This is a genomic window from Hymenobacter terricola (assembly GCF_017921975.2).
Taxonomy (GTDB): Bacteria; Bacteroidota; Bacteroidia; order Cytophagales; family Hymenobacteraceae; genus Hymenobacter; species Hymenobacter terricola.
In genome coordinates this window covers 57,672-115,342 of record NZ_JAGEMO020000007.1, presented here as the reverse complement: position 1 = coordinate 115,342, position 57,671 = coordinate 57,672, and the positions used below count along the sequence as shown (strand labels likewise).

General features: G+C 62.7%; 46 protein-coding genes and 1 riboswitch (2 of these 47 cut by a window edge). Of the genes, 26 read left to right on the top strand and 20 right to left on the bottom strand.

Features of this window, described 5'->3' with window-relative positions:
- The 10 genes from J4G38_RS07205 to J4G38_RS07160 form a co-directional block, all read left to right on the top strand.
- Positions 1–496, top strand: the final stretch of a protein-coding gene (locus J4G38_RS07205; protein WP_210513848.1) for an L-lactate MFS transporter. Its footprint begins 914 nt before the window's first position; only the last 496 of its 1,410 coding nucleotides appear in the window; its start codon lies beyond the left edge, outside the window; the stop codon is at positions 494–496.
- A 35-nt stretch (positions 497–531) separates the two neighbouring features.
- Complete coding sequence (locus J4G38_RS07200) at positions 532–675, top strand: MFS transporter small subunit (RefSeq protein WP_210513849.1); 144 nt, start codon at positions 532–534, stop codon at positions 673–675.
- A gap of 101 nt (positions 676–776) precedes the next feature.
- A complete protein-coding gene (locus J4G38_RS07195) occupies positions 777–2,300 on the top strand; it encodes a M20/M25/M40 family metallo-hydrolase (RefSeq protein ID WP_210513850.1) in 1,524 nt (507 codons plus the stop codon).
- A gap of 199 nt (positions 2,301–2,499) precedes the next feature.
- A complete protein-coding gene (locus J4G38_RS07190; RefSeq protein WP_210513851.1) occupies positions 2,500–3,096 on the top strand; it encodes a gluconate 2-dehydrogenase subunit 3 family protein in 597 nt (198 codons plus the stop codon).
- A 125-nt stretch (positions 3,097–3,221) separates the two neighbouring features.
- A complete protein-coding gene (locus tag J4G38_RS07185; protein WP_210513852.1) occupies positions 3,222–4,898 on the top strand; it encodes a GMC family oxidoreductase in 1,677 nt (558 codons plus the stop codon).
- Positions 4,899–5,054: 156 nt separating this feature from the next.
- Complete coding sequence (locus J4G38_RS07180; RefSeq protein ID WP_210513853.1) at positions 5,055–6,389, top strand: family 1 glycosylhydrolase; 1,335 nt, start codon at positions 5,055–5,057, stop codon at positions 6,387–6,389.
- Between the two features lie 36 nt (positions 6,390–6,425).
- Positions 6,426–6,803, top strand: a complete 378-nt coding sequence (locus J4G38_RS07175) for a cupin domain-containing protein (RefSeq protein ID WP_210513854.1) — start codon at positions 6,426–6,428, stop codon at positions 6,801–6,803.
- Between the two features lie 4 nt (positions 6,804–6,807).
- The gene (locus tag J4G38_RS07170) at positions 6,808–7,599 is read left to right on the top strand and encodes an SDR family oxidoreductase (RefSeq protein ID WP_210513855.1); all 792 of its coding nucleotides are present in this window, start codon (positions 6,808–6,810) and stop codon (positions 7,597–7,599) included.
- Between the two features lie 148 nt (positions 7,600–7,747).
- Entirely contained in the window at positions 7,748–9,319 is a 1,572-nt protein-coding gene (locus J4G38_RS07165) for an MDR family MFS transporter (RefSeq protein ID WP_226163240.1), read from the top strand.
- A gap of 164 nt (positions 9,320–9,483) precedes the next feature.
- A riboswitch (cobalamin riboswitch) is annotated at positions 9,484–9,709 on the top strand.
- 146 nt (positions 9,710–9,855) lie between these two features.
- On the top strand, positions 9,856–10,263 hold the full coding sequence (locus J4G38_RS07160) for an acyl-CoA thioesterase (RefSeq protein WP_210513856.1): 408 nt from the start codon (positions 9,856–9,858) through the stop codon (positions 10,261–10,263).
- A 119-nt stretch (positions 10,264–10,382) separates the two neighbouring features.
- Here J4G38_RS07160 and J4G38_RS07155 read toward each other — a convergent pair whose 3' ends face one another.
- From J4G38_RS07155 to J4G38_RS07145, 3 genes are all read right to left on the bottom strand, one after another.
- Positions 10,383–14,009, bottom strand: a complete 3,627-nt coding sequence (locus tag J4G38_RS07155) for an FG-GAP-like repeat-containing protein (RefSeq protein WP_210513857.1) — start codon at positions 14,007–14,009, stop codon at positions 10,383–10,385.
- A 401-nt stretch (positions 14,010–14,410) separates the two neighbouring features.
- A complete protein-coding gene (locus J4G38_RS07150; protein WP_210513858.1) occupies positions 14,411–15,589 on the bottom strand; it encodes a putative sulfate/molybdate transporter in 1,179 nt (392 codons plus the stop codon).
- A 117-nt stretch (positions 15,590–15,706) separates the two neighbouring features.
- Positions 15,707–16,999 (bottom strand): cation:dicarboxylate symporter family transporter, encoded by a 1,293-nt coding sequence (locus J4G38_RS07145; RefSeq protein WP_210513859.1) that lies wholly within the window; start codon positions 16,997–16,999, stop codon positions 15,707–15,709.
- Between the two features lie 189 nt (positions 17,000–17,188).
- Between J4G38_RS07145 and fdhD the strand changes: the two genes are divergently transcribed.
- The 3 genes from fdhD (at position 17,189) to J4G38_RS07130 (ending at position 21,196) form a co-directional block, all read left to right on the top strand.
- On the top strand, positions 17,189–18,058 hold the full coding sequence (gene fdhD, locus J4G38_RS07140; protein WP_210513860.1) for a formate dehydrogenase accessory sulfurtransferase FdhD: 870 nt from the start codon (positions 17,189–17,191) through the stop codon (positions 18,056–18,058).
- A 131-nt stretch (positions 18,059–18,189) separates the two neighbouring features.
- Entirely contained in the window at positions 18,190–18,537 is a 348-nt protein-coding gene (locus J4G38_RS07135) for a DUF7009 family protein (RefSeq protein WP_210513861.1), read from the top strand.
- 109 nt (positions 18,538–18,646) lie between these two features.
- Positions 18,647–21,196: an FdhF/YdeP family oxidoreductase gene (locus J4G38_RS07130; protein ID WP_210514087.1), complete on the top strand. Its 2,550-nt coding sequence runs from the start codon at positions 18,647–18,649 to the stop codon at positions 21,194–21,196.
- Between the two features lie 182 nt (positions 21,197–21,378).
- Here the strand turns inward: J4G38_RS07130 and hemA are convergent, their stop codons facing one another.
- Positions 21,379–22,650: a glutamyl-tRNA reductase gene (gene hemA, locus J4G38_RS07125; RefSeq protein WP_210513862.1), complete on the bottom strand. Its 1,272-nt coding sequence runs from the start codon at positions 22,648–22,650 to the stop codon at positions 21,379–21,381.
- Between the two features lie 139 nt (positions 22,651–22,789).
- Here hemA and J4G38_RS07120 point away from each other — a divergent pair, with 139 nt between their 5' ends.
- A complete protein-coding gene (locus J4G38_RS07120; RefSeq protein ID WP_210513863.1) occupies positions 22,790–23,842 on the top strand; it encodes a DMT family transporter in 1,053 nt (350 codons plus the stop codon).
- 118 nt (positions 23,843–23,960) lie between these two features.
- Here J4G38_RS07120 and J4G38_RS07115 read toward each other — a convergent pair whose 3' ends face one another.
- A complete protein-coding gene (locus tag J4G38_RS07115; RefSeq protein WP_210513864.1) occupies positions 23,961–24,938 on the bottom strand; it encodes a lipid A deacylase LpxR family protein in 978 nt (325 codons plus the stop codon).
- 66 nt (positions 24,939–25,004) lie between these two features.
- On the bottom strand, positions 25,005–25,565 hold the full coding sequence (locus tag J4G38_RS07110; protein WP_210513865.1) for a transposase: 561 nt from the start codon (positions 25,563–25,565) through the stop codon (positions 25,005–25,007).
- A gap of 154 nt (positions 25,566–25,719) precedes the next feature.
- Here J4G38_RS07110 and J4G38_RS07105 point away from each other — a divergent pair, with 154 nt between their 5' ends.
- Entirely contained in the window at positions 25,720–26,649 is a 930-nt protein-coding gene (locus J4G38_RS07105) for a T9SS type A sorting domain-containing protein (protein WP_210513866.1), read from the top strand.
- Between the two features lie 121 nt (positions 26,650–26,770).
- Here the strand turns inward: J4G38_RS07105 and J4G38_RS07100 are convergent, their stop codons facing one another.
- The 4 genes from J4G38_RS07100 to J4G38_RS07085 form a co-directional block, all read right to left on the bottom strand.
- Positions 26,771–27,022, bottom strand: a complete 252-nt coding sequence (locus J4G38_RS07100) for a hypothetical protein (RefSeq protein ID WP_210513867.1) — start codon at positions 27,020–27,022, stop codon at positions 26,771–26,773.
- A 396-nt stretch (positions 27,023–27,418) separates the two neighbouring features.
- Entirely contained in the window at positions 27,419–28,522 is a 1,104-nt protein-coding gene (locus tag J4G38_RS07095; RefSeq protein WP_210513868.1) for a sensor histidine kinase, read from the bottom strand.
- Positions 28,523–28,580: 58 nt separating this feature from the next.
- Complete coding sequence (locus J4G38_RS07090) at positions 28,581–30,353, bottom strand: amino acid permease (RefSeq protein ID WP_210513869.1); 1,773 nt, start codon at positions 30,351–30,353, stop codon at positions 28,581–28,583.
- Between the two features lie 99 nt (positions 30,354–30,452).
- Positions 30,453–31,016, bottom strand: a complete 564-nt coding sequence (locus tag J4G38_RS07085) for a hypothetical protein (RefSeq protein ID WP_210513870.1) — start codon at positions 31,014–31,016, stop codon at positions 30,453–30,455.
- A 555-nt stretch (positions 31,017–31,571) separates the two neighbouring features.
- Between J4G38_RS07085 and J4G38_RS07080 the strand changes: the two genes are divergently transcribed.
- The 4 genes from J4G38_RS07080 (at position 31,572) to J4G38_RS07065 (ending at position 36,410) form a co-directional block, all read left to right on the top strand.
- Entirely contained in the window at positions 31,572–32,690 is a 1,119-nt protein-coding gene (locus J4G38_RS07080) for a hypothetical protein (RefSeq protein WP_210513871.1), read from the top strand.
- A 620-nt stretch (positions 32,691–33,310) separates the two neighbouring features.
- Positions 33,311–33,700, top strand: a complete 390-nt coding sequence (locus J4G38_RS07075) for a hypothetical protein (protein ID WP_210513872.1) — start codon at positions 33,311–33,313, stop codon at positions 33,698–33,700.
- A gap of 236 nt (positions 33,701–33,936) precedes the next feature.
- A complete protein-coding gene (locus J4G38_RS07070; protein WP_210513873.1) occupies positions 33,937–34,638 on the top strand; it encodes a carboxypeptidase-like regulatory domain-containing protein in 702 nt (233 codons plus the stop codon).
- 707 nt (positions 34,639–35,345) lie between these two features.
- On the top strand, positions 35,346–36,410 hold the full coding sequence (locus J4G38_RS07065; protein ID WP_210513874.1) for a lipocalin family protein: 1,065 nt from the start codon (positions 35,346–35,348) through the stop codon (positions 36,408–36,410).
- Between the two features lie 42 nt (positions 36,411–36,452).
- Here J4G38_RS07065 and J4G38_RS07060 read toward each other — a convergent pair whose 3' ends face one another.
- On the bottom strand, positions 36,453–37,661 hold the full coding sequence (locus J4G38_RS07060; protein WP_210513875.1) for an ATP-binding protein: 1,209 nt from the start codon (positions 37,659–37,661) through the stop codon (positions 36,453–36,455).
- Between the two features lie 146 nt (positions 37,662–37,807).
- Positions 37,808–38,797: a tRNA dihydrouridine synthase DusB gene (gene dusB, locus J4G38_RS07055; protein ID WP_210513876.1), complete on the bottom strand. Its 990-nt coding sequence runs from the start codon at positions 38,795–38,797 to the stop codon at positions 37,808–37,810.
- Positions 38,798–39,002: 205 nt separating this feature from the next.
- Here dusB and J4G38_RS07050 point away from each other — a divergent pair, with 205 nt between their 5' ends.
- From J4G38_RS07050 to J4G38_RS07035, 4 genes are all read left to right on the top strand, one after another.
- On the top strand, positions 39,003–39,989 hold the full coding sequence (locus tag J4G38_RS07050) for a CPBP family intramembrane glutamic endopeptidase (protein WP_210513877.1): 987 nt from the start codon (positions 39,003–39,005) through the stop codon (positions 39,987–39,989).
- Between the two features lie 101 nt (positions 39,990–40,090).
- Entirely contained in the window at positions 40,091–41,134 is a 1,044-nt protein-coding gene (locus tag J4G38_RS07045) for a phosphatidate cytidylyltransferase (protein WP_226163239.1), read from the top strand.
- Between the two features lie 384 nt (positions 41,135–41,518).
- A complete protein-coding gene (locus J4G38_RS07040) occupies positions 41,519–42,805 on the top strand; it encodes a Glu/Leu/Phe/Val family dehydrogenase (protein ID WP_210513879.1) in 1,287 nt (428 codons plus the stop codon).
- Between the two features lie 178 nt (positions 42,806–42,983).
- Positions 42,984–43,646 carry a phosphatidylserine decarboxylase family protein gene (locus tag J4G38_RS07035; RefSeq protein ID WP_210513880.1) on the top strand — a complete coding sequence of 221 codons (663 nt, stop codon included), beginning with the start codon at positions 42,984–42,986 and terminating at the stop codon, positions 43,644–43,646.
- 185 nt (positions 43,647–43,831) lie between these two features.
- On the opposite strand, the gene J4G38_RS07030 is transcribed toward J4G38_RS07035, so the two are convergent.
- The 4 genes from J4G38_RS07030 to ribD form a co-directional block, all read right to left on the bottom strand.
- Positions 43,832–45,019, bottom strand: coding sequence for a glutathionylspermidine synthase family protein (locus tag J4G38_RS07030; RefSeq protein ID WP_210513881.1), 1,188 nt, complete (start codon positions 45,017–45,019; stop codon positions 43,832–43,834).
- A 109-nt stretch (positions 45,020–45,128) separates the two neighbouring features.
- The gene (locus J4G38_RS07025; RefSeq protein ID WP_210513882.1) at positions 45,129–45,806 is read right to left on the bottom strand and encodes a hypothetical protein; all 678 of its coding nucleotides are present in this window, start codon (positions 45,804–45,806) and stop codon (positions 45,129–45,131) included.
- Positions 45,807–45,843: 37 nt separating this feature from the next.
- Positions 45,844–46,326 (bottom strand): GAF domain-containing protein, encoded by a 483-nt coding sequence (locus tag J4G38_RS07020; RefSeq protein WP_210513883.1) that lies wholly within the window; start codon positions 46,324–46,326, stop codon positions 45,844–45,846.
- Positions 46,327–46,422: 96 nt separating this feature from the next.
- The gene (gene ribD / locus J4G38_RS07015) at positions 46,423–47,460 is read right to left on the bottom strand and encodes a bifunctional diaminohydroxyphosphoribosylaminopyrimidine deaminase/5-amino-6-(5-phosphoribosylamino)uracil reductase RibD (RefSeq protein WP_210513884.1); all 1,038 of its coding nucleotides are present in this window, start codon (positions 47,458–47,460) and stop codon (positions 46,423–46,425) included.
- A gap of 55 nt (positions 47,461–47,515) precedes the next feature.
- Here ribD and prmC point away from each other — a divergent pair, with 55 nt between their 5' ends.
- On the top strand, positions 47,516–48,403 hold the full coding sequence (gene prmC / locus J4G38_RS07010) for a peptide chain release factor N(5)-glutamine methyltransferase (protein ID WP_210513885.1): 888 nt from the start codon (positions 47,516–47,518) through the stop codon (positions 48,401–48,403).
- 316 nt (positions 48,404–48,719) lie between these two features.
- On the opposite strand, the gene J4G38_RS07005 is transcribed toward prmC, so the two are convergent.
- Both J4G38_RS07005 and J4G38_RS07000 read right to left on the bottom strand, forming a co-directional pair.
- Positions 48,720–49,358: a pectate lyase family protein gene (locus tag J4G38_RS07005; protein ID WP_210513886.1), complete on the bottom strand. Its 639-nt coding sequence runs from the start codon at positions 49,356–49,358 to the stop codon at positions 48,720–48,722.
- A gap of 243 nt (positions 49,359–49,601) precedes the next feature.
- Positions 49,602–51,842, bottom strand: coding sequence for a S9 family peptidase (locus tag J4G38_RS07000; RefSeq protein WP_210513887.1), 2,241 nt, complete (start codon positions 51,840–51,842; stop codon positions 49,602–49,604).
- A gap of 102 nt (positions 51,843–51,944) precedes the next feature.
- Here J4G38_RS07000 and J4G38_RS06995 point away from each other — a divergent pair, with 102 nt between their 5' ends.
- Entirely contained in the window at positions 51,945–52,979 is a 1,035-nt protein-coding gene (locus J4G38_RS06995; protein WP_210513888.1) for a hypothetical protein, read from the top strand.
- An 89-nt stretch (positions 52,980–53,068) separates the two neighbouring features.
- On the opposite strand, the gene J4G38_RS06990 is transcribed toward J4G38_RS06995, so the two are convergent.
- Together J4G38_RS06990 and J4G38_RS06985 are read right to left on the bottom strand one after the other, a co-directional pair.
- Positions 53,069–54,646 (bottom strand): OmpP1/FadL family transporter, encoded by a 1,578-nt coding sequence (locus J4G38_RS06990; RefSeq protein WP_210513889.1) that lies wholly within the window; start codon positions 54,644–54,646, stop codon positions 53,069–53,071.
- A 74-nt stretch (positions 54,647–54,720) separates the two neighbouring features.
- Entirely contained in the window at positions 54,721–56,187 is a 1,467-nt protein-coding gene (locus tag J4G38_RS06985) for a hypothetical protein (RefSeq protein ID WP_210513890.1), read from the bottom strand.
- A 241-nt stretch (positions 56,188–56,428) separates the two neighbouring features.
- Between J4G38_RS06985 and proS the strand changes: the two genes are divergently transcribed.
- On the top strand, positions 56,429–57,671 hold the 5' portion of the coding sequence (proS, locus tag J4G38_RS06980) for a proline--tRNA ligase (RefSeq protein ID WP_210513891.1). 233 nt of this gene lie beyond the right edge of the window; only the first 1,243 of its 1,476 coding nucleotides appear in the window; the start codon lies at positions 56,429–56,431; its stop codon lies off the right edge, out of view.

Below are 57,671 nucleotides of genomic sequence, written 5' to 3'. Positions count from 1 at the left end.
CCTGCTCAGCCTGTTTAATTTGCTGGGCCGCTTCTTCTGGTCGTCGGCTTCGGATAAGCTGGGCCGGAAGGTAGCTTACGGCATTTATTTTGGTCTGGGCATCCTGCTCTACGCCCTCATTCCTACGCTGGGCCACAACCTGCAGCTGACCCTGTTCGTGGCAGTGGCCTGCGTGATTATCAGCATGTACGGCGGCGGTTTTGCCACGGCCCCGGCTTACCTGTCCGACCTGTTTGGCAAGTACCAGGTAGGCGCCATTCACGGCCGTTTGCTCACGGCCTGGAGCACGGCCGGCGTGCTTGGCCCGCTCATCGTGCACTACCTCTCCGACAGCCGCAAGGCCGAAGGCTTCTCGGGCGCGGCGGCGTACCAAACGGTGTTTTACACCATGGCGGGCCTGCTGGTAGTGGGCTTCATGGCCAACCTGCTGGTGAAGGCCGTGAACGAGCAGTACTACGAAAAAGGCCCCGTCACAATAGCCGCTGGTGCTCACTAGCCCTCAGTCTTTCAAATTTCTAATTCGACTTTGATATGAATCCGCAACTAAATTCTTCTGCTCCTGCTGCCGATGGCGGCTCGGGCGGCTCGGTGGTGCTGGCGTGGCTGGTGGTGGGCCTGCCCCTGGCCTGGGGCGTGTCGCAAACCTTCCTCAAAGCGCTGGCCCTGTTCAAGTAGCGCCCATCAATTGGTTTCTGTTGGCCCAAAAGAGCCCATTGCAGTTGCAGTAGGCTCTTTTTGTGTCAGCTTCCGGCCGCGCCATTCCTTACCTTGTTCCCATGAAAAAGCTACTTCTGCTGGCCTTGGTGGCGCTGCTGGGCGCGGTGCCGGCCCCCGGCCCGGTGCAGAAAGTCCGGCAGTTCCGGCAAGCGCAGGAGCCCCAGCTGCTGGCCGAGTTCGAGCAGCTGGTGGCCATTCCAAACGTGGCCGCCGACACGGACAACCTGCGCCGCACCGCCCTGTTTGTGCAGGATATGATGCGGCGGCGCGGCATCGGCACGCAGCTGCTGGCGGCGGCCACGCCGGGCGTGCCGCCGGTGGTGTTTGGCGAAGTGCGCACGCCGGGCGCCACCCGCACCGTCATTTTCTACGCTCACTACGACGGCCAGCCCGTGAACCCGGCGCAGTGGCGCGCGGAGCTCAGCCCGTTCCGGCCGGTGCTGGCCACGGGGCCGCTCGACCGGGGCGGGCAGCTGGCCACCGCGTCGGCGGCCGGCCCGCCCCTGAACCCCGACTGGCGCCTCTACGCCCGTAGCGCGTCGGACGACAAGGCCGGGGTGATGGCCATTCTCAGCGGCTACCAGGCCCTGGTGGCGTGCAAGCTCAAGCCCAGGGTCAACATCAAGTTCTTCTTTGAAGGCGAAGAGGAGCGGGGCTCGCCGCACCTGGCCGAAATCCTGGCGCGGCACAAGGCCCGCCTGGCGTCCGATTTGTGGGTGATTTGCGACGGGCCGGTGCACCAGTCGGGCCGCAAGCAGGTGGTGTTTGGGGCGCGGGGCGACGTGAATATGTCCCTGACCGTGTACGGCCCGCGCCGGCCGCTGCACAGCGGGCACTACGGCAACTGGGCCCCCAATCCCGCCCTGGCGCTGGCCCGCCTCCTGGCCTCCATGGAAGACAGCACCGGCCGGGTGCGCGTACCCGGTTTCTACGACGACGTGACGCCGCTGAGCCCGGCCGAAAAAACCGCCCTCGCCCAGGTGCCCAACCTCGACGAAACCATCCGGCAGGAGCTGGGTTTTGCGCGGCCCTACGGCCGCGGGCAGTCCCTGGTGGAGCTGCTGAATCAGCCCTCGCTCAACATCAACGGCATGCAGAGTGCCAACGTGGGCGCGCAGGCGGCCAACGTCATTCCCACCACGGCGGCGGCCGTGCTCGACCTGCGCCTCGTGCCCGGCAACGACGCCCGGCGCCAGGTGCAGAAAGTCATTCGCCACATCGAACAGCAGGGCTACCACGTCGTCACGGCCGAGCCCACCGATGCCGAGCGCGCCCGGTACCCGCTGCTGGCCCGCGTGCAATCCGAACCCGGCTACAATGCCCAGCGCACGCGCCTCGACTTGCCCATGGCCCGGCAAGTGGTGGCGGCCGTGCAAACCACCGTGGCCGACCCCGTGGTGGTGCTGCCCACCATGGGCGGCAGCCTGCCGCTGTACGTGTTCGAGCAGGAGCTGCAGGCGCACACCATCACGGTGCCGGTGGCCAATTACGACAACAACCAGCACGCCGAAAACGAAAACATCCGCCTCGGCAACCTCTGGGCCGGCATCGAAACCATGGCCGCGATTATGCTGCTGAAGTAGCCGCTGGAAGAGTAGTTCGTTGAGTGCCCGTCAGGCTGAGCATGCTCAGCCTGACGGGCTTTCGGTGGCCTGTCGCCACGCGCCATCCTTTAAATTCTTTGCAAAAGCCTTTAGTCTTCGGGAAGCTTTTGCTCGTAAGGAGTTGTTAGCTGAGTCGTCCTCGGCGGTATTGCCCCAGCTTCAGTCAAAGTCCTTTTCTATGCCAGTCCCCGTTTACCCGAGCGGCACCGTACGCGTCCTTTTGGGCACTGAGCACGTGTCCGAGGCCACCCGCGCCGCCGTGCAAAGCCGCCTCGATGCGCCCGCAGCCTACGTGCCGCAGTTCCTGGCCCCCGACACCTACGCCTTGCTCGAAGCCGTGGCGGCCCGCCTCTTTCCCCAGCCCGACCGGCCGACGCAGCCCATTCCGCTGGCCCCGGCCGTGGACCAGCGCCTCACCGAAGGCCGCGCCGATGGCTGGCGCTACGACGCCCTGCCGCCCGACCGCGAAGCCTACCGCCTGGGCCTCGGTGGCATTCAGGAAATTGCGCAGGCGCTGTTTCAGGCTGATTTTATGGCCTTGAATCCCGGCCAGCAGGACGCCGTGCTGCAAGCCCTGGCCGACGGCCATCCCCCCGGCCCCGCCTGGGAAACGCTGGCCGCTGGCCGCTTTTTCGAGGAATTGCTGGCCGAACTTACCGAAACCTACTACGCCCACCCGCTGGCCCAGGAAGAAATCGGCTACGTGGGGATGGCCGACCTGCCAAGCTGGACGAAAATCGGCCTGAACGAAAAAGACGACCGGGAAGTCTCCTGATGTGCTGATTTTTTGAGGTGACCATGTGCCGATAGATTCAAGAGCAGCACTTCTCATCTCATCCCCCGCCAAATGGGCGGTCAAAATCAGCACATTATCACCTCAAAAAATCAGCACATCATCTAATGCCCGACGAAGAAGTCCTCGAAGAAGGCGTCCTCAGCCCCGTTCAGCCCGAAATACAGGACCCGCTGCTGCGCGCCCTGCTCGCCGATGAGCCCGCTCCGGCACCGCTTGATATTCCGGCCGAGCAGCCCCAGGCCATTCCGGCCGAGGCTGATGAGGTCGATTGCGTCGTTATCGGCCTGGGGGCAGGCGGCGCCCCTCTGCTGGCCCGCCTGGCCATGGCCGGCCTGAAAGTGGTGGCCCTGGAAGCCGGGCCCTGGCACAACCCGGAGCAGGATTTTGCCACCGACGAAAAAGCCCAGGATTTCCTGTTCTGGAACGACGAGCGGCTGGCCGCGGGCAGTGACCCGCTGGCCATGGGCAAGAACAACTCCGGCACCGGCGTGGGCGGCTCCACGCTGCACTACACCGCCTACACGCCCCGCCCGCTGCCCGATGACCTGCACGTAAAGCGCGACTTTGGGCAGGGCGAGGACTGGCCGGTGAGCTACGAGGAGCTGGAGCCGTATTACGAAGAAGTAGAACAGTTCCTGGGCATTTCGGGGCCCACGCCGTACCCGTGGGGGCCGGCGCGGCGCAAGGGCTACGCCCTGCCTCCGCTGCCGCTCAACAGCGCCGCCCAGCTCATGGTGCGCGGCGCGGAGAAGCTCGGCATCCGGACTTCGCCGGCGGCCAATGCGGCGCTTTCGGCGCGCTATTATCAGGAAGGAATTGGTTGGCGCGAGGCGTGCACCAACCGTGGTTTTTGCCAGGCCGGCTGCTCCAATGGGGCCAAGGCCAGCATGGACGTCACGTTCATTCCGCTGGCGGTGCAGCACGGGGCCAACATTCGGCCCAACAGCTTCGTGACCGAGATTGAGCGCGACGCGCGGGGTTACGTGACGGGCGTGGTGTACATCCAGAACGGCGAGCAGAAGCGCCAGTGCTGCCGCCACCTGTTCCTCTGCGGCGGCTCGGTGGAAACGCCGCGCCTGCTGCTGCTCAACGAGCTGGCCCTGACCAGCGGCCAGGTGGGCCGCAACCTGATGGCGCACCCCGGCGTGCAGGTCTGGGGCACATTTGAAGACATGGTGCGGCCCAATAAAGGCATTCCCGGCGGCCTGATTTCGCAGGATACCCACCGGCCGAAGGATGCCGATTTCATCGGGGGCTACCTGCTGCAAAGCATCGGCGTGATGCCCGTGACGTTTGCCGGGCAGGTGGCGCGGGGCCGCAAGCTCTGGGGTCAGCCCCTGCGCGACTATATGCGCCAGTACAACCACATTGCCGGCATCAATATTTTGGGCGACTGCCTGCCCCACGCCGACAACTTTATGGAATTGGCGGAGGAAAAAGACGCCCGTGGCCTGCCCAAACCCCGCCTGCACTTCACGGCCCAGGAAAACGAGCAGCGCATGAACGCGCACGCCGAAAAGACGATGCGCGCCATTTGGGAAGCCGCCGGGGCCACCGACATCTGGGCGTTTCAACGCTACGCCCACGTCATCGGCACGGCGCGCATGGGCAAAAGCGGCGACGACGCGGTGGTGGATGCCAACGGCCGCGCCTTCGACGTGCCCAACCTCTACATCTCGGATAACTCGACTTTCCCGAGCGCGCTCAGCGTGAACCCGGCCCTGACCATCATGGCCCTGAGCCTGCGCACGGCCGATAAGTTTCTGGAGAGCCTGAAGTAGAGGGATACATAAAAGAACGTCATGCCGAGCGCAGCCGAGACATCTCGCTCGCATCGTTGAACCGAAGGTTAGCCCGGCTAACGATTGCGTCACTACCACGTGCGAGATGCCTCGGCTGCGCTCGGCATGACGTTTTGAATTCCAAAAATAAACAACATGAAGTCTTTCCTCACAGAAATCAACGAGCATTTTGGCGACGGCAATTACGAGGGCGACCAGTTTGGCGGCGCCACCGGCCACAACGGTAACGGCTTGCCCACGGGCTTGCCCAATAATTTCATGTTCGCCACCGGCATCGAGTGCAGCTACCCGACCATCGACAACGGCAAAACCCGCCGCGACCTGCTGGCCGAGTGCGACCACTACAACCGCTACAAAGAAGACCTGGGCCTGGTGAAGGAAATGGGCCTGAAAGTGCTGCGCTACGGCCTGCCGTACTACAAAATCCAGCTCAGCCCCACCAAATACGACTGGGAATTTGCGGACCTGGCCATGGCCGAGATGCAGCGCCTGGAAATCACGCCCATTCTGGATTTGATGCACTTCGGCGTGCCCGACTTCATCGGCAATTTCCAAAACCCCGAGCTGCCGGTGCACTTTGCGGCCTACTGCGAAGAAGTGGCCAAGCGCTACCCGTGGGTGCGCTTTTACACGCCGGTGAACGAGATTTACGTGACGGCCAAGATGAGCGCCAAAGACGGCATCTGGAACGAGCAGCTGAGGTCGGACAAGGCCTTTGTGACGGCGCTGAAGCACACGGTGGCCGCCAGCATCATGGGCACGCAGAAGATTGCCAAGCACCGGCCCGACTGCATCATCGTGCAAAGCGAGTCGGCCGAATTCACCCACGAGCTGCGGGCCGAGCACACCTACGAGGTGCAGATGCAGAACAAGCTGCGCTTCGCCTCGCTCGACTTGCTGTATGGCTACCACCCCGAGGGTGACGTGCTGAACTACCTCTACGACAACGGCCTGACCCGGCGCGAGTACGACTGGTTCATGGCCGGTGAGCCGCCCGGCTACCAGGTGATGGGCAATGACTACTACGGCCGCAACGAGAAAATTATGCTGCCCGACGGCTCCATTCAAACCAGCATGGACGTGCTGGGCTGGTACAACATCACCCACGACTACTACCAGCGCTACAAAAAACCGGTGATGCACACCGAAACCAACGTGCTCGAAGCCAACGAGGCCCCGCTCTGGCTCTGGAAGCAGTGGGTCAACATCCTGCGGATGCGCAAGGAAGGCGTGCCCGTGCTGGGCTTCACCTGGTATTCGCTCATCGACCAGCTCGACTGGGACAAGGGCCTGGAGCGCAAAGTGGGCACCGTGAACCCCTGCGGCCTTTTCGACCTCGACCGCAAGCCCCGCCCCGTGGCCGACGCCTACAAGATGCTGCTCCAGGAATACGGCCAGATTACCATCGTGCCCCACGGTGAGCTGTTTGAAGTAACCAAAGCTCCCGCCACACTGAAAGTGGAGGTATAAGGCTACCGACTGCGAAAAAACCTCATTTCAACCCCCATGGAATCCCCCCAAACCGTCACCAAATACACCTGGGACGACATGCCCAAAGAGCAGGTGACCGACCAGCTTTCGCGCCGTCTCATCACCGGCGATAAGATGATGCTGGCCCACGTCTACCTCAAAAAAGGCTGCATCGTGCCGCTGCATCAGCACGACAACGAGCAGATTACCTATATTCTGGAAGGGGCGCTGCGCTTCTGGATTGGCTCGGAGGACGCCGAGCCGATTGTGGTGGGCGTGGGCGAGGTGCTGCACATTCCGTCCAACGTCTGGCACAAGGCCGAGGCCGTGGAGGACACGCTGGACGTGGATATTTTCAGCCCGCCGCGTCAGGACTGGCTCGATAAATCGGACGACTACCTGCGCCAGAAATAGCCCCATGGACCTCGGACTGACAGGAAAAATAGCCCTGGTGACCGCCGCCAGCAAGGGCCTGGGCCGCGCCGTGGCCGAAGAGCTGGCCGCCGAAGGAGCCTCCCTCATCCTCTGCGCCCGCGGCAATGAGGCCCTCCAGGAAACCTGCGCCGCCATCGCAACCGCGTACGGCGTGCCTGTCCTCGGCTTGGCTGCCAACGTGGCCGACCCCGCCGACGTGGCCCGCCTGGTGCAGGCCGCGCAGGCCCGCTTCGGCCGCATCGACATTCTGGTGACCAATGCCGGCGGCCCGCCCGCCGGCACCTTCGATATGCTGACGCCGGAAATGTGGCAGGCTGCCACCAGCCTGCTCCTCACCAGCGTGGTGGAGCTGACCCGCGTCGTGCTGCCCGGCATGAAGGCGCAGGGCTGGGGCCGGATTCTGAACATCACGTCCATTTCCGTAAAGCAGCCCGTTGAAAACCTGATGCTCTCCAACAGCCTGCGCGCCGCCGTGACGGGCATGGCCCGCACGCTGGCCACGGAAGTAGCCGCGCAGGGCATCACCGTCAACAACATTCTGCCCGGCTACACGCGCACCGAGCGGGTGGTGGGCCTGGCCGATGCCACGGCGGCGAAAGAAGGCATCTCGGCCGAAGAAGCCACGGCCCGCTGGGAAGCTCAGATTCCGATGCGCCGGCTGGGCGAGCCCCGCGAGTTTGCCGCGCTGGCGGCGTTCCTGTGCTCGGAGCGGGCCAGCTACATCACCGGCACGTCCATCCCCGTAGATGGCGGCTGGATTCGCGGGCTGCTGTAGGAACGCGCCATGGCGCGTTCGGTCGTTGGCGCGTTCTGACGTCCGGTCGTTGGCCATAGTCGTGTCTGAATGTAAATCGTGCGACGATTGAACGCGCCGTGGCGCGTTCCCACTGCCCCGCGTTCTCTCCATTCAATTCCCTTTCCCCTTGACCTCAACCCTCACCCACCGCCAGAAGATGCTCACATTCGCGGGCATTCTGCTGGCCATGTTCCTGGGCTCGCTCGACCAAACCATCGTGTCCACCGCGCTGCCGCGCATCGTGGCCGATTTGCACGGGCTTGACCGGTTTACGTGGGTGGCCACGGCGTATCTGGTGGCCAGCACGGCGCTGGTGCCCATTTATGGGAAACTGTCGGATATGTACTCGCGGCGCACCATTGAGGTCACGGCCGTGAGTATTTTTCTGGTCGGCTCGATGCTGTGCGGGCTGGCGGGCGAGTTTGGCTCGCTGCCGGTGCTGGGCGATGGCATGAACCAGCTGGTCATCTTCCGGGCCATTCAGGGGCTGGGCGGCGCGGGGCTGTTTGCCATGGCCTTCATCATCATTGCCGACCTGTTTGCGCCGGCCGAACGCGGGCGCTACCAGGGGTTTACGGGGGCGGTGTTCGGCACGTCGTCGGTGCTGGGGCCGCTGCTGGGCGGGTTTCTGACGGATAAGGGCACGGGCCTGATTCCGGGCGTGGCGGGCTGGCGGCTGGTGTTCTACGTGAACCTGCCGCTGGGCCTCATCGCGCTCTGGTTCATCATCACCCAAATGCCGCCGCTGCGCCCGCGCACGGCGCCCAAGCCGTTCGATTTCGTGTCGGCCGTGTTGTTGATAACGGGCCTGGGGCCGCTGGTGGTGGCCTTGCAGCTCAACAAAGCCGTGTATGCCTGGACGGCTCCGCTCACGCTGGGGCTGCTGGGTACGGCGGTGGCGGCGCTGGGCCTATTCGTGGTGCGCAGCCTGCGCCACGAGAACCCGATTCTCAACTTCAGCCTGTTCAAAAACCCGGTGTTCCGGGCGGCGAACGGGGCGCTGTTTCTCATGGGCGGGGCGTTTCTGGGCGTCATCATTTTCGAGCCGCTGTTCATGGTGAACGTGCTGGGCGAGTCGGCCACCCGCGCCGGCATTAGCCTCATTCCCATGTCGCTGGGCGTGGTCACGGGCTCCATGCTGGCCGGCCAGATGGTGTCGCGCTTCGGCCACTACAAGCGCTGGATGCTGAGCGGTATTATGCTGCTGCTCATCGGGCTGTCGCTGCTGGCCACCATGCCGCCCACGGCACAATACCACCAGGTGCTCATCTACCTGGCCATGTGCGGGCTGGGCCTGGGCCCCACCATGCCGCTCTACACCCTGGCCGTGCAAAATGCCACCGAGCCGCAGCTCATGGGTCAGGCCACGTCGGCCAGCCAGTTTTCCCGGCAGATTGGGGGCGCCATCGCGGCCTCGGCGCTGGGCACGGTGCTCACCCTCACGCTGGCCCGGAACCTGCCCGCCCCGGCCGGCTGGCCCGCCGCGCAGCAAACCGTAGTGGCCGAGGGGCCGACGCTGGCCTCGGCTGCCGCCACTACTGGCCCGAATCCGGTGGTGCGGGCCGCGTTTTCCAAAGCCATTTCGCGGGTCTATTTTTTCAACATCTTCCTGGTAGTGGGCGGGTTTATCCTGACGCTGTTTATCCCCGAGCTGCCCCTGCGCAAGAGCAACGAAGGGCCACCGGTTGGGGCGGAGTAGGGTGAAGGAGAAAAAGCACATCGTGCTGAGCGCAGTCGAAGCATCTCTACCGCGAGAGTAACTAATTGCTTGCGCGGTAGAGATGCTTCGACTGCGCTCAGCATGACGGTCTACCAATCCCGTTCAACTACCCGTACCTTCGCTCCGTTGGTTCTCGGTTTGATTTCCTTCAATCAGCGGACGGTTTTCGGCCGGGGCCTCGGCCCTGACGGGAATTAAAAGGGAATCGGGTGCAACTCCCGAACAGACGCGCTACTGTGAGTTTCCCGGCCTGATACGGCCGGAGCCGGCAGCCCCTACTTGAAGCCCATTGGCCCCCTCAAAACGGGCCGAGAAGGGCGGGGTCGGCCCGAAACAAGTCAGGAGACCTGCCGGCCGCGGAGTGATGCTGCCCTCGCGCCTGGGGCTGGCATCGGCGGTGCCGTGCCGCTGCGCCCTGGGCGCGGCCGGGGCGGCATGCGGCCGGTGGCTGGCTTAGGCAAAACAAGGGCTTGAACGCAAGCGGAGACCTTTTTTTACCTCTATTCCTGCTGCTCATGCTTCTTGCCGACCGCATTGCCCGTGCCGAAACGCGCATCTTCAAAGCCGTATTCCCCAACACCACCAACCACTACGATACCCTCTTCGGCGGCACCACGCTGCTGCTCATGGACGAGGTGGCCTTCATCGCGGCCACGCGTTTCTCGCGCCTGAAAATGGTGACGGTTTCCTCCGAGCGGGTCGATTTCACGCACCCCATTCCCGGCGGCTCGCTGGTGGAGCTGGTGGCCAACATCGAGCACGTCGGCAATACCAGCCTGAAGGTCCGCGTGGAGCTATTCGTGGAGCAGATGTATTCCGAAGACCGCCACAAAGCCGTCACGGGCCTGTTCACCTTCGTGGCTGTCGATGAGCACAAGCAGCCCGTGCGCATTATCGCCGCCGGCCCCGAAGTGGTGGCGTGAGCAATAAAAAAGGGCCTTCGGCAATTGCCAAAGGCCCTTTTTTATTGCTCACGCCACTAATTTGTTTCCGAACCGTGCTTCCGGCGTTAGCCGTGCCGGAAGCACGGTTCGGAAAAGCTTTACTCAATCACCAGCTGCTTCACCACCACGCCCTGGGCCGTGGCCAGGCTCACCAGATACATTCCGGGAGCCAGGCCGGCCAGGGGCAGGGTGCGGGCTTCGGCGCTGCCGGTTGCGGGCAGCGTGAAGGTGCGTAGCCGCTGGCCCAGCGGGTTCAGCAGCGTGACGGTGGTGGCTTGCTGGCGCAGCACGGCCGGCAATTCGATGGCCACGGCGGCGTGGGCCGGGTTGGGGTACACCCCAATCTGCCGGGCCAGGGCCGCCGACGCCACGGCCAATGCGCGGCCCTGCGTGAGCAGCAGCGAGAAGCGGGTGCCGGAGCCGGCCATCCCGATGCTGAAGGAGTAGCTCGGCTGCTGGGCCAGGTCAATGGCCGCGCCGGTTTGGGCATCGCGCAGGTACGCAGTGGTGCCGGTGGGAATGTTCACCAGCTGCGCGGCCTGCAACGAGTACGTGCCCGCGGCGGGCACATCCACCCGCAGCGGCACCACCACGTCGGCGGTTGAGAGCGGGGCCAGGCCCTGCACCGAGAGGGCTTCGCTGTTGCTGGCCAGGGCGGCCACGTTCAGGCCCGTGGTGTTGGGCAGCTTGTGGGCATCGAAATTGCCATCAAAAGCGGCCGTGGCGCCGGTGGTGGCATACACGTACACCTGGTCGGTGAGGGTGGCGGCGGCGTTGCTCAGCGTGAGCTGCACCTGGGGATTGGTGCTGGTGGAGCGCTGGAACACCGGCTGGCCGGCGAAGGTCGTCTGGCGGTTGGCGTTGGTGAGGGCAATGCTGCCGGCCGTGCCGGCGGTGCTGGCCCGCACGAAGAAGGCCTGGCCGGCGGCAATGAGCCCGGTGCCCGCGCCCACGCCATTCACGAAGGAATGGTACACGCCGCCGTATTGGCTGGTGCTCTGGAACACGTAGACGGCGCCTTCCACGTTGGGGCGGCTGGCCGAGCTCACCGTGCCCCAATCCAGGGGCGAAGGGTAGGGGTTGCCAATCAGGTTCCAGCCGGTTTGGTCGGTGGGGCCGGCGGCCGGAATGGGATTCGAGCGAACAATGCCGGTAATCGTGCCGTTGCCCTGGCCGAATTGCCCCTCGAAATCAACCACGGCCGAGTTGGCAATATTCACGGTGAAGCCCTTGCCAAAGGGCATGGGGTCGGCGGTGCTCCCCGGCGACTGCCAGCCTTTGTCGAAGACGGCAATGCCCGTGGCCGCGTTCGCCAGGCGGCTTTCGTCGTAGCTGAATACGTTTGGGAAAGGCGTGAAGGCCAGGGGCGCGAGCGAGGTATTGTAGCCGCTGTTCACGCTGGGCGCGAAGCCCGGGGTGGTCAGGTCGGCCACGGTGCTGCCCGCTGTGGGCGAAGCAAACTGGCGGTAGCCGATGCCGGCCGGGTTGCCGCTGCCGTCGATGTAGCGCTGCTGCACGCCCGTGCTGCCGGTTACGACGCCCGTGCCGCTGTTGACGAGCAGGGCCGTGCCGGCCGCGCTGGACAGCAGCACGAGCCGCTGAACATTCAGGGCCAGGGCCCCCGCGCCGCCCACCGTCACCACCTGCGCGATGTTGACCGGGGCGCTAAGCGTGACGCTATTGGCATTGGTGGTGGTGAGGTTGCGCACCTGCGGCGGCAGGCCGGAGCCCGTCACCTGGGCGGCCGTGCCGTTGTAGGTATAGCTGGCGTCGGGGCTGAAGGACCGGGCACCCATGAGCTGCACGGCTCCCGTGGCGCCGGAGGTGCTGATACCGGCCGGGTCGCAGATGCCCAGCGTGGCGCCGCCCTGCAAGGTGAAGGTGCCCGGACCGGTGAGGGCCTGGCAGGCCGTGTTCAGCGTGCCGCCCGGTTGCACGGTCAGGGTGGTGGCTACTGTTAGCAGCCCCGTCAGGGTAGCCACGCCGGTGCTGGTCACGGTCACGTTATTGTACGTGCCGCTCACGTTCTGGGGCGTGGACACGACCAGGTCGGGCGAGCCCTGGTTCAGCCGGATGCTGGTGTTGGCGGAGCCATAGTTGCCGGTTGCAAAGTCCATGTCGCCGTCGCCGTCGAGGTCGCCCACGGCCAGTCCCGACGGCTGAGACCCGACGGAAACCTGCGCGTTAGTAGCCGGCGCGGCAAACACGCCACTGCCATTGTTGAGCCGGATGCTCACGCCGTTGGAGTTTTGGTCGGCCGAGAGCAAGTCCAGATAGCCGTCGCCGTTCACGTCGGCGAGCGCCACGTGCTCGGGGTTAGTCCCCACGCCTACTTCCGCATTGGCCGCGGGCGTCAGAAAGGTGCCGCTGCCGTTGTTGAGGCGTACGCTGATGGTGTTGGAGTAGTAGTTGCAGGTCACCATATCCAGGTCGCCATCCGCGTCCACGTCGCCCACGGCTACCTGCACGGGGGCGATGCCCACGGTGATTTCGGCCCCGACGGCGGGCGCGGAAAATACTCCGTTGCCGTTGTTGAGCCGCAGGCTGACCGTGTTGCCGGTCCCGCCCCCGTAGGAGGCGGTGAAAAAATCCAGGTCGCCGTCGCCATCCACGTCACCGATGGCCATGCCGAGGGGAAAAGCCGCAATACTGACCGTTGCGCCGGTAGCCGGCGTGACGAAAGCACCGCTGTTCAGCCCGCTGTTGATGCGGACGCTGACCGTGTTATCGTTGTTGTTGCCAACCAGCAGGTCGAGGTCGCCGTCGCCGTCCACGTCGCCCAGGGCGGCGGTCAGGGGCCAGTTCCCCACGGTTACTTCGGGGGTGGAGGCCGGGGCCGAGAATACGCCGCTGCCGTTGTTTACCCGCACGCTGACGCTGTTGCCACCAAAGTTTGAGGTCGCCACCATATCCAGGTCGCCGTCGCCGTCGATATCGCCCAGCACCACGGTGCGGGGCGTATTAACCACGCTCACCTGGGAGTTGGTGGCCGGAGCCACGAAATTGGTGCTGTTCAGGCCGTTGTTCAACCGAATGCTGACACTGTTGCCCCCCGTAGCAGGCACCAGCAGGTCGAGGTCGCCGTCGCCGTCCACGTCGCCGCTGGCCAGGTTGAAAGATTGGGCACCGGTGGTAACCTCCGAAGTAGCCGCCGGAGTCGACAGGTTGGCGCTGCCCCCGCCCACGGCCGCGATAAACTGAAACACCTGCGGCTGGGCCAGGTTGCCGCTCGCCCCTTGCACGCCCGTGGTAATGGTGGCCGAAACGGTTTCGCCCGCCTGGAAGTCGGTGCTCGGGTCGAACGTGAGGGTGCTGCCGCTTACAACGGCCGTGCCGGCTACTTTGCCGCCGCGCTGCGCGCTGTATACTTTCAGGGCCCCCTGGGTGGCGGCGGTGTTGGCCAGGGCTTCCGAAAACGTGGCGGCGACGTTGCCCGGGCGCGGGGTGTTGCGCAGGTTGCGGGTGGGCGCCAGGGCCGTAACGGTGGGCCCGGAAAGGATGTCGCGCCGCACGGTAGGCGCCGGTACCGCCATTGGAATTGGCGGGGCCGCCACCTGGTTCGCCGCTTGCGCCACACCGGCCGGTGCCATGTTCATATCGCCGATGCGGCCCGCCGTTTGGGCCCCCGCGGGCGCAGCTAGTCCCGCCAGGAGCGCTACCGTGAGGCCGCCGGCCCAGCGCGGCGCGGCAGAAGAACCCAAATGAGAGAGTCGAAGTAAAGTCATAAGCAGATTGAAAAATGTGAAAAGTGATGAAAGGAAATAAGTTAGCGCAACAATCCAGGTCGAGCAGGCAAGGCCTGGGCTGGATGCGGGTGCGAATTACGATGAATAATCATCGATTCAAGAAAATAGCGAAGTAATTCCACGGCTAATGTAGGTGCAATTGGTTCTGGGAATCGATAAACTATGCCTGGCCGGGCGTTATCAAATTATGCCGCTCCGGTGCAACGGTTATCGCCGGCTGCGTGGCCGGACCGCGAGGGAGTGGGACCAACGCGCCCCGGAAATGGGGGAGGTACTTTTGACGCCAAAGGCAGCTTCCCAAACTATGGGAAGAGGGTTTGGCGCCAAAGGCAGCATCACCAGCGTTGGTAACGCCGGGTTTGCGCCCTAAATCGCCCCGGCTAATGTTTTCCCAGGCCCACCCAGCCGCGCTGCATGGCATAGTACACGCCGGTGCCCACGATGAGGCCCACCAGGTAGCCATACGGCAGCCCGGCGCAGAGCAGGCCCACCAGCAGCGCCACCAGCAAATCGGAGCGCTGGCCGCTGATGTCGCGCAGCAGCGTGGCCAGCGACAGGGCCTCGAACAACAGCAAAACCCCCAGCACCGGCAGCGGAAAAATCTGCACCACGTCGGCAAAGCCCTGGCTGAAAAACAGGCCCATCACCAGGAAAATGCTGCCGTAAATGACCACTGAGCCGCCCGTGCGCGCCCCAAACGCATAGTGCCCCACCATGCCGCCCGAGCCGTGGCACACCGGAAAGCCGCCGAAAAACGGGTTCGCGAGGTTCATCAGGGCGTAGGTGAAGCTGATTTTCTTAATCGTGAGGGGCTCCCGCTCCGGGAATAAATCCTGCGCCACCTGCCTGGTGGCCAGAATGGAATTGCCAAGCGACAGCGGAATCTGGGGCAGCGCCAGCAGCAGGGCGCCGGTGAGGATATCGGCCGACTGGGGCAGGTGCCAGGTGGGCAGGTGCAGGCCCACCGCCTTTTGCGCCGCCGCGAAATCGAGCTTGAAAACCAGCGCATACGCCACGCCCAGCGCAATGACAATGAGCGCTGCCGGCCAGCGCCGGTTGCCAAACAGCCCCACCGTCACCACAAAGGCCGCCGCCGCCAGCGCATAGCCGGCCGCGCCATCGGAACCCACGTATTTCGTGAGCGCCAAAGTAGCCAGCTGCAGCGCCAGCCCAAACTGAATGCCGCGCACCACGGCCTTGGGCACCAGCCGCGCCAGCCCATCAATCAGCCCGGTTACCGACAGAAAAAACATGCTGATGCCAATGGCCAGCCCCCCGCCAAAAATGACCCGACCCGGGATTTTCTGGGCAATAACCAGCGCCGCGAAGGCCTTGAGCGGCTGTACGGGCATGGGCATGCGGTACCACAGCCCGGTGAAAACCTGCATCAGCCCGAACAGAATCAGCACCGAAGCGCTGTCGATGCCCGACGCGGCGATGACGCCGATGAGCAGCGGCAAGTCGGTGCCGAGGTCGCCAAACGCGCCGGCCAGCTCGTTGCGGTCGAAGCGGATGGGCGGGCGGGCGGGAGCGGGCGGCGGGAGCGTAGGAGGCTGCATTGAGGCAATGTAGGAACGCGCCACGGCGCATTTGGTCGTTCAACGGTTTGGTGCGGCCGGTTGTTCGACGCTGGTTTAACGGGTTTTTACAACGACTGAACGCGCCGTGGCGCGTTCCTACGGGGCGGCTTCTTCGGCCACTTCGCCCAGGTATTCGCCGCTGGTGAGGCCCCGGCGGCGGCGCAGGCGCAAGGGTTGCAGGCGCTTGCCCAGGGCTTCGACGGCCATTTCGTGGTCCAGCTCGCCTTCATTATGCGCCAGGAAAACAGTTGCCACCCCGTTGCCGATGAAGTTGGTGATGCTGCGCGCTTCCGACATAAACCGGTCCACGCCCAGCAGCAGGGCCAGGCCCTCCACCGGAATCGCCTTCATGGCCGTGAGCGTGCTGGCCAGCACCACGAAGCCGCTGCCCGCCACCCCGGCCGCGCCTTTCGAGGTCACCATCAGAATGCCCATCATGGTCAGAATCTGGGCTCCTGATAAATCAACGTGGAATACCTGGGCCAGAAACAGCGTCGAAAGCGAGAGGTAGATGGTGGTGCCGTCGAGGTTGAAGGAGTAGCCCGTGGGCACCACCAGCCCCACCACCGGCTGCGCGCAGCCCATGGCCTCCAGCTTTTCCATCAGGCCCGGCAGGCCGGCTTCGGAAGAAGAAGTGCCCAGTACAATCAGCAGCTCGGCCTTGATGTAGGTGAGAAACGACCACATGCCAATGCCGCAGTAGCGCAGAATGGCTCCCAGCACCAGAAAAACGAACACCCCCATGGTCAGATACACCGTCACCATAAGCTTGCCCAGCGGCAGCAGCGTGGCAATGCCGTACTTGCCAATGGTAAAAGCCATGCCCCCAAACGCGCCGATGGGCGCCAGCAGCATCACCAGGTGCAGCCCCCGGAATACGTATTTCGAAGCCTCTTTCAGGAAGTGAATGATGGGCTTGCGGCCGGCGTATTTGCTGAGCACAATGCCCAGCAGGATGGCTATGAGGAGGACTTGCAGCGTAAGATTATCGGCCAGGAAGTGCCCCCACGAAAACTCCGTGGCCCGCTTCGTGAACTCGCCCACCTTCTCAGCATTGAGCTTGCCCGTGGCCACTCCCGCCCCCGGCCGCACCAGCGCTGCCGCGCCTACGCCAATGAGCAGGGCCAGCGTAGTCACAATTTCAAAGTACAGCAGCGCCTTGCCCCCAATGCGCCCCACCTTCTTCAAATCCCCCATTGTGCTGATGCCAAGCGTGATGGTAAGGAAGATAATGGGGTTGATGAACAGCTTCACCACGTCGATAAACCGCTTGCCCAGCGGCTCCATCTGCACGGCCGTAGCCGGCCGGAAGTGGCCCAGCAGCGCCCCGGCCACAATGGCCAGCAGCACCCAAAGCGTGAGGTTGCGGGTGATTTTGCGAAGTTTCATAGGCGGTAGGAACGCGCCACGGCGCGTTCAATCGGTGAACGAGTACAATCCAAACGTACGGGGCAAATAAGTGGCAGCCGGAATCATACAACGCCCGAACGCGCCATGGCGCGTTCCAACCGTAAACCCACGCCATGCTTTCGCGCTTATATGCTGTCGTTCGTTGGCCCAAATTCAGTCTGCCCACCCATGCAACCCGCCATCCTCCTGCCCGCCGCCAGCTACGAATTCGTCACCATCCAAAAGGTGAGCGGCTCCGGCCCGCCCGTGCCCGCCTCCGACCAGCTGGCCGCCGAGGAACCGCTGGAAATCCGCATCGGCTACGAAACCGATGGCCAGCGCCGGCACCGCACCCTGTCCGTGACCATGCGCACGCCCGGCAATGACGAGGAACTGGCCGCCGGCTTCCTGCTCACCGAAGGCATCATCCAGGCCAAGGCCGACCTGCTCGGCATCATTCCCTGCCCCGATGTGCAGAAGGCCGAAGAAGCCGGCAACGTAGTCCGCGCCGAGCTGGCCGCCCACGTAAAAGTCAATTTCGCGGCCATGGAGCGGCATTTTTACACCAGCTCCAGCTGCGGCGTGTGCGGCAAAACCAGCATCGATGCCGTGCGTACTGCCTCCTGCCCGGTGTTGCCCACCGAGGGCCCGCACCTGCACTACGCCGTGGTGCACCAGCTGCCCGAGAAGCTGCGCGCCGCCCAGGCTGGCTTCGAGCAAACGGGCGGGCAGCACGCCTCGGCGCTGTTTTCGCCGGAAGGCGAGCTGCTGCTGCTGCGCGAAGACGTGGGCCGCCACAACGCGCTGGACAAGGTAATTGGCGCCGCGCTACTGGCCGGGTGGCTGCCCCTGCACCAGCACGTATTGCTGGTGAGCGGCCGGGCCAGCTTCGAGCTGGTGCAGAAAGCGGCGGCGGCCGGCATTGGGATTCTGGCGGCCGTGGGTGCCCCCAGTAGCTTAGCCGTGCAGGCAGCCGAAAGCTTCGGGATGACGGTGCTGGGTTTCGTGCGCAACGAACGGTTCAACATCTACAGCCACGGCTGGCGGCTGGTCCTTTAACATTTATCAATGAACAGTTAACAATTGAAAATCAAGAATCAACAAACCACCTGGGCCGCCCGTAATACCAGCGCCAGCGCCAAGGCCATGCCGACGGGGTACTACATGTTACATGTTAATTCTTAAATGAAATGAAACTCCGGATTGAAGACGACACCCTGCGCCTGCGCCTCTCCCAGGGCGAGCTGGACGAATTTGCCTCAACAGGGCGCGTGGAGGGCGCGGTGCACTTCGGCCTCGGCCCCGCGCAACGCCTGACCTACGCCCTGGAGCGCGGCTCGGAGCCCGCCCAGACCCTCCCCAACGAAGAACCCGTGCAGGTGCACTACGAGCCGGGCGCGCTCACTGTGCTGGTGCCGTTTGCCCTGGCCCGGGCTTGGCTCGAAACCGACCAGAATGGTTTTTCGCATGCGCTGCCATTGGCTGAAAATCAGCACCTCCGTATTCTGGTTGAGAAGGACCTGGACTGCCGCCATTAGGAAGTTAAAAGTTAAAAGTTGGGAGTTAAAAAAGGGCTGGTTACAGCCGATAAGCTCTCAATATTTTCGGCAACTTTTAACTCATAGCTTTTAACTTTTAACTCAAATGATGGAAGAATCCCCTAAAACAGACCCCGGTAAAGCCGGCAAGGCTCAGGAGCAGAAAGCTGAAAACGCCCCCAAAAGCGGCGAGCGGCCCGACCAGGGCAGGGCCCCCGCGCCCGACCATTACCGCACTGAGCCGCAGGATACCCACATCCACACCCACATTCCCGCTCCCGATGTGGCCACGGCCAAGTACCGCTACCCAATCCTGGCCCAGCCGCCCGAAGCCCTCACCGGCCTCAAGCTGGAAGCCCGCGAGAAGATTGCGGCCGGTGTCACGGCCGTCATCAAATCCATGCAGTTCAGCTGGACGGAGGGCGGCGTGGGGCGCGGCACCAAGGCCCTGCTGGGCCTCAACCAGAAAAACGGGTTCGACTGCTCCAGCTGCGCCTGGCCCGACCCGGACGAGCACCGCTCGGTGGCCGAATTCTGCGAGAACGGCGCCAAAGCCACTGCTTCCGATGCCGACGACAAGGCCGCCGGTCCCGAGTTTTTCGCCAATCACAGCCTGGCCGAGCTCTCGCGCATGACCGACCGCGACCAGAACAACGCCGGCCGCCTCACGCACCCCCTGGTGAAGCGCCCCGGCGACAACCACTACTCGCCCATCGCCTGGCCCGATGTCTTCGACATCATCGCCAAAGAGCTGAACGCCTGTGAATCGCCGAACGAAGCCGTGTTTTACACCTCCGGCAAAGTGCCGAACGAGCCGGCCTTCCTGTTCCAGCTCTTCGCCCGCCAGTTCGGCACCAATAACCTGCCCGACTGCTCCAATATGTGCCACGAGAGCAGCGGTTCGGCCCTCAGTCCTACGCTGGGCCTGGGCAAAGGTTCGGTGACGCTCAACGACTTGCACGAGGCCGAGGTCATCCTCATCATCGGCCAGAACCCCGGCACCAACCACCCGCGCATGCTCTCGGCCCTACAGATTGCCAAGCGCAACGGGGCCAAAATCATTGCCGTAAACCCGCTCATTGAAGCCGGCCTCAACCACTTCCGCAACCCGCAGGATTTCATGAACCCGCTCAAGGCGCTGGGCGCCCTGCTGGGCGACGGCACGCAAATCACGGACGTGTTCCTGCAAGTGAAAGTGGACGGCGACATGGCCCTGCTGCGCGGCATCATGAAGCACTTGTTTGAAGCCGAGGATATGAACCCCGGCCAGGTGGTGGACCGCAGGTTCATCGACGAATTCACGGTTGGTTTCCCCGAGTTTGAGCAGAATATCCGCAGCACCGGCTGGGAGGAAATTGAGGAAGTAAGCGGCATCAGCCGGGCCCAATTGCTCGAAGCGGCCAACCTCATTGCCCACAAGCAGAAGATTATTACCTGCTGGGCCATGGGCGTGACGCAGCAGCGCCAGGGCGTGCAGACGATTCAGGAAATCGTGAATCTGCACCTCATGAAGGGCGCCATCGGCAAGCCCGGCGCGGGCACCTGCCCGGTGCGCGGCCACTCCAACGTGCAGGGCGACCGCACGATGGGCGTGTGGGAGCGCATGCCGAAATCCTTCATGGACGGGCTGCAAAAGGAATTCAACTTCACCCCGCCCACCAAAGACGGGTTCGATGTGGTGGAAGCCATCAAGGCCATGCACCTGGGCATGACCAAGGTGTACTTCGGCCTGGGCGGCAACCTGCTGGCCGCCGGCCCCGATACCGAGCTCATCGCCGAAGCCATGCGCAAGCAGAAGCTGACCGTTTTCGTGGGCACCAAGCTCAACCGCGGCCACCTCACCACGGGCGAAACCAGCCTGCTGCTGCCCTGCTTTGCGCACGTCGATATCGACATGCAGAAGTCTGGCCATCAGATGACCAGCTGCGAAAACTCCATGGGCGTGGTGAGCCAGAACAAAGGCATCCTGGTGCCGCTGGCGGGCGAGATGATGAGCGAAATCGCCATCATCAGCGGCATGGCCATTGCCACGCTGGGCGAAAAAACCAACATCGCCGACTGGGTGGCCATGACGGAGAATTACGACGTCATCCGCGACCATATTTCCCGCGTCATTCCGGGTTTCGAGAAGTTCAACGAGAAGCTTCGGCAGCCGGGCGGCTTCTACCTGCCCAATGGCCCGCGCGAGCGCAAGTTCACCACGCCCGATGGCAAGGCCCACTTCACCAAAACCACGCTGGAGCGGCCCGAAGTGGCCCCCGACCAACTTATCCTGATGACGGTGCGCTCGCACGACCAGTTCAACACCACCATTTACGAGTACAACGACCGGTACCGGGGCATCCACGGCGAGCGCCGCGTGCTGTTCATGAACCCGGCCGACATGGCCGCCCGCAGCATCAAAGCCAAAGACCTCATCGACATCACCAGCCACTTCCAGGACGAGGAGCGGCGCGTGGAGAAGTTCGTGGCCGTGCCCTACGACATCCCGAAAGGCAACGTCTGCGCCTACTTTCCGGAGGCTAACCCGCTGGTGCCCATCGGCAGCGTGGCCAAAGTGAGCAACACGCCCACCTCAAAATACGTGGTGGTGACGGTGGTGCCCACGGCCGTGAACAACGATGTGCGCATCAAGGAGCGCGAGGCGATGATGGCGTAACCTCACGAGACCCCTGTGGGGCGGCCCCTCTCCCGCGGAGAGGGCAGCCTGACGACTGCTAACAACAAGCCCCGACTTACGAAATGAGCCGGGGCTTTTTTTGATATTATTATTCGGAACAACCCGCAGCGCTGTCAGGCTCCCCTCTCCGCGGGAGAGGAGCCGGGGGTGAGGTGGAACGGTTACGCCGTCTCCCCCGTCTTTTCCAAGTCAAACATCTCGCCCAGCATGGCCACCAGCTTATCGGCTTCATCGCGCTTGCAGGCTGATTTCAGGTGCAGGACGTGCTGCTTCAGAATCTTCTGCATCAGCGAGCGGGTGGCTTCGTCGAGGAGCTTGCTTTCGGCGGGGGTGGCTTTTTTCTGGTAGCGGTCCAGCTCTTCCCGGCGCAGGGTTTCGAGGTTGGCCTTCATCTTCTGGATGAGGGGCGACACCATCATTTCCTTGGCCCAGTCATTGAGTCCGGCGATGCTTTCACTGATGATGGCGCGCACCTGCGGCACGGCGGCCAGTCGCACTTCGAGGGCGGCCGAGGCCTTGCTCTGGATGGCGTCGATGTTGTACACCAGCACGCCGGGTACCTGCTCCACATCGGCGGCAATGCTGCGGGGTACGCTCAGGTCAATCAGGAACTTGAAGCTGAGGACGTCGAGGTTTTCGGCCAGCTCACGGGTGAAGAACGGCTCGGCGCGGTTGATGGAGGAGATGATGACGTCGGCCTCTTTCAGCGCGGGCACCAGGTCTTCAAAATTCACGATGCGCATGCCGCATTCTTCGGCCAGGGCTTCGGCTTTGGCGCGGGTGCGGTTGCAAAGCACCACTTCGCCGAAGGCTTTGCTGGCGGAGAGGTGGCGGCAGACATCGGCCCCGATTTCCCCCAGGCCCACCACCAACACGCGCGGGTTGGCCACGTCGGCGGTCAACTCTTCTACCAATTCCAGGGCGGCGTAGCTGATGGAAGCGGCCCCGTCGCGGAAGCTGGTTTCGGTCTGGACGCGCTTGTTGGTGAAGAAAACAGTGTGCAACAAGCGGTGCAGGAAGGGGCCGGCGGCGTCGGCATCGGCGGCCCACTGGTAGGCGGTTTTCACCTGGTTGCTGATTTGCAGGTCGCCGACTACCTGAGCATCAAGGCCCATGGCTACTTCGAAGAGGTGCTGCACGGCCGCGTCGGCGTCGGGCAGCAGGTCGAAGTAGGGCAGGAACTGGCCGATGTCGGCGCGGTCCTTCAAATCGCCCAGCGCGAGGATGATTTCGCGGCTGCGGTCGTCCTCGGCGGCGTAGTACACCTCGGTGCGGTTGCAGGTACTGAGCACGAGCAGGTCGGTGAGGCCCAGCTCATTGTGCAGCGTGTGCAGGAAACGGCGGCAGGCTGCTTCGTCCAGCGAGAGCAGCTCGCGGATGGCAAGCGGGGCTTTCTTAAACGAGAGGCTAACGGCCTTGAACGGATGCGACATAGACTAAATCGGCACGAAACCGGACGACAAAATTACGGCAGGAATCGGCAAGTATGAAACAGCCGACGCAAGTCTCCGGTTCGGGCAACTGCGCAATAATCCGGAAGTCCGCCGTGCGGAGGCCTCGTACCTTTGCGCCATGCTCACCAAAATCCCACCCGCTCCTGGTTCTCCACTCGTGCCGGTGCCCGCCGGGGTTGCTTCGGACGGGCCCAAATCAGCCGATAAAACGGCCCTGCTGGGCGCTACCGACGAAACTGCCTCCCTGGAAGCCGCCGAGGCCATTGCCGTGACTGCGCCCACCGTCACCTCGCCGGTGGCGTGGGCGCTACTGCTCATTCTGGCGTCAATCTGGGGCACGTCGTTTATTCTGATGAAGAAGGGACTGGTCGTGTTTTCGGCCATGGAGCTGGGCGCCACCCGCGTGAGCGTGGCCGCGCTGCTGCTGCTGCCGTTTGCCCTGCGCCACGTGGGCCGCGTCGAGCGCAGCCGCTTCAAGTGGCTGGCCCTGAGCGGCGTGGTGGGTACACTGATTCCGGCCTTTCTGTTTGCCTACGCCGAAACGAAGCTGGCCTCGGGGCTGGCCGGTGTGCTCAATGCCCTCACGGTGGTTTTCACGTTGTTGATGGGCGCCTTGCTATTTGGGCAGCGTCTGACGAGCCTGCGGGTGCTGGGAATTTCCCTGGGCCTGGCGGGCACGGTGGTGATGCTGCTGCTCGGCGGCAGTGGTGGCGACGCGACGCCCGCCGGCATCGGCAATGCCTGGTACGGCCTCTACATTCTGGCCGCCACCATCGGCTACGGCTTGAGTGTGAACGTTATCAAGCACAAGCTGGGCGGCATGACCCCGGTGGCCGTAACGGCCGTGCTGCTGATGCTCATCGGCGGCCCGGCGCTGGTATATCTGCTGCTGGGTACTGATTTTATGCACAAACTGGCCACGGTGCCGGGGGCCTGGGTGGCGTTTGGCTACATCGCGCTGCTGGCCACCATGAGCACGGCCGTGGCCATGGTGCTGTTCAATCGGCTCATTCAGCAGTCCACGGCGCTATTTGCGTCGTCCAGCACTTATTTGATTCCCATCGTGGCCCTGGCCTGGGGTGCGTTGGATGGGGAGGCGTTCAACCTGTGGCACTTCGCGGGCATGGTGATTATTCTGGCGGGCGTGCTGATTATTCACCGGGCGAGATGACGCCTTTGGCTTTATGAGGAATGAAGAATGAGGAATGAAGAATTGTAATTGGAGCCAACGGTCCCAAAATTCCTCATTCCTCATTCCTCATTCCTCATTCCTCATAAAGCCAAAGGCGTCAAAATGCCCTCGTCACCCCCAATTGTCCCCAGCGGTGCGAGCGGCCGCCCACAAACTCGGGCGAAACCCAGGTGGCCGTAGCAGCAAAACTCAGCCCTTCGTGGGCCAGCACCACGCCGCCGGAGCTGCGCAGCACTGCCCGGCGCACATCGGCAGCGGCTAACACATACGGGGGATTGCTGGTGAAAACCCCACCTTGCAGCGTAGCATCGTAGCCGATGAGGCGGCCTTCCAAAGTGGCCTGGCCGTAGCACTGCCAGCTTTTCCGACTGGTTTGGCTGCCCGGCCCGGTTGCGCCCAAGTGGTCGAAATAAGGATTGAGCTGTCCGGCGCGGAGGCGCACGCCCGTTCCGGCATAGGTGTAAAGCGTGCCCAGAGAAGCTTCCGCGTTGCCCAGTAAATCGAAGTGGCGGGCGGCGGCCAGCTGCTTTTCGAACGCCACGCGGTAGCCGACAATGGGCGCGTTGGGAATCTGGTAGTTCCAGCCGCGCGGCTCCACGTTGCCCGTGACGCGGTGGATGGCGGTTTGCAGCTCCTTGCCCCCGGCAGCTGGCCCAATGAAGCCGATTTCCAGGGCCGTCGTCAGGCGCTGGTGGCGCGCCGGCTGGTTGCTCACCCGGAAAAACGAGGCATATAAGTAAGCCGCGTACGGCCGGTCGCCGAGGCGAATAAACGGGTCCTGAATGCGCAGGGGCGTAAAACCATCGTAGCGCAGCGTGAGGCCGTGGTACTGCGTGCTGCCGCTGGGGCCGCCGGCCAGCAGGTGCCGCAGCGGCAGGCGGGCCAGCGCCGGGTGCACCAGCGTGAGGGTCATGCCCTGCGTGAAGTAGTAGTCGGTGCGAAAAAACAGGTCGTTCGCGTAGGTACAACTCAGGAGGCGGTCGGGGCTGAGGGGGCGCAGGGTATCGGCCGGCGCGGGGGCAGCCTGGGCTCCGTGAAGCAGCAGCGAGAGAAACAGGAGTATCGGCAGGCGCATGAGTGGCTGGAGGTACGGGCTTGCCGGGCTGGGAGGATTGGCAGTTAGCCGAGCGGGCTCACTCCGCTACTCATTCACATACGGCCATTCCTGAAACCGGGCCGGCAGGCCCGCCTGCCGGGCATTGCCGCGCACGTAGGCCAGCAGGCGCGTCAGCTCGGCCTCGTCCTGCACAGCGTATTCGAACCAGCCCACCTGCCAGAATTCGGCTTCGGGCGGGAGCTTGGGGCGCACCAGGCGGCGGCAGCTGGTGCCCGTGCGCAGGTGCAGCAGGTCGATGGCTTTGGCGAACGAGAGGTTATTGGATTCGGGCAAATGCAGCACAATGTGCGCGTGGTTGGGCAGAACGGCGAAGCCGTGGACGATAAAGCCGGTTTCTTCGAGCATCATAATTTCGCCGGCCAGCACCTCGGCCATTTTCTCGTTTTCGAAGTAGGCCGCACCGATGGGAGCCCGGTCGAGCACGGCGTCAAACTTCGCGAAAAACTGCTTCTGGGCGCGGTGGTGCGCGGTGCCGGCTTCCTGCGCCTGGTGCAGCGTGGCCTTCAGCTCGCGGCCGGTGGCGGCGGGGATGGTGCCATGCAGGCGGAAGGTGAGGAAGGAAGTGGTACCGGATGGTAGCGGCATGGGCAGGGGGCAGGCGTTGGCCCGCAAGGTAGTAGGCGAGGCGTAGCACGCGTGTGAAAATTTGCTTTTTGGGGCGAGCCTCCTGACGCCTTCTTTCTTAAGCGCTTTCGAAACAGCCGCTCTAACTTCGTGGCTCCACCCCTCAACTAACTTCATGAAACACTTCTTCTCCTTATTGACGCTACTCGGTGCCCTGACGGCGGCCCCCGCCCAGGCCCAGCAGCTGCCCAACTCCGGCTTCGAAACCTGGACCACCCGCACCGGCAACCAGGTGCCGCAGGGCTACGTGACCAGCGACGACTTCGCCCAGCGCCTGATTGGCTTCGGCCTGGGCAGCGTCACGCAGTCCACCGCCGCCCACGGCGGGCAGTATGCGGCCCGCGTGGCGGGCGCGAGCATCCTGGGGCAGAACGTGCCGGGCGTGCTCGTGCTCGGCGATATTGCCCGGCTCACGCCGGCTTCGGCAGCCAATTTCTCCTTCCGCGGCGGCCTGCCCTACACGGCCAAGCCCGCCCGGCTGCAGTTTTGGTACCGGTTCAGCGGCGCGGCCCAGGATTCGGCCGTGCTGTACCTGGAGCTGCGGCAGGGGCCGCGCGCCACGGCCCGCACCATTGCTTTGGGCACCTCTTTCCTGGTGGCCCCCGCCAACGCCACCACCGTCTACACCCTGGGCACCCTGCCGCTCACCTACGGCGCCGGCACCTTCACCCCCGACACGCTGCGCTTTACCACGGTGGTGGGCTCCACGCGCTCGGCCGGCTCGGCGGTTTTGCTTCTTGATGACCTGAGCCTGAGCGGCGGCGTTCTCGCCACCACGCCCGGCCAGGCGGCCAGCGCCGCCGTCGTTTACCCAAACCCCAGCGCGGGCGGGCGCTTCGTAATACGAACCCCCGACGCGGCCCTGGCCGCCGCCCCGCTCACCGTGCGCGATGCCCTGGGCCGCACCGTGCTGGCCCTGCCCGCCCGCTCCGCCGCCGGCCCCATCACCGAGCGCGAGCTGGACCTGAGCAGCCAAGCCCGGGGCCTCTACCTGCTCTCTTTTGAGGTGCCGGGTGGTGGGTCGCGCCGTCTGGTGGTGGAGTAGGCGCGCGGCAACTGCCGTGCGACGCGCTGCGCAAAGAAGCCCCGGCCGCACGCGCAGCCGGGGCTTCTCTAGTTTCTGAAAGGGCCGTTGGAGTTGTTTGCCCTGACAATGAACGACGCACTCACGGCTTCACCGCATAATCGGCCAGCTTGCGTAGCGGGGCGGGCTTGCGGCGGCCGCTCTGGTGCACCAGCAGCCTGCAGGCTTCCGAGGTCTGTATCGTTTCATAGTCGCCGGTGGCAAAGTTGGTGTCCCGATAATCATACCCCGGCGGGTAGAGCAGGTGCTCGCAGCTGGGAGCGTGCGAGCCGTACTCATTCGTTTCGCCGATGAAGTAAAAGCTACTCTGCTGATACCGGAATTTGGTGGCCATGATGTGGCCCACGTTGCCACCAACATCGTGTTTAATCGTGAGAACTCCTCGCTTGATGGCAATTAGCCCGTGGGCGTGCCAAACAGCACCAGCCGCAACCGGGAGGCAGCTTGTCGCTCAGCAAGCCAAGGGAGTCTTCCAGCATACGACCCGGCACCAGCGCCGCATCGGCGCGCCCGGCGCGGTTCAGGCCGCCGGTGGCCCGGCTGCCCCGCAGCAGGCCGTAGCCGACGGGAACAAACGCCGCCGGGAAACGCCGCCGGGGTGCGGCCCGTGGCCGGGATGCTGGGAGCCGCCGGTTGCGCGAGGGCCGCCAAGCCAGTCAGACAAGCCAGTAATGCCAGCGGAAAGGTTTTTATGGCCCTGAAAGCAGCCTAGGGCCGTGGCATCGCCGCTCTAGCCCACTGCCCCGGCCGCAGTCGGCAGCTGAATATAGAAAGTCGTCCCCTCGTTCTCCCGGCTCTCCACCCAGATGCGGCCCTCGTGCAGGCGCACGATGGTTTCGATGATGTGCATGCCGAGGCCGGTGGTTTTCTCGCCGCGCAGGCCCGGCCGGCGGGCCGGCGTGAAACGGTCGAAGAGCACGGGCAGCAGGTGGGCGGGGATGCCAATGCCGTCGTCGGCCACGGTCACGAGTACGTAATCAGCGCGCTGCTCCAGGCCCACGGCAATGCGGCCGCCCTCGCGGGTGAACTTGATGGCGTTGGACATCAGGTTGTTAATCACCTGCAAAAATTTGTTGTTATCGATTTCCACGTACATTGTGGGCTGCGAGTGCGAGAACGAAAAGTGCTTGGCCACCAGGTGCTCGCCCTGATGGTAAGTATCCACCACCTGGCGAATGTTCAGCACCAGGTCCACGCGCAGGCGCTTGAGGTCCACGCTGGCCGACTCCATGAACTCGCCGTCCACGAAGTCGCGGATGAGGTTCACGCTCTCGCGGCAGGTTTCGCGCATGATGCCTATCATTTTCTGCACCTGCGGGTCTTGCAGGGGCTGGGTTTTTTCCTCAATGAACTCGGCCAGCTGCTGGAGCATGGTGAAGGGCCCGGCCAGGTCGTGCGAGAGGATTTCGAGCGTGGTGTTCTTCTTGGCCATGTACTTGTCGGCGTTGCGCAGGTACTCCTGCTCCCGCGTCACGTCCTGCACGGTACCCGAGAGCAGCGCCTGCCCGTCGGGCGTGAGGGAGCGCTGGGTCTGCACGGCCAGCCAGCGCAGGGGCACATCGGGGCGGGGCTGCAGGCGCAGCAGCAGGTCGTCGCAGAGGTGCCCGGCGGCCAGCTGGCCAAAGCAGTGAAGGGCGTAGGCCTGGTCGTCGGCCGGCAGGTAGCTCAGCAGCCGGGGCAGGTCGGCATCCACATCGGCGCGCTGGGTGCCGGGAAACAGCTGCTCGTAGGCCGCGCTCACGTACAGCACGCGGCCAGCGCTCACGCTGTACACGAAAAACGTTTGGGGGCTGCTGTCGAGGAGCTGCTGGAAAATTTCGGCGGAGAGAGGCATAAGACAGACGTTGGCAAAAAAGCCTTAGCGAGGAAATGCCGGCCCGGCCTGCAACCGTTTACGCTGCCATCCGGTTCAACTTCGAATTCTTGTACCCGTAGCCGAAATAGACCATTAGGCCAATCAGCAGCCACACGAAGAACAGCGTCCAGTTGCTGATGCCCAGCTCGGTCATCAGGTACAAGTTAATCAACAAGCCCAGGGTGGGCAGCAGCGAGAGTTTTTTGCGGAACGAGAGCACGCTCAGGGCGATGCAGAACAGGAAAAACACCAGCGTCGGAATCTGGTGGGCGAAGCCGCCGCTCACCCGGCCGCTCAGCGCATCGGTTTGCAGCCAGCCGCGCTGCCCGCTGATGTCGAGCAGGAATTCGTGGTTGCTGGCCGCGTTGTAGCGCACCACCAGGAACGCGCCCACGACCAGAATCAGCGGCACCAGCCACTGCCCGTTGATGTACGGCACCTTGAACCGGGCCTCGGAGCGGCCATACGGGTCGATGATGAGGATGCCGCCGCAGACCAGCGCAAACGCGAACAGCGTGCCGATGCTGGTGAGGTCGACCACCAAATCCATGTTCAGAATAAGCGCCGGCACCGCCACGAAAAAACCCGTGACGATGGTGGCAAATGACGGCGTGTGAAAGCGCGGGTGAATCTTCGAAAACACCTGGGGCAGCAGCCCGTCGCGGCTCATGGTCAGCCAGATGCGCGGCTGGCCGAGCTGAAACACCAGCAGCACCGACGCCATGGCAAACACCGCACTCACCGCCACCAGCCCCGACAGCCGCGGCAGCCCCACCTTGGCAAACACGAAGGAGAGCGGGTCGCCCACGCCCAGTTCCTTATACGACACCATGCCCGTGAGCACCAGCGTGATAAGCACATACAGCACCGTGCAGATAATGAGGGCGTACATCATGGCCTTGGGCAGGTCGCGCTGCGGATTCTTACACTCCTCGGCGGTGGTCGAAATCGCATCGAAGCCGATGTAGGCAAAGAACACCGCCGAAACTCCTTTGAGCACGCCGCCCACGCCGTGCGGCGCAAACGGGTGCCAGTTGGCCGGCTGCACGTAGAACGCGCCTACCGCAATCACGATGAACACGATAATCAGCTTGAGCAGCACCAGCAGGTTCGACGCGTTTTTGCTCTCCTTAATACCCGTGTACACCAGCGCCGTGATGAGCACGGTGATGGTGAAGGCGGGCAGGTCGACGACGAAATGGAAGCCGTTGAACAGCTCCGGGGCCTGCGTCCAGGCTTTGTAGCCTTCCAGCTGGGCGGGGGTGGCGTCGGTGAGGGGCCGGCCGGCCTGCATAATGGTCATCACCGCCTCGTAGCCCGCATGGCCAGTCTGCGTGCCCATCGTGAGCCAAAGCGGAATGTGCACGCCAATGCCTTCCATCAATCCCGTGAAGTAATCGGACCACGAAATGGCCACCACGATGTTGCCCACCGCGTATTCCATAATCAGCGCCCAGCCAATAATCCAGGCCGCCAGCTCGCCAAACGAAGCGTACGCATACGTATAAGCCGAGCCGCTGACCGGAATAGTAGCCGCGAACTGCGCGTAGCACAGCGCCGAAAACGCGCAGGCCACGGCCGTGAACACGAACAGCAGCGACACCGCCGGTCCGCCATCCAGACTGGCCTTGCCGATGGTGCTGAAAATACCGGCCCCAATAATGGCCGCGATGCCCAGCGCCGTGAGGTCACGCACGGTGAGGTGGCGTTCGAGGCCGCCGGGCGAGGAGGTGCTTTCGTGGTCGGCCGGGGGATTTTGCAGAATGGCCGCGATGGTTTTGCGGCGAAAAAGAGATTTATCGGAACTCATGCAGGAGTGGGAAGCAGGGTTTGGGGGCGAAAAGATAACGCCCCGGCACGGGTTGCGGCCCGCATCCCGCCATCCGGTCCTACCAGACGGCAGACCTCACTAGCGCTTCCAGTACGGTCCCAGCGGCGAAATCTCCAGCGACCGCGGGTCAATTACAGACCTGAGCAACCCTTCCACGATGCTGCCGCCCACGCTCAGCTCTGCCGAGCCGTTGCCAATTCGCATGGGGATACCCACCGAAAAAGCGCCCAGGCCACCGTAGTTGCTGGTGTTGCCGTAGCCAAAGGGGGCAGCGCGTTGCGCCAGTGGGGCAAAGCCCGGATTAAGTGGCAAGGCGGCATCCGGGTTATAGAGCATGCCGGCCCCGTTGCCTTGCAGGCGGTAGGGAATAAAGGTGTACTGCACGAAGGGCCGCGGGCGGCCCGTGGCGCTGCTGCCCAGCTGGTAGCGCAGGTAGGGCTGCACGCCATAGCCGTAGCTGCTGGTGGTGGGCAGGGGCGTGTAGTTGCCTACAACGTAAGCGCCCGTCAGAAAATGGCCCCGGCTGGGCGGTGCCGGCGCCGGAATTTCCAGCCCGAGCGCAGCCCCGGTGCCCGTCTGGGCGTGGCTCAGAAAAGGCAGCGAAACCAGCGCCAGCGACGCAATGCGGAATACGGTAGTCATGGCCGGAGAAAGAGAGGAAAGGGCGTGAGCCGCAGGAACGAAGGCTAAGATACAATGTTTTGCCTCTGGGCGTGTGCATTCTCTTGCGGCCCGGCATCGGGTAGGAAACCTGCTGCCGGCCTGTTCATCCGCTCCGCCGTTGCCTCCACCATTTCGCGGCCCTGCAACGAAAGCCGGGCCACCATTGCTCCCCTTGCTGCGAGTTGCTATGGAGCGGCCCACCCGCAAACCGTGGAGGGTTTTTCCTTTCCCATCCTACCGAAGCCGAAATTCCGGCCTTTCCGGCCAGAGCCGCGAGCAGCCGCCTCCCACGGCCGTTTCGCGGCGGGACAGCTGGATTGGCCGTTGCAGCGCGCCAGCCCGGCTGCCCCAACGCGGAGTGGTGCGCACCCGCCCTAGCAAAGCTTGTCAGGGCCTTCGAGCAGTGCCCCTTGCCGGACTCCAGATGGATGCATTTGTAAAATGTCTATATTAATTTTAAATTAGCCAATTGGTTGGCCTGCGGCGATTGTGCCAAGCAGCTTCCTTTTGTTGTGCCCGTGGTCCCTTTGGCTTATGAAATTTCCCATTACTTTCTCGGTATTGTTGCTTTGGGGCGGCACTACGGCCTGCGATGGCCAGGCATCCACGGCGGCCCAGCGGCAGGCGCGGCCGGCCTCGGTGGCGCGGGCAGGGGCACCGGCGCGCCCCGGTTCGGCCGCCTCACCCTACGAGGTGCGCGGCCTGCTCGACCCCGGCATCAACAACATGGTGGCGTATGCTTTCAAAATTCCGCGCGGCTGGCAGATGCACCAGTCCTTCCAGCGGGCCTGGAATGGGGCCGTGCCCAGCAATGTCATCTACATTGGCCTGAACTCGCCCGATAAGCACAATTCCATCGAGTACCTGCCCGAGGCCGGCTACCATTACGTGGATGGCCCCCAGACCCGCAGCATGAACCAGATGGCGGCCCAATACGGTGGCATGCGCGACCCCGGCCGGCTGGCGCCCATGCCGCCCGTCGGCTACCTCAAAGCCGTGTTGCTGCCGCAGCTGGCCAAAACGGCCGGCGCGCAAATCCGCGTCACGGGCGAGCACACCGGCCCGGTCGAGAACCTCGGCCAGGGCCAGCAGCGCGCCACGGGTTATGTCGATGGCGTGCTGCCCTCGGGCCGCAAGGTGCGCCTCGCCGCCACTCTTACTTCCCTCACCAACAACATGAACGGCGAAGTGTATTGCAGTTGGACCGCCAACACCAACGTAACGCAGAGCGACGGCGACCTGGCCGCCATCTATGCCTACAACCTGGCCGCGCAAAAATCGGTGGTGTTCAACCCAGCGTGGCAGCAGCAGCTTCAGCAGCTCACCAACAACGGCGTGCAGTCGAACAACGCCGAGGCGCAGAAGCGCATGGCCATTCAGAAAGATTTGCAGGACTACCGCGCCAAAACCTATAAGGAAATTGCTGCCAACCGCCAGGCCTCCCAGGACCGCCAGAGCGAGGCTTTCGGCGACTACATCCGGGGCGAGGCTAAATACGAAGACGCCGCCACTGGCCAGCGCGTGAAAGTGGCCGACGGCTACAGTCACGTTTATTCTGACCGCCAGGGCACCACCCTCAGCACCAACGTCCCGCTCGATGCCGGCCAAGTCAACTGGCAAGAGCTGCAGCGGGTCGAAACGAAAAATTATTAAGCGCTTCCTGGGCTAAGTGGGGCGAGCGGACACCGAGGCAAGAGCCACGCCTTTTCCTCACGCAAGCCTCTGCTTTCCCGCGCTCACCCGCCGTCGCCCCGCGCCGGCAGCCGGGCCGAAATGACGCTCGCTGCCACCGCCCGCCACTGCGCTGCTCAAGCCAAAATCATGGTGCATTGCCGGCCTGGGCCAGTATTGCTGACCCGCTGGGCTGAATAAAACCCGCAGATAATGAGCCGCTGAAGGAGGCCGCCCCGCACCACGGCGCTGCCTGTTTGAGCCATTCCGGCTGCTTATTGCCTAGCTACCGCCGTCCCTTTTCGATTTCTTCGGCGGCCTGGCCGGGCTGCTGCCCGGCTGGCTATTCAGTCCCCGGCATTTCCCGACTTTTTTAATGGTTTCAACTACGGGTTTTTGTGCGTAGCTTTCTGTATAATCGCATGGTTAGTGTGTGCACACTCACTGGCCGCAACCCTAAATTTGATGCGACATTCTATCCGCACGCTGGCACAACGGTTTTATCAGCAATAGCGCTTCCGTTCCCGGCGCTCTCCTCCAACTCGGTGCGTGCCGTGCGGCTTTCTGCCTTTACTCCGCCGCTACCTTCAATAAGCACGCCCATGAACACCATCATTGGTACGCTGCTCATCCCGGTTGTGGTATGTGTTTGCCTCGTGTTACACGATTATTGGGGCACGCACACTCCTGACTGCCGACGGGTTGCCATGCCCTCCATTCCGGCAAAACGCTTCTCCCTGCGCGCCTTCCGCATCCTATCGCAGCGGGAGCAATGGGCGGCGGTATTGAGCGAAGGCACCTTCCTGGCCCGCCGGCGGGCGGGCGGCAATGTTGTGGCCCTCTACGACCTGCCCGGCGGTCTCTTTTGCGAAGTGTACTTCGAGGCAGAAACGAGGGCAATGGTGAGGCTAAGCAGTTTCACCGGTACCGCAGCGCTGGAGCGGTACACTTCCTCCATCAGCCTGGCCGACCTGAACGAACCACAATACTAGCGCGGCTGCCCGGGGACTCTATTTCCGGGTTTCTACCACGCATACGCCTTTTGAGCGCACTTACCCTGCCAGCCAACGCCGAAATCAGGGCCAGGCAGGGCCGTGCGGGAAAGCAGGCGCACAACGGCCAATGCGAAAGCCCTGAAGGAGCAATATGCCGGGGGCGGCGAAGCAGAGCCCGACCAGCCGTACCCGCTCACCCGCCGGTACTCCCGAAATTCAGCTACTTTAGCCGCATGACCTCCCGCCTTGCCGTCAGCATTCCGCAGCCCTGCGCCGTCAGTTGGGCCGCCATGTCGCCTACCGCCGCCGGCCGCCACTGCGCCGCCTGCGCCACCGAAGTGGTGGATTTTACCCGGCTGAGCGAAGCCGAAATCCTGGCTTTCCTGGCGCGGCAGGGTGGGCGGCCGGTGTGTGCCAATGCCTACGCCACGCAACTGGCCCCGCCCGCCCCGATTGGGCGCTGGCGGCAGTGGCTGCTGGCCGGGCTGGCGGTGCTGGGCTGGCACCCCATGTCGTCGTGCGCCACCAAGCCGCCCCAGACGCCGCCGCCCACGCCCACCGCCGCCGTGGCCGACCCGGCCGCTGCGCACAAGCAAGTCGTTATCCGGGGCCAGGTGCTCGACGGCGAGAAAGGGCCTGCGGTAGCGGGTGCGTTCATTTTTATCAATAAGACCCAATACGGGGCCACTACTGACGAAAACGGCCGTTTCGAGCTGGTGATGGCCGCTACCTGGGAGCCCGTGCAAGCCGGCACGCTCACGCTGCACGTCGAGGGCAGCCCGTTCGTGTTCAAGCCCCAGGATGTGCCCGTAAATCTGCGCACCGCTATTCAACCCATCGAGCTCAACATCAAAATGCAATCGGTGGAAGGCCGGGGGCAGATAATGGGTAAAATCCGTCAGCCCGTGCCGCCCGTGAAGCCGCCGCAGGGGTAATCACAATGGTTGCTATTCCAAAGCCATGTTCTGAGATGTTGGGATATTCTGACACCCACCACCGCTGGCCGTTATTGCGGCAGCTGCCAGACCGAAGTAGTAAATTTCTCGCGCCTGAACGAGGCCGAAATTCTGGCGTTTATGGTGAAACTCCTAGGGCAGCGCGCGCTTACAATTGCGCCTCGTCGTCACAAAAGAGTTAGCAGGGCTCAGCGGTGGCTGCTGGCGGTGGCTGCTGGCGGTGGCTGCTTTTTTAGGCTGGCAGCATACTTCGGCTTCGGGGGGCCACCTGCGCTGCCGCCAGTCACTACTTCGAATGCACTCGATAGTCTGGTTGTTCGGGCCCCTGCTTGCAACTGGCTGGGTATTCCCCGAAACCGAGCGCGGGTAAGGGTGATAAATCATCCTGCTGCTTACAGCAGGTCTACTATTGTTGCTTCAACGTGGACCGATAAAAGAGGAAGATTTATGCTGATTGTGCCTCGTCCAGCTCAAGCCGATAGCGTGGTGTTGCGGGCGTTAAGCACCATCAAAGAACGCGAAACGCAATACAGCCGCTACTTTTTCCGAGCAGACTTGCCTATCGATGCCACTCGCGTGAGGCTATATACTATGCGGCTAAAAAGGCACGAATACAGAATTGATTTCCGGTAAGCACCTTGCATCACGCCTAAACCTTTCGGCCCGGAAAAGCCTTTTCCTCGGGTATGAAAGTTTTGCGTTTTGCCCTAATAATCTTGCTGGCGGCGGCCTGCGCACCGCTCCGGCCCACCACCCGCTTCAACCCCACCGCTACCCGCGCCGAGCTGCCCCACGAGGAAGCCCCGCATCCCAAAAACTCGCTGGAATGGTGGTACCTCACCGGCCACCTCACCGACCAGGCCACCGGCGAGCAGTTCGGCATCGAGTACGTCTTCTTCCACTTCAACCTGAAAGATGGCAAGCGGGATTACCAGCTGGTGAACGTGGCCCTCACCGACCCCAAAGGCCAGCAGTTTCGCTACGACTACAAGCTGGGCCGGCTGCCGCGCCTGCTCACCGACTCGCTGCCGCTGCGCCTGCGCGATGGCAAGGGCGGCGAGGTCTGGAAGTTTGACGGGCAGGAGGGGGCCTACCACCTGCAAGCCGCCCTCTCCGGCAAAGCCAACGCCGGCTACGCCCTCGACCTGAGCACGACGCCCGCCCGGGCCGTGGTGCTGCACAGCGGCACCGGCTACGAAAACTACGGCAACGGCATCTCGGCCGGCTACTATTCTTACCCGCGCCTGGCCACTACGGGCACGCTCGTGGTGGGCGGCAAAACCCATCAGGTAACCGGCGAGCTGTGGTACGACCGGCAGTGGAACTGCACCAGCATCGTGAGCAAAAACGTGGGCTGGGACTGGCTCAGCATTCAGCTCGACCAGCCCCGCGAGGAGTTTATGCTGAACACCCTGCGCAACAGCGCCACCAACCAGGGCCTCAACAACGGCACCTTCAGCTCCGCAACGGGCAAAGACATCCACCTCACCGGCCCCGATTTCCAGCTCACGCCCCTCACGTACTGGACCAGCCCCAAATCAAAGAAAAAATACCCCGCCAAATGGCGCGTGCAGGTTCCCGGCCAGGGCTACGACCTCACCGTGGAGCCCCTTGTGCCCAACCAGGAACTGGCCCTGCGCTTCTTCCACACCTTCACCATGTACTACTGGGAGGGCATGTGCCGCGTCACGGGCACGCATAATGGCCAGCCGGTGACGGGCAAGGCCTACGTGGAAATCACGAACAGGTAGTCGTCTGTCATTGCTGCGCTCCATTCGCAATGACGGGCGGCGCTATTGGTTCAGCACCACCCGGAACGTGGTGCCGCGGCCCATCTCGCTCCATTTCACGAAAAGCTTGCCTTCGTGGTAATTCTCGATGATGCGCCGGGCCAGCGCCAGGCCCAGGCCCCAGCCGCGCTTCTTGGTGGTGAAACCGGGCATGAATACGCTTTCGAGCTTGTTTTTGGGGATGCCCTTGCCGGTGTCGGTGATGTCGACGGCGACCTGGCGGGGCGGGGCGCCGCGCCGGTACCAGCTGCGGCGGGTGCGCACCCGCCGCAGGTGCAGCGTGATGGACCCGCGCCCGTCCATGGCGTCCACCGCGTTTTTGCAGATATTCTCAATCACCCAGTCGAACAGCGGCACGTTGATGAGGGCGGGCGTGTCCATCGGCAGGTCGGTTTCAATCTTGAACACCACCTTTTTCGACACCCGGCTTTGCAGGTACTCGATGGCGTTGCGGGTGGTGCGGAGCAGGTTTTCGTCCTTCAGCACCGGCACCGAGCCGATGTTGCTGAACCGCTCCGTAATAATTTCGAGCCGCCGGATGTCCTTGCCCAGCTCTTCAATAATGGGCTCGTCGCGGAACCGCTCGGAGTCGCGCAGGTAGTTCTGCCAGCCCACCAGGCTGCTGAGCGGCGTGCCCAGCTGGTGCGCGGTTTCCTTGGCCAGGCCCACCCACACGCGGTTTTGCTCGGCCCGGCGCGACGAGCTGAACGCGAAGTACGCGATGATGGCCAGGCAGCCAATCACCACCAGCTGCACCAATGGGTACGTCCGCAGCTGCCGCAGCAATTGCGAGTCGCGGTAGAAAATATAGTTCACCTGCCCGCCCCCAAACTTCACCACGATGGGCTGGTGCTGCTGCCGCATCAGCCGCAGCTCGCTCGCCAGCAGCGTCACCGAATCGGCTTTCGATAGATGAGCCGGCATCTCGATGTTTTTGGCCGCGACAATGTCTTTCCCGTCGCTGCTGAGAATGACCGGAATGGTGGCGTTGGCATTCACAATCTCACTGAAAACAAACAGCGTATTCGAATCCGATTCCGAGTTGATGATGAACTCCTGGGCCTTGGCGTAGAGCTGAATCTGCTCCTGCTCGCGCTTCGACACGCGCTGCACCAGCAGGTTGGTGTAGATAACGGTGGCCGCGCCAATGAGCAGCGCCAGCACCGCCACCAGGATTTTAACGCGGGATTTTTGGTCGTAAATCGGAATCATTAAGGGGTAGTCATTGAACAAAAAAGAACGTCATGCTGAGCTTGCCGAAGCATCGCTACCGCGCAGCTAAACTCTTACGAGTGGATTACTATTGCGGTAGAGATGCTTCGGCAAGCTCAGCATGACGTTCGGTTGGGAAAATCCCATTACCCCACCAGCACCGCCTCGCTGCTGGCTATTTCGGCCAGGATTTCCAGCACGACTGCTGGCGTTTCGGCATTCACCAGGCTGGTGCGCCAGTTTTTGGCACCTTCCAGGCCCCGGAAGTAATGAGCGTAGTGACGGCGCATCTCGAAGATGCCCACCTTCGGGCCTTTCCACTCAATGCTGCGGTCGAAGTGCATCTGGCAGGCGGCCACGCGCTCTTCCAGCGTGGGCGGGGCCAGGAGCTGGCCGGTGGCCACGTAGTGCTTCACTTCCCGGAAAATCCAGGGGTAGCCGATACTGGCCCGGCCAATCATCACGCCGTCCACGCCGTAGCGGGTTTTGTATTCGAGGGCCTTTTCGGGCGAGGTAATGTCGCCGTTGCCGAAGATGGGAATGTGGATGCGCGGGTTGTCCTTGATTTTGGCGATGAGGCGCCAGTCGGCGTCGCCCTTGTAGAGCTGGGCGCGGGTGCGGCCGTGCACGGTGAGGGCCGAAATGCCCACGTCCTGCAGGCGCTCGGCCACTTCTTCCACGTTTTTGGTGCCTTCGTCCCAGCCCAGGCGGGTTTTCACGGTCACGGGCAGGTGCGTGTTTTTTACCACGGCGGCGGTCATGGCCACCATTTTGGGGATGTCCTGGAGCAGGGCCGCGCCGGCGCCCCGGCAGGCCACCTGCTTCACCGGGCAGCCGTAGTTGATGTCAATCAAATCGGGCCCGGCCTCGGTGCTGATGGCCGCGCACTCGCCCATCGTCTCCACGTCGGAGCCGAAGAGCTGGATGCCGATGGGCCGCTCGTAGTCGAAGATGTCCAGCTTCTTGCGGCTCTTGGCCGCCGCCCGAATGAGGCCTTCCGAGGAAATAAACTCGGTGTACATCAGGTCGGCCCCGTGGGCCTTGCACACGGCGCGGAAGGGCGGGTCGCTCACGTCCTCCATGGGCGCGAGCAGGAGCGGGAAATCGGGGAGCTGGATGTTGCCTATGTTGACCACGGGGTATTGAAATTTTACAGAACGTCATGCTGAGCGAAGCCGAAGCATCTCTACCGCAATAGTAAACCTGATTACTTGCCCGGTAGAGATGCTTCGGCAAGCTCAGCATGACGTTCTGGGGGATTGACGTTCTTGTTTGCTCGTTGTAAACAAGCCTAAATTAAATCTGCGGTAAATTTACGCCCTTCCCAACTTGTACCCCGCTATGAAAGGTTTCCTGCCCCGCACCCTGCACCCCGGCCTGCAGATACTGATGCTGCTGGTGATGATGGTGGCAGGGGCCTGCGTGGGCCTGGCGGTTTTCTTCGCCTACGCCCGGTTAGCTTTTGGGGTGTCGCTGGTGGACATGGGCAAAGTGGTGGCCTACCCTGCTGCCTACCCGCAGGGCTGGGGCCTGCTGATGGCCTACCAGGGCCTGCTGCTGTTTGGGGCTTTCGCGGGCGGGGCGCTGGCGCTGGCTTGGGCGCTGGGCTATGGCTGGGCCGAGTATTTCAGTCCGCGCCGACCGGGAGCGGGCTGGTGGCTGCTGGCGGCGGCCGTGCTCATTATTGTTATTCTGCCCTTCATGTCCACGCTCATTTCCTGGAATGCCGGGGCGCATTTTCCCAGCGCGCTGCACGGGTTTGAGGTGTGGGCGCGGGCCAGCGAAGACCGGGCTGCCGACCTCACCAAGTTCCTCACGATGTTCAACTCGCCGACGCGGTTTTGGGTGGGCGTGGTGGTCATTGCGCTGGTGCCGGCCATTAGCGAGGAGCTGGTGTTTCGGGGCGTGATTCAGAAAAACCTGGTGCGCTGGTTTTCGCCGCAGGTGGGCGTGTGGCTGGGAGCGGCCCTTTTCTCGGCCATTCACTTTCAGTTCTTTGGCTTCGTGCCGCGCTTTGTGCTGGGGCTGGTGCTGGGGTATCTGTACCTCTGGAGCGGCAATATCCTAGTGAGCATGGCCGCGCACTTCACCCAGAATGCCTTCCAGCTGCTCATCCTCTACCTCGCCCAGCGCGGCCAGTTTGGCTGGGGCTTCGACCCCGATTCTACCGATGCGCTGCCCTTGTGGCTGGCCATTCCGTCGGCGCTGCTCTCAGCCGGTTTGCTCTATTTCCTGCACCAGCGCATGACGGCACCCGTGGCGCCCACCACCATGCTCACCCTCAGCAGCGAGGGCGTGGCCGTGCGCCGCTCCGAACCGTTAACATAAAACCGAAACCTGAACGTCATGCAGAGCGCAGCGAAGCATCTCGCTCGCATCGTTGAGCTATTGAATTACTATTGCACGCGAGATGCTTCGCTGCGCTCTGCATGACGTTCCAACCTTCCGTCGCTACATCCCCTCCCACTTTGCCCGACTCTACGCCTCCGCTTCCCCCCATTTCTGCCGAAACCCCCGCCGCGAAAGCCGGCCCCAGCAACCTGCGCCTGCGCGTCATCTGGGGCGTTATCGGGGCGGCGCTGCTGCTGGGCAGCGTCTGGTTCAGCCCCTGGACCTTTGGGCTGTTCTTCGCCGTCGTGCAGGCCATCATGCTCTGGGAGTTTTACCGCATGATGCGGGCGGGCGGCTACGCGCCGGCTACGTGGCTTGGAGTTGGGGCGAGCTTACTATTGTTTGCTGTGATTCATGCTTGGCAAGGCTTGCCTCAATATTGGCATGCTCAAGCAAATAATACATATGTCAAAATAGGAAATGCATCAGTCGCAATAGGTAGCGGCGCATCGCCTGAACAACACATGGTAGTTGTGGCATGGGCGTTGGCAGGTATTGCGGCCATTTTGCTCGTCTTGTTTCTGATACTCGTTTTACGTGAAATATTTCTGTGGCCCAGTTCACCTAGTCCATTTGTAAATGTGGCAATAACAGTTGGAGGAATATTTTACATCAGTATCCCAATATCATTGCTTCAAGTTATTGCTTACAATCAGAGCTATTCCTCTGACCTTCCTCACTACGACTACCGCCGCATCTTCGCCCTGCTCTTCCTCATCTGGGCTTCCGATATCGGCGCGTACGCCGTGGGCCGGGCCATCGGCAAGCATAAGTTTGCCCCCAGTATCTCGCCCGGCAAAACCTGGGAAGGCTGGGCCGGCGGCTTCGTGATGACGTTGGTGGTGGGCTGGGCCATCGGCTACATGCTGCCCGATATGCCCCTCACGCACCGCCTGGTGGCGGCCGGCGTGGTGGCCGTGTTCGCGCCCCTCGGCGACCTGGCCGAGTCCATGCTCAAGCGCAGCGTGGGGGTGAAGGATTCGGGCAGCATCATGCCCGGCCACGGCGGGCTGCTCGATAGGTTCGATGCTTTTCTGCTGGTGCTGCCGGTGCTGGCGCTGCTGCAATTGCTGGTGGGGTAGGGAGGAGGTAAAAAAATACAGAGGGCTACCGCCGTGTGCGGCGGCCCTCTGTATTTCCCTTTGGGGGCTGCCGCTGGGCGCGGCAGTGCTCTGTATTTTATTTTGGGGGCTGTCGCTGGGTGCGGCAGCCCTCTGTATTTTCTTAGGAGCACCAAAACTCACTGCTTCGGTCCTCTGTATTTTCTTAGGAGCACCGAAGGCCACGCCTTCAGCTCCCGGTATTTTCCCCCGGCCACGGACTCCCCAACCCGCTTTCTCCCGCGCGGAAATTCCCCAAACGTTTGCGGCTGATTCCTTCCGCATCCTGACAAAAGCAATACCTTTGCGGCCCTGAATCGTACCCAACTTCCCACCCAACACTTTTCCAACCAACATCCCTTCCGAATGGCAACCCACACCGTGTACAAAGAGCCGGCCCCGTTAATGGACCGCGAAAACCCACTAGAATCCATGATGTCGCGCTTCAACATCGCGGCCGAGATTCTCGGCCTTGATGATGAAACCTACAACGTGCTCAAAGCGCCGGACAAGCAGATTATCGTCAATATTCCGGTGACGATGGACAACGGCAAGATTCGCGTGTTCGAAGGCTACCGCGTGATTCACAACACCATCCTGGGCCCGAGCAAGGGCGGCATTCGCTACGACATCAACGTGCACCTCGACGAGGTGAAGGCCCTCGCGGCCTGGATGACCTGGAAGTGCGCCGTGGTCGACATTCCCTACGGCGGGGCCAAGGGCGGCATCATCTGCGACCCCACCAAGATGAGCGCCGGCGAAATAGAGCGCATGACCCGCGGCTACACGCTGGCCCTGAAAGATATTTTCGGCCCCGACCGCGACATTCCGGCCCCCGACATGGGCACCGGTCCCCGCGAAATGGCCTGGCTGATGGACGAATTCTCGAAGACCAACGGCATGACTTCGCCGGCCGTGGTCACCGGCAAGCCCCTGGTAATGGGCGGCTCGCTGGGCCGCACCGAGGCCACCGGCCGCGGCGTAATGGTGTCGACCCTGGCCGCCCTCAAAAAGCTGGGCCTGAACCCCGCCGACGTATCGGCCGCCGTGCAGGGCTTCGGCAACGTGGGTTCCTGGGCGGCTGTGCTGCTGCACGGCCAGGGCGTGAAAATCAAGGCCGTGTCCGATATTTCGGGGGCGTACTGGAACGAGAATGGCATCAACATCGACGACGCCATTGCCTACAAAAACGCCCACGGCGGCCGCCTCGAAGGCTTCGAAGGCGCCACGCCGATGGACCCCACCGAGCTGCTGACGTCCGACGTGGACGTGCTGGTGCCCGCGGCCGTGGAGGACGTTATCACGGAGCACAACGCCCACGACATCAAGGCCAAGCTCATCGTGGAAGGGGCCAACGGCCCCACCTCAGCCTCGGCCGACCCGATTATCAACGAGAAGGGCATCATGGTGGTGCCGGATATTCTGGCCAACTCGGGCGGCGTCACGGTGTCGTACTTCGAGTGGGTGCAGAACAAGCAGGGCTTCAAGTGGAGCCTGGAAATGGTGACCGAGCGCGCCGACCGCATCATGTCCGACGCCTTCGAGAAAGTGTACCAGACCAGCCTGAAATATAAGATTCCGATGCGCATCGCGGCCTACGTGGTGGCCATCGATAAGGTAGCCCAGACCTACAAATTCCGCGGCGGCTTCTAGTAATTAATCCGCAATCCGGCCCGCGCTACATTGCGTTAGTTGGATGACGGTTGCGCGAAGCCTACGTTTTGCGCGCTAAGTAACTCCCGGCCCACTTTGCCCGTTCGCGGCAAGGTGGGCCGTTGTTTAGCAAGTGGGCTTTAACTTGCACCCCCGGCGGCCTGTCCCGCTAATTCGCATGAAGATTCATAAAGAAGGAAGACGCATCCTGTTCGTTACGCTGCTGGTTCTGCTGGCGCTCAACCTGCTGGTATTTCAACTCAATAAGGGCGCTGACTTGGTCAACCGGCTGTTTGCCGGGGCTACGGTCATTATCTTTTTGCTAATTCTGCAGTTTTTTCGCAGCCCGTTCCGCCACCTATTCACGCACGAAGACCTGCTGCTGGCCCCGGCCGATGGCAAAGTAGTCGTTATCGAGAACGTGTTCGAACCCGAGTATTTTGAGGATGAGCGCAAGCAAATCAGCATCTTCATGTCACCCATCAACGTGCACGTCACCCGCAACCCGATTTCGGGCCTGGTGAAATATTTCAAGTACCACCCCGGCAACTACCTGGTGGCCTGGCACCCCAAAAGCAGCACCCAAAACGAGCGCACCACCGTGGTGGTCGAGTCCGATGCTGGCCCGCTGGTGCTCTTCCGGCAGATTGCCGGGGCCATGGCCCGCCGCATTGTGTGGTACGTGAACGAGGGCGACGAAGTGAGCCAGGGCGAGGAGTTCGGCTTCATCAAATTCGGCTCCCGCGTCGATGTATTCGTGCCGCTCGACACCGAAGTGAAAGTAGAGCTGGGCCAGAAAGTGAAAGGCGGCGAAACCGTCATCTGCCAGTTGAAAGTCTGACCGCAGATTTAACGGATTGCAACCGATTAGGACGGATTTGTTGTGGCTCCGCAGCCCTTTAAGCAGTTGAAAAAAGAGGCCGCTCAATTCAATGAGCGGCCTCTTTTTTGCTGATACTTTTCACTAGTGAACAGACGCTATCGGAGTGGAACCGCAACAAATCCGTTGCAATCCGTTGCAATCCGTTAAATCTGTGGTCCGAGAAGGTGCGGGACAAACTCCGACAGGTTGGTGATGAGCCCGGCTTCACGCCGAAAGCCGATGGCGCAGGCCTCACCGGCCCAGAAAACGCCGGCCTGGTAGCGCCGGCCCTGTGTGTCAGTCGGCAGCTCGGCCCATTGCTGGTAGAGTTGGGGCTGGCCGGAAAAATCGCCGGGTATTTCGGCGCCGGTCTGGCCATCGGCCTGAATTTCGGCCACGTTCTGGCCCTCGCGGCCGAAGAACGGCTTGCGAACGTGGTGGCCGGGCAGCGGCTGGAGGCTGGCTTCGAGCAGCAGCGGGTGGTGTGGAAACACGCTCCACAGATGAGCCAGCAACGCTTTGCTCTGGAATAGCAACGCATAAGCCGGATTGGCGATGATGACGTCGCGGGAGAGTTGCAGCTGAACGAGGTCGGCGGTGAGGTCGGACTCTTCCTCAGCCAGGATTTCCCAGGGCACCAGCTTAAACAGGAAATCGAACCGCTGCCATTGGCCGGGCACGGTTTCGGCCCAGATGCCGCGGGCTTCGCCGGCCACCGTGACGCGCATATCGTCAATGGGGCAGGTGTAGGTATCGGCAAATCCAGCCACGCGGGCAGCTTCGGCCAGCACGGCGCAGTTGGCTTCGTCTTCGGCGCTGCCGGGCAGGTACACGAGCAGGAGCGTGGCCCGCAGCTCGTGGTTGAGGGCGCGCCAGTGCCGGAACTGGTCTTCGAGGCATTCGAACAGGCCATTGGCCTGGCGGTCGTCCTCGGCCTGGCCGGCGGCCACCAGGCTGGCCCACTGCACCACGGTGGTTTCGGGCAGGCTGGTGGCGGTGTCGGCGTTGAATTCCAGGAGCTTGGGGCCGCTGGGCGTCAGGGCCAGGTCGAAGCGGCCGTAGAGATGCCAGTGGCGCTCGTCGTTCCAGGAGTGGCGCACGGCTTCCCACAGCGTGGCCGGAATGGCCAGCAGCTGCAGAAACTCGTCGGGAATGGGGTCCGGAATGGCCTGCACCAGCATATCATACAGCGTGTCGCCGGCCTGGAGCAGCATTTCGGCGTCGCTTTCGGGCAGCTGCACGGCTTCGCGGGCCACGTAGTTCTGGCAGGCATCCTCAATGGCCCAGTCCCAACCCAAAGTGCGTACGGCCGGCGAAACGTCGCCGGTGAGGGGAAGAAGGTTAATGCTCATTTATCATTGAACAGTTATCAATTAGAAGGCGGTCCAATTAGCAACAGTAACACGGCAGCCGGATAACAGAACAGCAGTTAAACGTTGATTGATAACTGTTCAATGAAACTCAGCCGCCAAAGCCCCGGAAGCCGCCGCGGCTACCAAAGCGACTGCTGCGCCCCGCCGGCGCGCTGCTGCGGAAGCTGGGGCGGGGCGAAGAGCGCACCGTGGAGCGGCTTTCCTGAATGCCGGCGCTGGGGGAAGTGCGGCCGCCCCCAAAGCCCCGGCCGAAGAAGCCCCGGCCACTTTGGCGCTCGCGGGCCACGTTGGCGCGCCAGCCCTGGGTGTTTTGGAGCAGGCCGGGATTGGCGTAGTAGCCGGGGTTGGGCGTCATGTAGCGGCCAGCCATGTAGCCGATGCTGCTCCACATCAGCACGTTCATCATGCCGTTGCCCTGGGCGCGGTTTTCGGGGTTTTGGCGGCTGTAGTCCTGCATCTGGCGTTGCAGGGCCTGGCCTTGCAGCGTGTCGGTTTTGCCGTCGAGATGGTGAAGCACGGCGGCCACTTCTTCCTTGCCGGCGGGGCGCTCGGCGGTGATTTTCCACTCGCTGGGCTTTACTTCGGTCATTTCGGTGACGACGCCCTGGCTGTAAGTTCCGCCGCCCCAGCTGGCTTCGGCCCCCTGGTCGGCGGTGCTGTTGTCGTTGGAAGAGCAGGCGGGCAGCGCAAGGCCCAGGCTGCTGGCCGCCGCCGCCAGCAACACGTTGCGACGCCAGTCGCCGAGGGGATGGAAGTGCTTTTTCATGAGAATGGAAAAAAGGGCTTGCGTTGGGAAGCAGGGGCTAAAACCACTGCGCCGCCCGCTGCATCAGCTGCTCCAGCGCGGCCTGGTCATCGGAGTCGAAGTCGTTGAGATGGTCGCTGTCCACGTCCAGCACGGCCACTACCCGGCCATCTTTGAGGATGGGCACCACGATTTCGGATTTGGAATCGGAGCTGCAGGCGATGTGGCCGGGGAAGGCTTCCACATCGGGCACGAGGATGGTTTGGGCCTGGGCCCAGCTGGCTCCGCACACGCCCTTGCCGTGGCGAATGCGCGTGCAGGCAATGGGCCCCTGGAATGGCCCGAGCACCAATTCATCGCCTTTCACGAGATAAAACCCCACCCAGAAAAAGCCAAACGCCTGGTGCAAAGCCCCCGCCGTGTTGGCAAGGTTGGCGATGAGGTCGGGCTCGCCGGTGGTGAGGGCTTCAATTTGGGGCAGCAGCTGCTGGTATTGCTCGGCTTTGGTGAGCGTGGTGTCGAGGGCGAGGCTTTCGGCCATGAGGTAGCGGAATGTAGCGCGGACTTTGAGAGTCCGCGAGTGGAGTAGTTGGGTTTTGTGCGGTTGTCGTTCATGCGCGGACTCTCAAAGTCCGCGCTACTTGTCGTTCACGTACCAGAACAGCTCATCGGCCCCAACGTTCGTGCGCTCATACAATCCACTAAATCCTATACGTGGCGCGGCAATGCCTTGGCCCAGCTTCATGGGGGACCGGAATATCCGGATTTCATCCCACAAGCCGGCGTGGAGCAGGGCGTTCAGCACCGTGGGGCCGCCTTCGACGAAGACGGACTGCACCTGGCGCTGGTACAAGTCGGCGAGTACCTGCGGAATCAGGTCGTCGGCTTCGGACAGCATGATGTGGTCGAGGTTGGTGGTGTGGTAGGGCTGGCGGTAGGTGTAGATGAGGGTGGGCTGCGAGCCGTCGAGCAAGTGGTGGGTGGGCGGCAGGCTCAGGTTTTTGTCGATGACGAGGCGGGTGGGCTGAGGGCCGGGCCAGTCGCGCACGTTCAGGTGCGGGTTGTCGTGCAGGGCGGTGCGGGTGCCCACTAATATGGCCTGTTCCTCGGCCCGCCACTGGTGGGTGAGCAGGTTGGCCTGGGGCCCGCTGATTTTGATGGGCTGGAAGTAGCGCCCGGCCAGGAAGCCGTCGGCCGTTTCGGCCCATTTCAGTACCAGGTAGGGCCGTTTCTTCTCGTGAAAGGTGAAGAAGCGGCGGTTCAGCCAGCGGCCTTCTTCGGCCAGCAGGCCGGTTTCGACCTGCACGTCGGCGGCGCGCAGCTTTCCGATGCCGCGCCCGGCCACCAGATGAAAAGGGTCCGGATTGCAAATCACGACCTCGGGCACACCCTTGGCAATGAGCAAATCGGCGCAGGGCGGCGTTTTCCCGTGGTGGGCGCAGGGCTCCAGGGTCACGTAGACGCGGCTTTGTGACAGCAGTTCCTGGTCGGCCACTGCGGCCAGGGCGTTTACTTCAGCGTGAGGGCCGCCGTACTGTCGGTGCCAGCCCTCGCCGATGATGCGGTTTTGGTGAGTTACTACGCACCCCACCAAAGGGTTGGGGCGGGCATAGCCGGTGCCAAGGTGCGCCAAATCGAGGGCGCGGCGCATGAAAGTGGCGTCGTCGGTTTTCATTGGGGCGAAGGTAACAACGGCGCCATCGCTACGCCTTGGGCCTACCTTTGACCCAATGAATGTCCGCCGATTCACTACCTCATTAGCGTCCGCGCTGCAACCCATTTATCCTGAACGCGAAGCCCAGGCCATCGCTGCCCTGGTGGTAGAGCACCTGCTCGACATGGATTCGCTGCAACGCATGATGGACGCGCAGGAATTGGTGCCGCCGGAAAAAATAGCGGCTCTGGAGCCGTTGCAAGCCCGCCTGCTGGCCCACGAGCCGGTGCAGTACGTGCTGGGCACGGCCTTTTTCGAAGGCATGGCCCTGGAAGTGACCCCCGCCACCCTTATTCCCCGCCCCGAAACCGAAGAGCTGGTGCGCGTGATACGGCTGGAGCAGGGCAGCCAGCACGGCCTGCGCGTGCTCGACGTGGGCACGGGCTCGGGCTGCCTGGCTCTGGCGCTGGCCGAAGTCCTGCCCGCAGCCCAGGTGCTGGCCGTGGATATTTCGGAAGAAGCCCTGGCCGTGGCCTGCCGCAATGGGGCCCGCTACGCCCCCCAGGTCGTATTTCAGCAAGTCGATATTCTGCAGGCGATGCCGGCCGGGCTGGCCCCCGGCACGCTGGATGTGCTGGTGAGCAACCCGCCCTACGTGCGCGAAAGCGAGCGGCCCCTGATGCGCGACAACGTGCTGGCCTGGGAGCCCGCCACGGCCCTGTTCGTGCCCGACGAGGACCCGCTGCTGTTCTACCGCCGCCTGTGCGAAATCGGCCACGAGCTGCTCCGTCCCGGCGGCGGGCTTTACCTGGAAATCAACGAAGCGCTGGGGCCGGAAACGGCCGCACTGCTCGAAAAATACGGGTTTGTGGAGGTGCGCGTGCTGCCCGATATGTTCGGCAAGGCGCGCGTGGTGCGGGGCAATCAGCCAGCAGCACAAAAGGCTCAGGAAACGAATTCCTGAGCCTTTTAGGTAGTGGTTCAGTAGGAAGCGGTTTGTCGGCGCAGGCTCCGGTCGGACCGCCCCAGGCGGTCCGACCGGTTGTCGTTGTTTATTAGAACGTTCTTTCTTTAACCGGTCGGACCGGAGCCTGCGCGTACTCCTACCCGAGAACCGCGCTATGTTACTTTGAGCGTGGCTTATTCCACCAGCAGCTTGTCGCGATAAATGCCGCTTTAGGTGGTCACCACGTAGAAATACACGCCTGCTTTCAGGGTTGAATCCTGATATTCGATGCGGTGCATGCCGGCGGCCAGCATGGCGGCATTCACCGCATCGGCTACTTTGGCTCCCGTGAGGTTGAATAGTGCAATGCGTACGGGGCTGGCGAGAGGCTGGCCTTCCAGCCGTCGTGCAGGTAGTTCCACGAGTAGGTGATGAACTGGCAGTCGGCCTTGGCGTCGAGCAGGCCGTCGTCGTCGTCGGTGCTCACGCCCTGGTACACGTTGTACATCTCGCAGTGGTCTACCCAGATGTGGTTGGCCGGGCCCTCGATGCCGATGCAGTCCCCATTACCGGTGCTGGCCAGCACGTTGTGCACCTTCAGGTTTTGCAGGATGACGTTGTTGGCCCGGAAAATCTTGATGCCGATGCCGTTGAACTCACCCAGCCGGTCGAAGCCAATAATGGAAATGTCGCTCACGTCCTTCACGTCAATCTTGGTGAGAGTCGGCGAGTTGGCCAGCGTGATGGTGCCGTTGACGTAAATGGTGAGCGGCGGCGTGCCCTTGTTGCGAATAGCGGCTTGCAAGGCGGTGCCGGTGTTCACCGTGACGGTAGTGCCGCCCGCGCCGCCGGTGGTGCCGGTCGTCATCTGGGCGTAGCCGAACAGGCCATATGTAGCGCCCGGGGTTTGGCTGAAGGCGGAAATACCACTGGCTAAAGTCAGCAGTAAGGTGAGTAGTAAAACGTGTTTCATAGGGTGACTACGGGTGGGATTGATGGGGAGCGTATGGTTGAGCCGGTAATAGTAGAGCCATACGCCTGATAAACGGCTATAAAACAGTTTTATACTAGCGCAAACGATGCCGGGGACGATGCCGGAAGTTGCGGTTCGAGCAGCTTATAAAGCAGAAGGCCCGCTGCATGACGCAACGGGCCTTCTGCTTTTCAGGATTCTGAACCAGTACCTCCGCTTTTGGGAGCGCGGGCAGCGGTACGGCTATAGGTTCTGCGTCACGAAATTCGTCATCTGGCGGTAGAGGTGCAGGCGCGTGTTGCCGCCCGCGATGCCGTGGTTGCGGTTGGGGTAGTACAGCGTCTGGTAGTCTTTGTTGGCCTTGATGAGGGCATCGACAAAGGCGATGGAGTTCTGGAAGTGCACGTTGTCGTCGCCGGTGCCGTGCACGAGCAGGAACTTGCCGCGCAGGTTCTGGGCAAACTGCACGGGCGAGTTGTCGTCGTAGCCGCCGGGGTTTTCCTGGGGCGTTTTCAGGTAGCGCTCGGTGTACACGGTGTCGTAGTAGCGCCAGTTCGTGACCGGGGCCACGGCAATGCCCATCTTGAACAGGTCGGCGTTCTTGGTCATGGCCAGCGAAGTCATGTAGCCGCCGTAGCTCCAGCCCCAGATGCCGATGCGGGCTTTATCCACGTAGGGCAGCGTGGCGAGGTATTTGGCGCCTTCGCCCTGGTCGATGGTTTCGAACTTGCCCAGGTTGGCATACGTGGCTTTGCGGAAGGCCGAGCCGCGGCCCGAGGTGCCCCGGTTTTCCACCGAAACCACGATGTAGCCCTTTTCCGTCAGCATCTGGTGCCAGAGGTAGTTGGTGAACGCCGTGCCACCGCCGGCGTTGTCGAGCACGGTTTGGGTGCTGCTGGTGCCGAAGCTGGGGCCGCCGTACACGTGCATCAGCACGGGGTATTTTTTGGCGGGGTCGAAGTTGCTGGGCTTCATCATCCAGGCGTTCAACTCGATGCCTTCCGAGTTTTTGAAGGTGAAAAACTCCAGCTTGCCGAGGTCGTACTGCGTGAGGGTTTGCTTGAGTTTGGCGTTGTCTTCCAGGGTCTTCACCAGCTTGCCGGTGCTGCCCTCGCGCAGGCTCACCACCGGCGGGATGCCAGCCGAGGAATGCGTGTTGAGGAAATATTGCGTGTCGGGGCTCATGTTCACCACATCGGTGCCGTTTTCAGCGTCGCTGATGCGCTTTTTGCCCGAGCCGCTGAGGTTGATGCGGTACAAGTGGCGCTGCAAGGCCGAGCCTTCGGTGCTGGTGTAATACACGTTGCCGGTCTTGGGGTCGAAGCCGTTGATGGCCGAAATCTCCCAGTTGCCCTTGGTGAGCTGGCGCACCTGCTTGCCGCCGATGTCGTGCAGATACAGGTGCTGGTAGCCGTCTTTCTCGCTGGTGAACAGGAATTGCTTGCCGCCCGCCAGGTACTTCAAATCGTCGTTGATTTCGACGTAAGCCGGGTTCGTGTCGGTCAGCACTACCTGGGTTTTGCCGGTGGTGGCATCCGCGTGCAGGATTTCGAGCTTGTTCTGCAGGCGGTTCAGGCGCTGAATGCTGAGCAGGTTCGGGGCCGTGGTCCACTGCACGCGCGGAATGTATTGGTCGGCCACCGGGCCCACGTCCATTTTCACGGTGCGGGCGCTGGCCACGTCGTAGGTGCTCACGCTCACCACCGAGTTTTTCTCGCCGGCTTTGGGGTATTTGAAGCGGTATTCCTTGGGGTAAAGCCCGCCCCATTCCTGCATGTCGTACTCCGGCACCTGGCTTTCATCGAAGCTGTAATAAGCAAGCTGCTTGCTGTCGGGCGACCAGAAAAAGCCCTGCGCGAAGCCGAATTCCTCCTCGTACACCCAGTCGGTTGAGCCGTTGATGAGGTTGTTTTTGACGCCGTTGGTCGTCACGGCGGTTTCCTGCATCGTGGCCAGGTCGGTCACAAACACGTTGTTGTCGCGGGTGAAAGCCACGCGCTGGCCATCGGGCGAGAACGTGGCGTAGCCCTGCTTGCCGCCGGCGCTCAGCGGCGTCAGCTTCTTGGTGCCGCGGTCGAACACGTAGTAGCTGGCGCGGGCGCTGTGCCGGTAAATGGGCTCCGTGGCGGTGGTGAACAGGATTTTCTGCTCGTTGGCGTTGAACGAGTAGCCGTCCACATTGAGCGGAGCCGCCGCGCCGGGCGCCTGCAGTTCGGCGGCAGTTACCAGCGTTTGCACGGCTTTGCCGGTGGTTACTTCGTGCTGCACGAGGCTGCCGCTTTCTAGGGCCGAGTAGTAGCGGCCGTCGTTCATCCAGTTGAATCCCGGCACGGCGGCCGTGCGGAACGTGGGCTTGGCCCAGATGTCTTCCAGCGTCAGCGGCAGCTTTTGCTGGGCGAGGACGAGGGTGGGGGTGAAGCCCGGTACCAGGGCCGGGCCGTTGGTGGCCAGCAGCGCGGCCAGCGCGAAAAAGCGAAAACGCATCGACGGAAATGAAATAGACGAAATAAGGGGGGGAACGGAACGTTAAAGGTAATAGCCACCCGCAGCACCGGCGCCAGCTGTGGCTCCCGTTACCTTTGCATCATGCGTTTTCGCCTTCTTTTACTTTTCCTGCCCGCGCTGCTGGCGGCCTGCGCCAAAACGGACACGCCCGTTCGCCTCGACTTCATTGGCATTGCGGGCCTGACCTCCGGCAACCGAACCGTGAACCCGAGCGACACGCTCTCGACCCGCGCCTACGCCGTGGGCAACGACAACGACCTGACCAACCTGCGCATCACGGTGAAGTACGAGCCCACGCGCAACCCCATTCTCTACCCTGTGCCCATCAGCGGCTACGACCCCAAAAAGGCCATTAATGACAACGAGCTGGTGTTTCTGGATTCGGCGATAATCCGGGGCCAAAACCTGCTCGGTACCGGCAGCAGCGCGGCCTACCGGGGCGGCGAATTTCTGTTCAACAACAAGTTTACCGCCCGCACCACGTCCGGCACCGAGCTCTGGCAGTACACCGCCACCGACAATACCAGCCAGACGGCCAGCCGCGCCTACCGCCTCACGGTGCACAAACCGGACTCGGCGGCCGTGTTCCACAACTACACGGCGGTGCTGCGGCCCGTGGTGCGCCGGGCCTCGGCCGATTCGGCGCAGCGCCGCGACCAGGCCCGCGTGTACCTGAGTTTGCGCTCGGGCCTGCTGCTGCCCAAGTACGCCCTCATCAACAACGAACACACGTTGCAGGCCAACCAGCAGCTAATTGACCTGGTATGCACCACCACGAATAACACGGTTATCCTGAGCGCACCCGCCGATGCTCAGAACCTCCGGCTCAACCCGAATACCTGGCCCACCGCGTCCCGGCGCGCCACCCAGCTGCGCCGGACCACCCTCTCTGTTACCGATTTCACCAACGCCGCCACCACGGCGACCTTCGAAACCGCGTTCAGTACCGGTACGCCATTCGCAACGCCCTTAAGCACCGGCGTGCTGGCGAAGTCCCAGGTCATTGCCTTTCGGGTGAACGAGGACAATCAGGATTATACCGGGCTGATATTGGTGTCTGATTTAGTTCTCGGCACCTCGCCCATCCTCACCTGCTTGGTGAAGGTGCAGAAATAAGTAGCTTATCGCATCAAAAATAGGAAAGGCTGCTCTGGTTCAGAGCAGCCTTTCCTATGAAAGTGCAGCAGGACCGTGGGGCCGCTCGCTTAGAACGTGACGCCGGCCGTTACGCTCGTGGTGTAGCGGGTATTGTTCACTTTGATGACCGGCTGCAAGCCATTATTCAGCGAGTACGGCGTGTAGAGCTGGTCCATGGCGGTGTACACCCCGGCCACGTCGAGGAAGAAATTGCCCTGGCGCAGGCCCAGACCGGCGGTATAGAAATTCTGCACCCGCTCGTTGTTGGTGTCGGCCGTGTAGGGGTCACCGTAGCGGGCGTAGCCCAGTCGCACCCGGAACACATCGAAGCGGCCCTCGGCCCCAAAGCGCAGGTTAACGGTGTTCTTGTACCGGGTTTGGATGTCGTTGTTTTCAGCGGTGAACGAATAGTCGTCGCCGTTGGCATTCTGCGAATCGTTGTGCAGGCGGGCCTGCTGGTAGCCCACGTACTCAATGTCGCCCGTCACAAAGCCGTGCTTGCCCAGCGTGAGCGCCGCGCCGCCGTTGGCGCGAAATGGCGTGGTGAGCGTGTAAGCATAGTCATTCGTGGGGAACGACACGGTCGTGTTCTGGCCCACGGGCAAGTCGCTGGGCACATGGTCGGTGCCCTGGGCGCTGAAATTGGACGTCAGGCTTTCGCTGTAGGTGTCGGTGAGGCGCATGAAAGTGGGCGTCTGCACGGAAGCCCCCAACCGCAAATTGTCGAGCAAGCGGTAGATAACCCCGATCCGGGCGTTGAAGCCCGTGCCTTTGGTTTTCAGCTGCGTTTCGCTGGTCAGGCTGTTGAAGTGCGTGTTTACGTCGTTATCGGATTCAGTCAGCGTGCGTATCTGCGTGTAATTGGAGCTGACAATGCCGATGGCGCCGCCGATGTACAGCCGGTCGCGGTAGTTAGCCCCATAGCCAAAATCGAACTGCGATACCGACCCGGAATTAGTGATTCGTTCGCCCTGGTTCACCGTGCTGCCCTGTTGCCGCAGCACCACGGCCGAATCGGGCCGCGTGCCGCCGCGCGCGCTCACGATATTGGCCAGGTAAGCCCCGTAAGCCAGCCCGAGATTGGAGGTGTAGTAGTTGTCATTTACCTGCTTGTCCAGGTCATTGAAGGTAGCCTGGTCGCGGGCCGCATTCGCCGCCGGCTGGAAGCGGGACAGGTACGACTGATTGTTGTTCAGCGAGCCCTGGTACTGCGAGGCCGAATTAAAATCGGCCAGCCGGCTAAATCCCAGCGCGAAGGCCCCCCCGCGCCAGTTGGTGCTTTGGTCATCGTCGGGGCGGCGGGTGGCCAGCACCAGGCCCAGGCTCGCAATATGGAAGCTGTTTTTGGTTTCGTTTTGCGAGGCGGCTGAATTGCCGTCGATGCGGGAGTCGCTCTGCCCCAAGCCAATGCCCGGCGAAATATGCGCTTCCGACTTCTGGAACATGCCCAGGCCGGCCGGGTTGCTGGTTAGGTTGCCGAAGTCGGCGCCGAGGGCCACGTTGGCTCCCCCAATGCCCTGCGTGCGGGCCGGACCACCAAACTGCAGGCGCGAATACCGCAGTGCGTCGCTGGCGTCTTGGGCAAAGGCGTGGCTGGCCTGCCCCACTGCGAGGGCCAGGCTGAGCCAAATAATCCGTTTTTTCATGGGTTGGGAAGAAAAGGAGCCGGCCGTCGGGCCGGCTCACTTGGGGAAGTTTTTACAGAAAGAAAGCTTCGGAATTAGTGGCCGCGACCGTGGCCGCCACCCCCGCCTCCTCCGCCACCACCCCCGCCGCCACCGTAGGATGGGGCCGAATAGGAAGGCTGGCTATAAGAGCGCTGGGGCTGGTCGTACGACCGCTGCTGGGGCTGCTCAAACGAGCGTTGCGGCTGGGACTGGGGCTGGGGCTGGCTGTAGGACCGTTGCGGCTGGTCCACCGAGCGTTGGCGCTGCTGCGACTGGTCAGCAGCCTGGCCAGTGGGAGCGCTGGGCTGCGAAAACACATTTTGAAAGAAGCCGCCCCGACGGCGCTGTTCCTGCTGCCCTTGTGGTGCAGCCGAGGGCTGCATCTGCCCGGTTTGGGGAGCGGCGTCGGTGTTGCGCCAGTGGCCCCGGTTGTCGTCGCGCGTTATCTGGCCCTGGCCGGGGTTCACGTTTTGCGGCTGGCCGTTATTCGACAACTGGTCCATGTTGCGGTAGCGCGGCTGATTGGTGCGGTCGATGCTCTGGGGCTGGTTAAAGCCCCCGTCGGTGCGGGCCGGCGTGGCATCGGGCGAAGCAGTCACGGCATCAGTCCGCGTCCGGCCGCCGCGGTTTAGCATTTCGGGGTTCGAAATGGGCTGCGAACCAGTGCCGGGGGCGTTGGGCGCAACCACCATGTCGCTGGTCCGCCCACGGCCACCGATTGGGGCGCTTGTGGTGGTGCCGGGCGTGGTCGCCCCACCGCCATTCGACAGGTAGCGGCCATCAGAAGCACGGTCGGTGCGGTGGCCGGAAGTGCGGCCGTTGCCGCCGCCATCGCCAGAATAACCGTTGCCGTTGCCGTAGTTGCTGCCGTAATAGTTATTGCCATAGTACCCGCCCCGGCCGTAATACCCGCCGTAAAAGGAGCTGCCATAATAGAAGGGGTCGTAGCCGCCGTAGCCATAAGGCGAACCGTAGCCGTACCCAAACGGCGAGTAGCCATAGCCACCGTAGCCGCCGAAGCCACCATAACCGAACGAGCGCCCAAAGCCGAAGCTAATGCTCAGGCCCGACCCGTAGCCGTACCCAAATGGGCTATAAAAGGGGCTGTAGAACGGGTCGTAAAATCCCCCGTAGGAGTACGGCGAGAAGCCATACGCCCCACCGCCGTACCCACCCATGCCATAGCTCAGGCTGGTGTAGGGGCTGTAGGGCGCGTAGTACGAAAGTGGCGGGCTGTAGCTGGGCGCCCCGCGCATGTAGGTGTACGTGTTGTCGTAATACTGGTCCGAGCCGGTGCCCTGGCGGGCCGTCGAGCCACTCGTGCCGCCGTTGTAATCGGGGTTGGCGGCCTCGTCGGTAGTGGCCGGCGCAGCGGGCGCGCTCACAATGGCCGTGGTGTGGTCTTTAGAAGAGTAATAGACCCCGTCGTCTTCCGAAGAAGTGAGGGCCGACGTACCCGCGCAGCCGCCCAGCGCGAACAGGGCCAAGGCGGGCAAACAGGCGGTGAGCAGGTTTTTCATGACAGAGAAAAGTAAGGATGGATGGGCATACTGTAAAGTAACAACTTAAACGATGGAAGCGGAATGAAGAGACAAATAACGCGCACTAGTTTAAGCAACCTGCGGCCGGTCAGCCCGAGGACCCACGTAATTAAGGTCCGCGCATTAATAACGTAATTTGACCCCGGAACGGTGCCCCTGGGTCAGGTCAAATCTTGTACCAGAGTTGGAAACCTTTTCAATTACCCCTTAGATGCCTCCCATGAGCAAAAAGTTGCCCACCCGCCAAGAAGATTATTCGCTTTGGTACAATGAGTTAGTGAAGCGTGCCGGCCTGGCCGAAAATTCCGCCGTGCGCGGCTGCATGGTCATTAAACCTTATGGCTACGCCATCTGGGAAAAAATGCAGCGCCAGCTGGATGATATGTTCAAGCGCACCGGCCACGAAAATGCCTACTTCCCGCTCTTCGTCCCCAAAAGCCTGTTTGAAGCCGAGGAGAAAAATGCCGAAGGCTTTGCCAAAGAGTGCGCCGTGGTGACGCACTACCGCCTCCAGACCGACCCGGACAACCCCGGCAAGCTGCGCGTGGACCCCGCCGCCAAACTGGAAGAAGAGCTTATCGTGCGCCCCACTTCGGAGGCCATTATCTGGAGCACCTACAAAAACTGGGTGCAGAGCTACCGCGACCTGCCGCTGCTCATCAACCAGTGGGCCAACGTGGTGCGCTGGGAAATGCGCACCCGCCTGTTTCTGCGCACCGCCGAGTTCCTGTGGCAGGAAGGGCACACGGCCCACGCCACCGCCGAAGAGGCCGTGTCCGAAACCCGCCAGATGCTCGACGTATACGCCGAGTTTGCCGAGGAACACATGGCCCTGCCCGTGGTGAAGGGCGTGAAAACCCCCAACGAGCGGTTTGCCGGGGCCGTGGACACCTATTGCATCGAGGCGCTGATGCAGGACGGCAAGGCCCTGCAGGCCGGCACCAGCCACTTTCTGGGCCAGAACTTCGCCAAGGCGTTCGACGTGCAGTTTGCCAATAAGGACGGCGTGCGGGAGCACGTGTGGGGCACCAGCTGGGGCGTGAGCACCCGCCTGATGGGCGCGCTGGTGATGGCGCATTCCGACGACGACGGCCTGGTGCTGCCGCCCAAGCTGGCGCCGATTCAGGTGGTTATCGTGCCCATCTACAAAACCGGGGAGCTTGACGCGCTAATTGAGCGCATTCGGCCCATTCAGCAAGGCCTTATTGCCCGCGGCATTTCGGTGAAGCTGGACGCCCGCGACACCGAGCGCCCCGGCTTCAAATTTGCCGAATGGGAGCTGAAAGGCGTGCCCGTGCGCCTGGCCATCGGCGCCCGCGACCTGGATGCCGGCACCGTGGAAGTGGTGCGCCGCGACACCAAGGAGAAAATGAGCCTGCCCCTGGCCGATATCGTGGCCAGCGTGGACCAGCTGCTGACCGATATTCAAACCAATATCTACGCGAAGGCCAAGCATTACCGCG

Coding starts and splice junctions, on each gene's coding strand:
- J4G38_RS07200 (WP_210513849.1), top strand. CDS start 532: ATGAATCCGCAACTAAATTCTTCTGCTCCTGCTGCCGATGGCGGCTCG.
- J4G38_RS07195 (WP_210513850.1), top strand. CDS start 777: ATGAAAAAGCTACTTCTGCTGGCCTTGGTGGCGCTGCTGGGCGCGGTG.
- J4G38_RS07190 (WP_210513851.1), top strand. CDS start 2,500: ATGCCAGTCCCCGTTTACCCGAGCGGCACCGTACGCGTCCTTTTGGGC.
- J4G38_RS07185 (WP_210513852.1), top strand. CDS start 3,222: ATGCCCGACGAAGAAGTCCTCGAAGAAGGCGTCCTCAGCCCCGTTCAG.
- J4G38_RS07180 (WP_210513853.1), top strand. CDS start 5,055: ATGAAGTCTTTCCTCACAGAAATCAACGAGCATTTTGGCGACGGCAAT.
- J4G38_RS07175 (WP_210513854.1), top strand. CDS start 6,426: ATGGAATCCCCCCAAACCGTCACCAAATACACCTGGGACGACATGCCC.
- J4G38_RS07170 (WP_210513855.1), top strand. CDS start 6,808: ATGGACCTCGGACTGACAGGAAAAATAGCCCTGGTGACCGCCGCCAGC.
- J4G38_RS07160 (WP_210513856.1), top strand. CDS start 9,856: ATGCTTCTTGCCGACCGCATTGCCCGTGCCGAAACGCGCATCTTCAAA.
- J4G38_RS07155 (WP_210513857.1), bottom strand. CDS start 14,009: ATGACTTTACTTCGACTCTCTCATTTGGGTTCTTCTGCCGCGCCGCGC.
- J4G38_RS07150 (WP_210513858.1), bottom strand. CDS start 15,589: ATGCAGCCTCCTACGCTCCCGCCGCCCGCTCCCGCCCGCCCGCCCATC.
- J4G38_RS07145 (WP_210513859.1), bottom strand. CDS start 16,999: ATGAAACTTCGCAAAATCACCCGCAACCTCACGCTTTGGGTGCTGCTG.
- fdhD (WP_210513860.1), top strand. CDS start 17,189: ATGCAACCCGCCATCCTCCTGCCCGCCGCCAGCTACGAATTCGTCACC.
- J4G38_RS07135 (WP_210513861.1), top strand. CDS start 18,190: ATGAAACTCCGGATTGAAGACGACACCCTGCGCCTGCGCCTCTCCCAG.
- J4G38_RS07130 (WP_210514087.1), top strand. CDS start 18,647: ATGGAAGAATCCCCTAAAACAGACCCCGGTAAAGCCGGCAAGGCTCAG.
- hemA (WP_210513862.1), bottom strand. CDS start 22,650: ATGTCGCATCCGTTCAAGGCCGTTAGCCTCTCGTTTAAGAAAGCCCCG.
- J4G38_RS07120 (WP_210513863.1), top strand. CDS start 22,790: ATGCTCACCAAAATCCCACCCGCTCCTGGTTCTCCACTCGTGCCGGTG.
- J4G38_RS07115 (WP_210513864.1), bottom strand. CDS start 24,938: ATGCGCCTGCCGATACTCCTGTTTCTCTCGCTGCTGCTTCACGGAGCC.
- J4G38_RS07110 (WP_210513865.1), bottom strand. CDS start 25,565: ATGCCGCTACCATCCGGTACCACTTCCTTCCTCACCTTCCGCCTGCAT.
- J4G38_RS07105 (WP_210513866.1), top strand. CDS start 25,720: ATGAAACACTTCTTCTCCTTATTGACGCTACTCGGTGCCCTGACGGCG.
- J4G38_RS07100 (WP_210513867.1), bottom strand. CDS start 27,022: ATGGCCACCAAATTCCGGTATCAGCAGAGTAGCTTTTACTTCATCGGC.
- J4G38_RS07095 (WP_210513868.1), bottom strand. CDS start 28,522: ATGCCTCTCTCCGCCGAAATTTTCCAGCAGCTCCTCGACAGCAGCCCC.
- J4G38_RS07090 (WP_210513869.1), bottom strand. CDS start 30,353: ATGAGTTCCGATAAATCTCTTTTTCGCCGCAAAACCATCGCGGCCATT.
- J4G38_RS07085 (WP_210513870.1), bottom strand. CDS start 31,016: ATGACTACCGTATTCCGCATTGCGTCGCTGGCGCTGGTTTCGCTGCCT.
- J4G38_RS07080 (WP_210513871.1), top strand. CDS start 31,572: ATGAAATTTCCCATTACTTTCTCGGTATTGTTGCTTTGGGGCGGCACT.
- J4G38_RS07075 (WP_210513872.1), top strand. CDS start 33,311: ATGAACACCATCATTGGTACGCTGCTCATCCCGGTTGTGGTATGTGTT.
- J4G38_RS07070 (WP_210513873.1), top strand. CDS start 33,937: ATGACCTCCCGCCTTGCCGTCAGCATTCCGCAGCCCTGCGCCGTCAGT.
- J4G38_RS07065 (WP_210513874.1), top strand. CDS start 35,346: ATGAAAGTTTTGCGTTTTGCCCTAATAATCTTGCTGGCGGCGGCCTGC.
- J4G38_RS07060 (WP_210513875.1), bottom strand. CDS start 37,661: ATGATTCCGATTTACGACCAAAAATCCCGCGTTAAAATCCTGGTGGCG.
- J4G38_RS07050 (WP_210513877.1), top strand. CDS start 39,003: ATGAAAGGTTTCCTGCCCCGCACCCTGCACCCCGGCCTGCAGATACTG.
- J4G38_RS07045 (WP_226163239.1), top strand. CDS start 40,091: ATGACGTTCCAACCTTCCGTCGCTACATCCCCTCCCACTTTGCCCGAC.
- J4G38_RS07040 (WP_210513879.1), top strand. CDS start 41,519: ATGGCAACCCACACCGTGTACAAAGAGCCGGCCCCGTTAATGGACCGC.
- J4G38_RS07035 (WP_210513880.1), top strand. CDS start 42,984: ATGAAGATTCATAAAGAAGGAAGACGCATCCTGTTCGTTACGCTGCTG.
- J4G38_RS07030 (WP_210513881.1), bottom strand. CDS start 45,019: ATGAGCATTAACCTTCTTCCCCTCACCGGCGACGTTTCGCCGGCCGTA.
- J4G38_RS07025 (WP_210513882.1), bottom strand. CDS start 45,806: ATGAAAAAGCACTTCCATCCCCTCGGCGACTGGCGTCGCAACGTGTTG.
- J4G38_RS07020 (WP_210513883.1), bottom strand. CDS start 46,326: ATGGCCGAAAGCCTCGCCCTCGACACCACGCTCACCAAAGCCGAGCAA.
- ribD (WP_210513884.1), bottom strand. CDS start 47,460: ATGAAAACCGACGACGCCACTTTCATGCGCCGCGCCCTCGATTTGGCG.
- prmC (WP_210513885.1), top strand. CDS start 47,516: ATGAATGTCCGCCGATTCACTACCTCATTAGCGTCCGCGCTGCAACCC.
- J4G38_RS07005 (WP_210513886.1), bottom strand. CDS start 49,358: ATGAAACACGTTTTACTACTCACCTTACTGCTGACTTTAGCCAGTGGT.
- J4G38_RS07000 (WP_210513887.1), bottom strand. CDS start 51,842: ATGCGTTTTCGCTTTTTCGCGCTGGCCGCGCTGCTGGCCACCAACGGC.
- J4G38_RS06995 (WP_210513888.1), top strand. CDS start 51,945: ATGCGTTTTCGCCTTCTTTTACTTTTCCTGCCCGCGCTGCTGGCGGCC.
- J4G38_RS06990 (WP_210513889.1), bottom strand. CDS start 54,646: ATGAAAAAACGGATTATTTGGCTCAGCCTGGCCCTCGCAGTGGGGCAG.
- J4G38_RS06985 (WP_210513890.1), bottom strand. CDS start 56,187: ATGAAAAACCTGCTCACCGCCTGTTTGCCCGCCTTGGCCCTGTTCGCG.